Here is a 57,671-nt window from a genome sequence, read left to right as displayed (position 1 = left end):
TCCACGATCTTCGGGTCGACCATGATGAAGCGGAGGTTTTCGGGACTGGAGTGGAAGAGCAGCGAGGTAATGATCGCGTTGATACAAACTGTCTTACCCGCACCGGTGGCACCTGCGATGAGCAAGTGAGGCATCTTGGTGAGGTCGGAAATGATCGGTTTTCCGGATACGTCGCGGCCGAGGGCGATGGGGATTTCCGCTTTGGACTTAACCCAGTCTTCGGATTCGAGGATTTCGCGGATGCCGACTGGCATGGGGACCTGGTTGGGAACTTCGATCCCTACGCAGCCTTTGCCCGGGACGGGGGCGAGGATACGCACGGAGGCGGCTCGCATGCCGAGGGCGATATTCTTGTCGAGGTTGGCGATCTTTTCGACGCGGACTCCAGGAGCAGGATACACCTCGTAGCGTGTGATGACCGGGCCGATGTGGATTTCGCCCATGGTGACGTCGACTCCGAACTCCTTGAGGGTCTGCTTGAGGCGTTCGGCGTTTTCGGTGTGCTCTTCTTCGGAGTTGGCTCCTTCGGGCGCTTCCAGTTCGGCGAGGATGTCGAGCTTCGGGAAAGTGTAGTCGCCAGAGGCCACGGGGAGGGCGGCTCGGGCTTTTTTGGTTTTTTCCGGGGCGACGATGGTGAGGACTTCGGAGAGCTTTTTCTTTGGCTTTTCGGGTTCCTCGACGGGCTCGGGTTTGGCGGCGGCCTTCTTTTTGGCCGGCATATTGACTTTGATGACTGGCTCCGGGTCGACTTCGGCTTCGAGGGCTTTCTTGCCTTTGGCTTCGCGGATGAGGGCTTTGGTGGCCTCTTTTTCTTCCTTGATGAGGCGGCGGGCCTCGGCTTTTTCGGCTTTGAGTTTTTCTTTCTCTTCCTTGGCGGCGAGTTTGGCGAGGCGTTTGGCTTCGGCTCGTTCTTCCTTGGCAGCGGCCCGGCGTTCGGACCATTGGGCGAAGGCGTTTTTGAAGAAGTCGCCCGATTCCGGCATGCTCGGGAAAACGATGCCGACGAGACAGCCCAGGTAGATGGCTCCGAGGATGACGGCGGAGCCGACGGTGCCGACGTAGGCGTGGAGAAGTTGGTTGTAGAGGAGGTTTCCGGTGGCTCCTCCGGCTCCGGTGACGTAGACTTCCGGATTGGCGAAGGTGTTGCCGGTGGAGGTGAAGAGTCCGGAGCCGGTGATCATGGCGACGATCATGACGCAGGTGAGGATGATCTTGTTGCGTCGGTCGCGAGCGAGGAAGGCGCCGCCGAGCCAGCCGATGAAGAGAGGGACGAACCAGGACATGCGTCCAAAGGCGGCGATCAGGAGCTCGGCGGATTCCGCGCCGAGGATACCGACCATGTTGTGTTCGTTGGGATTCGTGGACCCGACGGAGCGGCCGATGGAGACTTGGTACGGGGTGTAGTCGCCTAGGGCGAGCGCGAGCAAGACTGCGGTGAGAAAGCAGAGGCCAGCCCAGAGGAAGCGGCTGCGCATGCTTGCTTGCTTGATGTCGGATTCAGGTTGTTTGGTCGAAGTTCGCTTTTTCGCCATTTGTAAAGGGAAAGGGAGGATAGAGGAGAGAACTCTGAGTCTGAAAGACTTTTGTTTGATAAAGAAAGTTGGGAGTGGATGGCCGTTGGGGACCCGCCTTCGCTTGAAGCTAAGGCGAGGCGAGCGGTGGTCGCTATCTTTTTGAAGAACGTTGGGAGAGGTGGCCGTTGGGGACAACGGCCGCTACCTTTTGGCTAGAGGGGAGAAGATGGGTTTGAGGCGGGTTTGCAATTAAACTCTTTGAGAAAGGTAGGGCTCTCTCGCTCGTTATGAGCGAGTCGAATGGCCGAGAGAGCCGCTGGTGTCTGGAGGTTTTCTCCTGCATTGCGGCGTCCTCGGCGATGCCGCCCTACCACGAGAAGGGAAATCGGAGTTTTCTTGAGATTGGTAGGAAGGGATTTGAGTTGGGTTAACAGGGTAACGGGAGTTTGTGGGGGAGAGGGCATTTACGGCTTGTTTTAGGAAGGGGGCGGGGCTTTGGTTTGGTCGTATCTCCTTGATTATGACGGCACCAATCTTCTTCAAACCTATCTATCAAGAACGCGTCTGGGGCGCCCGAAACCTGAGCGACGCGCTTGGCCGAGATTTGCCGGAAGGCAAAGTGATCGGCGAGGCGTGGGAAGTGGTCGACCGGCCGGAAGCGCAGTCGGTCGTGTCGGGCGGCGATTTTGACGGGAAGACGATTCGGGAGCTCATTTCTGGGAATGCGACAGCGATTATGGGCGAAGGTTACGATCCGGAGCGTCCGTTTCCGATTTTGGTGAAATGGCTCGATTGCGCGGATCGCTTGAGCCTGCAGGTTCACCCGCCGGCGGAGGTCGCTCCGCAGCTCAATGGCGAGCCGAAGACGGAGAACTGGTACATCGCTGACTGCAAGGAGGACTCGTCTCTCATCGTGGGCCTGAAAAATGGGGCGACGCGGGAGGAGTTCGAAAAACGCATCAATGACGGCACGCTTGAAGAGTGTATCCACCGCTTTCCGGTGAAGCCGGGCGATTCGATTCTGGTCGAAAGCGGGCGTTTACACGCGATTGATGCGGGCAATCTGATTTTGGAGATCCAGCAGAACTCGGATACGACCTACCGTGTGTATGACTGGGGACGCGTGGGCTTGGACGGTTCTCCGCGTCAGCTGCATATCGAGGAGTCGCTTGTGAGCATCGAATGGAACGATTTCGAGCCGAGCGCGATGCAGAGCGACGGGGCCGAAGTGGTGCTCGCGGACTGTAAGGAGTTTCGTTTGGTGAAGTACACGCTTAGCGAGGAGCAGGGGACGGTTTCGATTCCGGCAGGCGAAGGACGTTTGCTCAGCCCTGTGGACGGCAAGGTGCTCGCGAATGGGGTCGAGGTTTCGCGTGGGGACAATGTTCTCTTAGCTGCGGACACGGCTTGGGAAGTTACCGGTGAGCCTGGGGCGGCGTTTTTGGTAACGGAGCGTTTCGTGTAGGCAACTTGACAAGGTAGGGACCGACTACCGGGCGGTCCGTGATTCTTGAGAGGTCGTTGCGGCTTGCCCGGCGATCGAGTCCTAGCAAAACTACTTGTGTTTCCGTGGTCTTGTGTGGTTGTAAGGTACTGATGCGCAAGTCCCTTCAGAATTCCCGTTTTCGCAGTCGGCGAGGTGGCGTGTTTAAGTCGGCGGTTGCCTTGCTGACGTTCACGTCGGCTCTTGGGGTGTTGGGGTGGATGTTGCTGTCTCCGGACGCTCTGGAGCTGGAGATCGAAGCGCGTACGGGATTTCCGGTGGATGCGGAGGTTCTGGTGGTCGATCCCTTTGGTCTGACCGTAACCGGGGAAAACGTGGTGATCGGCAATCCGAGCGCTTATGGGGGCGGCGCTCCGTTGATGGAGATCGCTCGTCTCGAGATGAACGCCAGTTTGCCGGCGATGGGGCGGAGCGAGATCTGGATCTACGATATGGAGTTGTATATTCCGCGGGCGACTTTGGTGGTGAACGAAGGGGGGAGGCTGAATTTGGACGCGTTCGCAGGGCGCTTGTTTGCGGATGCGGAGGATGGCGATCCGTTGCCGTTTTTTGCGGAGAAGGTCCGGCTAGTCGTTGATGAGCTGACCTTTGTGGACAATAGCCAGATCGTTCCGCGCAGTCGATCGCTTCGGGTCTCGCTGGACACGGAGCTGCACGATTTGGAACAGTCGCGAGACATTTTCGGTCCGCTTTTCGAGCTTGCGCGGAGGGTCGGCTCATTGCCGGTTCAGTAGGGTGAGCTCTTTATCCGGTATGCTCCGGAAATTGCTCAATTGGCTGCGGGGACTAAAAAGGGGCTCGACCTTGTCGAATTTCTCTTTGATTCCCTCGGCAACTGATCTAGAGAATCACAGTTTGGCTATGGAAAACGCTAAGGACACACCAGAAGTAGAAGACAAGGAAGAGGCGGTTGCTGAGGAGCAAAACGCCGAGGCTGCGGAAGCGTCTGCAGAAGAGGCGGCTGAAAACGCTGCTGAAGAAACAGCGGATGAGGCTGCGGAAGAGCCCAAGGAGTTGACCATCGAGGAGCAGCTCGAAGCGGCCAAGAAGGAAGCTTCCGACAACTATAACAATTACCTGCGTGCGGTGGCTGACCTCGACACCTACCGTCGTCGCGTGATGCGCGAGAAGGACGACCTGAAGCAGTACGCGATCTCCGGTCTGCTTGAGGATTTCTTGCCGGTGTACGACAATCTCGGTTTGGGGCTCATGTCGGCGGAACAAACTTCGGACCCCAAGATTGTGGTTCAGGGTATTCAGATGGTCATGACGCAGTTCAAAACGCTGCTTGAGGACAACGGCATTGCAGAGGTAGCTCCTGGCAAGGGAGACGATTTTGATCCGAATGTGGCGGAAGCGTTCCAGACGCAGCCGAGCGACGAGGTCGAAGAGGGCAAGGTGCTTACGCTCATGCGCAAGGGCTTCACGCTCAACGGTCGTCTCGTTCGCCCCGCTAACGTGGTGGTAAGCGGTGGTCCTGCGAAGGAAGGCGAGGAATAGTCACTTTAACGGAATTGGGAGGAATCTAGACTAGTGAAAGAGGATTATTACGAACTGCTCGGGGTCAGCAAGCAAGCGACCAAGGACGAGCTCAAGAAGGCTTACCGCAAGATGGCGGTTAAGTATCACCCGGACAAGAATCCTGGGAACAAGGAAGCGGAGGAGAACTTTAAGAAGGTTTCCGAGGCTTACGAAGTTCTCAAGGACGAGCAAAAGCGCGCTGCTTACGATCGCTATGGCCACGCTGCTTTCAGTGGTGGCATGGGTGGCGGAGGCGGTGCTGGCGCCGGTGGTCCGTTCCACGATCCGTTTGATATCTTTAGCGAGGTCTTCGGCGGTGGCGGAGGTGGCGGAAGCATCTTCGAAGAGTTTTTCGGTGGCGGAGGCGGCGGTGGTCGCGGCCGTGGCCGTGGCGGGGCGACTCGCGGTTCCGATCTTCGCTACGATCTCGAGATCGACTTGGAAGAGGCGGCAAAGGGTGTCGAAAAGGAGATTTCATTTCGCAAGCCGACTTCGTGTAGCAAGTGTAATGGATCCGGCGCGGAGCCAGGCAGCGGCGTAACGACTTGTCCGACCTGTGGTGGTCATGGCCAGGTAACTGCGTCCAAAGGCTTTTTCTCGGTACGCCAGACTTGTCCGACCTGTAATGGAAGCGGGCAGAAAATCGAGAAGCCATGTTCCTCGTGTGGCGGTGAAGGTCGCGTAAACGAGACGACCAAGATCAAGGTTAAGGTGCCGCCAGGTGTTGATACCGGATCGAAGCTCCGCTCGGCCGGTAATGGTGAAGCGGGTACGCATGGCGGGCCGACCGGTGACCTTTACATTGTGCTGCACGTTCGCGATCACGACGTTTTCGATCGCCAGGACGAGAATCTGTACTGCGAGATTCCGATCAAATTTACCCTCGCGACTCTCGGTGGCATGATCGAGGTGCCGACGCTTAGCGGCAAGGCGAGTCTCAAGATCCCAGCCGGGACACAGTCAGGCACTACTTTCCGTTTGAAGGGGAAGGGGATGCCGAGCCTGCGTGGCGGCTACTACGGCGACCAGATGGTGCGCGTAAAGATCGAGGTGCCAAAGTCGCTCACTTCCGAGCAACGCCAGAAGCTCGAGGAGTTTGCCTTGGCTTGCGGAGACGCGGAAGACGACGAGGAAGATGGTGACGAGCCGAAGGGTTTTTTTGAAAAAGCGAAGAAGATCTTCGATTAGAACGCTCTGTATTTAAAATTTAGAGACGCGACTCCAAGTTGGGGTCGCGTCTTTTTTTTGCGTGTGGCATTCGTCGGGTTGTGACTCGGCCACCTGTACTGACTTAGCGTTTGCTGACTTCCTTCCAATAGCGGTTGAGGATGCCGTCTTTGAATTCGAAGAGGTAGGTTTCCTCTTTAACGTTGGTGCTGTGGTCGTTGAAGATCAGAAGAAGATGAGCGTGGCGGTCGGTTACTTGCTTGCTGGTGTAGCGGAGGATTTCGACGCCATCTTCCGAGCTTGGAGGAGTGATGCTGTTGGGCTCGCCGAGGGCGGAGATGAGCCAGCTTTTGCTCGTGTAGCCGGGCTCGACTTTCGAGAGGGTTTCCTGATTCACGGTGGTGCCGGAGACGTGGGTCTTAGAATGGCTGGAGATGATGGTGCAGCCGGTTCCTAAAAGTGAAGCGGCGATGAGGGTGGTGGCGATAAGAGGTGTTTTTTTCATAGCTTAGGATGGTTCGTACTTTGCTGGATACCCGGTGGGACGGATTGGTTACGGATTTTATTCGTTCGGGCATGAAAAAGCCCGGGGGCGTGGGCGAACCGGGCTTGTGGAAATGGGGGCGTGGGTGTCCGCTGGGGACAGCGGACGCTACTAGGCAATGAGGTTGTATTCCCGAAGAACAGGGATGGCAGCTCCTGCTCCGATCGCTAGGAATGCGAGGACGGGGGACCAGTAGGCAAGAAGGGAGAAGTGCATGGCTTTTTCGGGGGCATTGCTCGTGTAAACCACTGGGTATGTGGCGGCGGGTTCTCTTTTTTTGCTACTGCCGATGTTGCTCACGAACTCGTGTACGTCGCCTTTTCTGTCGGTGAAGCGGATGGTCGCATGGTAGTAGGGCCTTCCGAGACCTCGTGTATGCCAGCCAACGAATTCACCATTGGTTCTAGTTCCGCTCAGAAGATAGTGGATCCGTCGGGCTAGAAGTGTAATCGCCATAAGGATACAGGCTGCGGATACGATGGTTAGGTAGATGAGCATGATGGTGGCTCTTTTTCTAACGGCTCATGAAGGGGAGCCTTGAATGCGTGCTAATTTAAGTGGGCGGTTCCTACGCTCGGTCTTTTGAGGGGCGTGAGAGGTAGATCCAAATGCCACCAAGAATCGTGATCGTAGCGATGATTGTTCTGCTATCTAGAGGTTCTAGGAGGAAGGTCGCACCGACCAGTGTCGCAATTGCTGGGACGGAGAGCTGAAGTGTGGCGGCAGTGGTGGTTTTGAGGTGCGGGAGGATCGTGTACCAAAGAGCGTAGCCTAAGCCGGAGGCGATGGCTCCAGAGGCTACCGCCAGAGTGAATCCGTAGAGGGTGAGGTGGAAGTCTGGCCAGTAGATCAGGGAAATGAGAATGGCAATGGGGAGTGTCTTTAGGAAATTGCCGGCGGTATCTTGGATTGGCTTTTTTGAGGAGCGTCCAAATATTGAATACAAGCCCCATGATATGCCGGCCCCAGCCATTAAGGTTGAGGGAATAAGCGGCGGCGTGTTCTGCAGGCCCGGTAGTAGGAGAAGTGTGACTCCGGTGATCGCAGCCATTATCCCGAGGGATTGTAGGATGGAAAGCTTTTCGCCACGCATGAGGCCGTAGCCGATCATGGTTGCCTGTACGAAAGTGAACTGTAGCAGAGCTCCAACTCCAGCGTGAAGGTCGACGTAGGCGAAAGAGAAGGTTGCTGAGTAGGCGAGGAGGGTAAGGGCGGACCGCCAGCTTCCGTTGTTTGAGGGGTGGTTGCTTTTTTTGGATACGAGCAATGCGAGGAGGGTAGCTCCTGATGCGAGACGTAGAGTTGTGAAACTTGCAGGATCGATGGATTCGCTAGAAAGGGCGAGACGGCAGAGGATAGAGTTGCCGGCGAAGGCAAGCATCGCAAGGAAGGCGAGCAGGGCGAGTTTGGGTAGGCTGTATGGAGGACGTGGGTTGGATTGTTGCGGAGGTGCTTCCATTTGTTCCAGCTCGTGTGACAGACAACGGTTTAGGAGTGCAAGAGCTTGCGGAGCGTAAGAAAAAGCCCGGGTCGTTTTGGCGAACCGGGCTTGGAGAGTGGTGGTGGGTGTTGGCCGCTGGGAGAGACGTTACCTTGGTTGTTGGCAACGACGGTACCGAGGAATGAAATGACGACACTCGAACAGAGTGAAGACACGTTGCCCTCCTATTTGGTGGCGGCTTGTTCTAGGATCTGGTACATGCGGGCTACCATGTCCTTAGGATCTTCCATGAGACCGGCGGCTACCAGAGCGTTGTCGAAGGACTGCTGAGCGATGAGCTTGGCGAGGTCCTCGTTGGATGCGCGCTGTGTATTCAGATTCTTGATGAGCTCGTGGCGTGGGTTGATCTCGAAGAGCACTTCCACTGGGAGTGGATTGTCTTGGCCCATCTGTCGCATCATGCGGCGCATCTGGGTGGACATGGCGTCTGGCGAGAGGGCCATGACTGGGCTGTCAACGAGGCGGTCTGAGACTTTGACTTCCTTGACGCGGTCGCCGATGGCGGTCTTGAGCCACTCGCAGAGGGCCTTGGACTCGTCTTCGGAGAGGGCTTCGCCTTCTGGTTTTGGCGCGTCGTCGAGCTTGATGTCGCCTTGGTCGATGGATACGAGCTGCTTTTCCTCGAACTGGCCGAGATTGGCCATGACGTATTCGTCGATTGGCTCGTAGAGGAAGAGGACTTCCAAACCGCGGGCCTTGAAGCCTTCGAGGTAAGGGCCGGACTCGATGGACTCACGGTTTTGGCCGATGAGGTAGTAGATCTCCTTTTGCTCTTCCTTCATGCGGGAGACGTAGTCAGCGAGGCTGGTAGTCTTGCCCTTTTCGGCCACGGAGGACTCGAAGTAGAGGAGCTTGGCGAGGTCGTCGCGGTAAGTGAGGTCTGTTGCGACACCTTCCTTGAGGTAGACGCCGAAGTTCTTGAAGAACTCTTCGTACTGCTCGGGGCGCTTCTTAGCTTCTTCCTTGAGGAACTTGAGGTAGCGCTTGGTGATGACGCGGCTGAGTTTTTGGGTCAGGCCGTTGTCATGGATGGTCTCGCGAGAGATGTTGAGTGGGAGGTCGGCGGAGTCGATGACGCCCTTGAGGAAACGGAGCCACTCTGGGAGGAGCTCGGTCGGCTTGGAGTCGATGAGAACCTTGCGGCAGTGCAGAGCGACGCCGGGGTCGATGCGTGGCATGCCGATACGCTCTTGGTTGGTCTTCGGCGTGAAGATTAGGGCCTTGATGTCGAGCGGAGCGTCTGCGGAGAAATGCAGGCGGTAGTGTGGCTCGTCGAAGGCGTTGGCTTGGAACTTGTAGAACTCGGTGTACTCTTCGTCGGTGATTTCAGACTTGGAGCGGAGCCAGAGGGCGTCGACGGTGTTGACCTTCTCGTCGTTGAGCTTGATCGGGAATTGGACGAAGGAGGAGTAGCGCTTGATGACTTCCTTGACGTGGTCGGCCTTGGCGAAGTCCTTGTAGTCGTCGCCGAGAGTGATGACGATGCGGGCGCCGCGCTGGGTGTCGTCGGATGGCTCGATGTCGTAGGAACCTACGCCGTCGGATGACCAAACGTGACCTGGCTCGTCGGACTTCCAGGAGTGCGTGTAGACGTCGACCTTCTTGGCCACCATGAAAGCGGAGTAGAAGCCGACGCCGAATTGGCCGATGAGGTCTGCGTTGTTGTCGCCGCCCTCCTTAAGTGCTTCGAGGAATTGCTTGGAGCCGGAGTGGGCGATGGTGCCGAGGTTTTGAACGAGTTCGTCGTGGGAGAGGCCGATACCATAGTCCTGGATGGTGATGGTGTTGGCTTCCTCGTCGGTCTTGATGTTGATCTCAAGCTCGAGCTCGTCCTGGTGAACGTCCTTCTCGGTGATCTTGAGGTGACGCAGCTTTTCGAGGGCGTCGGAGGCGTTGGAGATGAGTTCGCGGACGAAGATCTCCTTTTCGGTGTAGAGGCTGTGGATGACGATATCCAGCAGCTGCTTGATCTCTGCCTTGAACTCGTGCTTTTTGGTGTTTTGTGCGCTCATGATTTTATCTAGGTAAGTGCTTAAAAATTGGCTTGGTCGCGAAACTTCCACGGGGGTGGGCAACGACGGAGCGTTGCCCTCCTGTGGCTCGGTGGAAATTTTAGGGGGTAAATGGGTAAGGCTCAGGGGGGAGGCTTCAAGAAGAAACTGGGAGCTAGGGAATGGGAGGCTGGCTCTGGGGATCTCGGCCTCAATTTTTTGATTTTTTGAATTGGGTGCATGCGGGGCGGGGGACGCGTCGTTTGCTGGGATGAATGGCGAAGGCGCCATCTTAACTCGATGAAGGCGATAGTGATACGAACAGCGGCGACGGGGGCTTTGCTCCTCGGCTTCTTGCTTTGGATGTACGGCGGGGCGCGTGCTGGCTTCTATCAGACTTTCTATCGGGTACGACATTTCGACGAGATTTTGGAGATCGAGCATTTCGAGGAGGTGGAGGCTTTATTGCCAGGGATCGAGACGCTGGGGGCCGGAGTGGCTGCTTTCTTCTTTCTCTCTCTCTGGGGCAATTTGCTCGAACGCAGGTCGGCGGCCTAGCTACTGGAATTTTTAGCACCAAAAAAATATATGAATAAAACCATCACCACCTTACTCGCCACTGCCGCTCTCGGCTTCGCTTCGCTTGCTCATGCGATCGATTTTGATCTGAAGGATCCTAAGGGCGTGAACAACATCGTTTTCCTCCTGGACGCGCCACTCGAGTCGATCAATGGAACGGCTACGGGGATCACGGGAAACGTGTCTTTCGATCCGGCTGCTCCGGAGAAGACTGCGGGCAAGGTTGTCGTTGCCGTCGATTCGCTATCGGTAGCGAATCCGAAAATGGTGGAGCACATGATGGGCGGCAAATGGCTGGATGCAGGGAACCATCCCGAAATCGTTTTCGAGTTGAGCCGCCTGAGCGACTTGTCTGGCGACGGCAAGAAGGTTAAGGGGACGGCCCACGGAACCATGAGCATCAAGGGCACGAGCAAGGAGATCAGCGTACCGGTTTCGATTTCCTATCTCGAAGGCATGCTAGCCAAGCGCCAGCGTACGCCGGGCGACATTTTGGTTATCCGTTCGAATTTTACGATCAGCCGGAGCGACTTCGGGGTGAACGCGGGAGAATCTGAAGACAAGGTAGCAGACGAGGTGGAGCTTCGTTTGAGCATCGCCGGCTTTGCTCCTCAAGACTCCTAAATCTTTTTTTAGTCGTTAGCGCACGGGGAGTACGGCCCTGTGTTCGGAAAACAAATACGCCCGCTACTTATCGGAAGGTAGCGGGCGTTTCTTTTGAGGGAAAGTTGATTGTCTGGCTGCTATTGGAGCAGATCCTCGATGCTGCCTTCGCCTTCGACGATGATGCGATCGATGATTTCGACGATGAGGTTGACCTTCGGCTTTGTGCCCCAGCCATTTGCTCCGACAGCCTTACACTTCGCGATCATCTGATCGTTGATGAGGGAGGAGAAGACGATCACTGGCGTATCCAATTGGAGACTGTCTTTCACGTTTTTGCAGAAGGTGAGTCCATCCATGACTGGCATTTCGATGTCAGTGAGAATGAGGTCGTAGTACTCGTTGAAGTCTTGCCCGTTCGCGTCGGCCTCGGCCTTGGCTGCTTTGATCTTCTCGAGCGCTTCGCTTCCGTTGGTGGCGAGCTCGACGTTTGTGAAGCCGGCGTCCATGAGTTGTCCGTGAACCATCTTGCGGATCATGGCGGAGTCTTCGGCGAAGAGGATTTTGATGTGATCGCGCGGTTTGAACTCCTGCTCGATCTTTTCGATCTTATCGTGATCGATGGACATGCCGAGACGTGGATTGATGAGAGTGAGAATGTACTCGAGGTCGAGGATGAGGACGAGTCGGTCTTCGAGGCGGATGATGCCGTTTACGTACGGATTTTCTTGAGCGAAGTTGGAGCTGATCGGCTCGAACTTGTCCCATGAGACGCGGTGGATGCGTTCTGCTCCGTCGATGGCGAAGGCGACTGTCTGGTCGTTAAATTGGGTGACGAGCATGAGGGCGCGGCTTGGATCCGGCTCTTCGTCGTAGACGCCGAGGATGGTGCGGAGGTCGAGCGTCATGGTCGGCTGTCCGCGGAAAGTGATGCTGCCGAGCACTCCAGCTGGCGGGCAGTCGGCGCGGGTGATGGTGAGCTGATCGCGCTGGACGATCTGGTTCACTTTGGCGACGTTCACGCCGTAGTGTTGTCCGGCGATGTTGAATTCGAAGACTTCTACTTCGTTGGTTCCAACTTCGAGAAGAATGTCGGTTTTTGCTCCAGCGGTTTTGAGAGTGCTTTGCTGTGCCATAAAGGTCGGTCGTATTTTGCGTTGTGGGTGGATCCCTTTGAAAGTGAGGTGCGTGGCCACGCGGAGGCGCGGTCCATGTGGTTAATCGGTGGCCGGCTCATCAATCTTGAGGCTCCTAGGGTCTTTTTTGGTTAAAAAAGCTTAAGCTCGCTTTAGGTATCTCCCCTCATCTGGGGAGAATACCCGTCTACAGAAAACCCCGCTCCAAGTGGAACGGGGTTTGTATGGAAAGAGGTTGCGGAGATTGGGCCGCTATTTGGTGTCCGGAGTTTCGATTTCGAAGCCGTGCACCTTCTCGTCTTCGCCTTCCGTGGTGAGCACCTTCCAGATGCACCAGATGAAAAGGCTCGTTACGGATAGGGTGGAAATGAGCATGATGATCCAGCCGCCGAGTGTCATTTGGATGCCTCCTTGGTTTTGTTGTTTTCTTTGAAATTGCCGATGATGGTGAGCAGCAGCATGAGTCCGGCCACGAGGGCGATGAGCCCGACGCTGAACCAGGCTACTGGATTGGGCTCGATGAAGAGGTCTTTCACGTAGGAACTGTAGACGCGTTCTCCGCCGCCGAACTGGAAGCCGAGCACGCCATTGTAGACCCATGCTCCGAATACGACGATGAGGAACAGCGGGCTAAGCCACTTCATGACGAATTTGAAGATGTTGGGGATGCGGATGGCGGCGCCGCGGTGGGCGATCTCGAATCCTTTTTCAATGCCGATGACCCAGCTGAAAATGATGATCTGAATCGTCGCCAGCACGACCATTAGGAGGTTGGTGACCCAGAAGTCGACGGTATCCAGGGCTTTTACTCCGGCGCTGAAGTAGACGATGAAGCCGGCTCCGACCGCGGTGAGGAAGCCGAGGAAGGCGACGGATTGCTTGCGGTTGATGTTGAGGGCTTCTTCCAGGAATGCGATGCCCGGCTGAAGCATGGAAAGGGAGCTGGTGACCGCGGCGAGGAAGAGCAGGAAGAAGAAGGCGAATCCGAAGAATTGGCCGCCCCACATCTCGGAAAAGACCATTGGGAGGACGTTGAAGCCGAGTCCAAAGGTGCCCATGCCGGCGACACCGGAGATGCCGAGGAAGGCGTAGCCGGCGGGGAGAGTGGTGAGTCCGCCAAGGCCGACCTCGCAGAATTCGTTGGTGCTGGTGGCGGCGAGTCCGGAGAGGACGACGTCGTCCTTCTTCTTTAAGTAGCTAGAGTAGGTGATGATGACGCCGAAGCCAACGGAGAGGGAGAAGAAGATTTGTCCGGCGGCGGCGAGCCAGAGCTGCGGGTTTATTAGCTGCTTGGCCATGCCGACTTCGACGAGCTTGAGGTTTGGATCGGCGGCGGCTTTCGCCTCGGCTTCGGCGAACATTTTCTCGCCTACGACCTCGCCATCGGCGAGCGGTATCCAGTTTTCAACTCCGGTGTCCTCGTTGAAGGCGCGTTCGTGGAGGATGACCTTGGTGGGGTTCCACATGAAGCCGAGCCCGTTTTTGACGCTGTTTTCCGGGTGTTCGGCTACGGGAGCTCCAAGTGTCAGGACGCGTACGAGAATGATGACTGCTAGCACGATGAGGGTTGGCATCGCGTATTTGCAGAATAGCTCGATTCCTTTGGAGAGCCCGCGGTAGATGAGGTAGAAGTTGAGGGCGAATACGATGAGCAGGAAAGCGCCTACCTCGGTCATGCCGAAGCCGATCGCTGACCCGTTTTCTCCGATCCCGATGAAGTTGCCCCAGAAGTCTCCTGCGTCTTTAACGGTCTCGAAATTCATGGCCCCGCGGGCGAAGTTGACCGCGTATCCCAAACACCAGGCTTCGATGTAGACGTAGTACATGTAGATGACGACCGGGATGACGACGCCGATCACGCCGAGATAGCGGTAGCGTTTTTGTCCGGTGACGACTCCGAGGATGCCGGGGCTGGAGTTGAGGCCGGATTGACCGCCCTTGCGTCCGATGGCCCACTCTGCCCAGCAAATCGGCAGGCCGATGAGAAGGAGCGCGATGAAGTAGGCGATCATGAAGGCGCCGCCGCCGTATTGGGCAGCTTGACCTGGGAATCTGAGGAAGTTGCCAAGGCCAACGGCGCTTCCGGCAACGGCGAGGATAATTCCGAGTCTGGAATTCCAGGACTCTTTCGGGACTTTAGGCGACATTGGGGTCCGTTTTGTAAAGAGCGTGCAGTGAAACGCCAGTCAAAAGCCGCTCGACTTCGCGGACGTCGCTCGCAGTGTTGCTGGTCATTCCGGATGTTCAGCGTTGCCGACAGATATGTTTTCTTTGAATGGCTCAAAGCCTTCGTGCTCGTTTTGGGCTCGATGTTTGGGCTGCTCATACTTTTTGAGATCCAAGACAGCTTCACTGATTTGATCGGCTACGATGCGACGACTGGCGAGATCTTGAAGTTTTACGCGGTGATCGCGCCTAGCTTTTTGACCATTACGCTGCCGGCGACGGTGCTCGTATCCATTTTGTATGCGCTGGGGCAGTTGCACCGTGCCAACGAGTTCATCGCCTTGCGGGCGGCGGGGATGAGCGTGTTTCGGGTGACTCGGTCGATTTGGCTCTCGAGTCTGCTTATTTCAGTGGGGCTCTGGTATCTGAACTCCAGCCTGATTCCATGGTCGGTCGAGCAATCGGACCAGCTGATGAATACGATCCGTCTGCGCAGCGAGGCCCAGGTAATGGAGAGCGACGAGGTCGGGATCGTGGAGGGGCTCGCCTTCGACAATCGCAACGAGAACCGGATGTGGTTTATCAACCGCTACAGCGAGTACAAAAAAGAGGCCTACGGAATCACGGTCACCATCATGGACGAGCAGCGTCGCGAAGTACGACGAGTGATGGCCCGTTATGGCTGGTACAACGAGGAAGAGGGCTACTGGTCGCTTTTCGATGGGCGCGAGCGTCTTATCGATCCGGATACGGGAGCGCAGAGCTGGCCTCCGTTCGAGCGTTTGGAGGCGAAGAATCTGGATGATGATCCGGAGCTGATGCTGTTGTTTGGCAAGCGTCCGAAGGACTTGTCGTTTTTGCAGCTGAAGCGGATCACCGACAATTTCACCAAGGAGGACAATCCTAGCGTGCTTGCCTACGAGGTGCGTTTGCAGGCCTTGATGGCGAGTGCTGCCAGCTGTCTGATCGTGGCGGGGATCGCGATCCCGTTCGCGGTGTCGGGGATTCGCACGAATCCGGCGGTAGGCGTGTCCAAGTCGATCGTTCTGTTTTTCGCCTTCTACATGCTGACCAGCATCCTCAACGCGATGGGGCGCGAGGGGGCTTTGACTCCTCAATGGGCCGCGTGGTCACCAATGGTCTTTATGACGTTGCTGGCGTACGTGCTGTTGAGGCGAGTGAAATGAAGAAAGGTAGCGCGGTGCTTTAGCCCGCGATTAATCAGGATGAGTGGTCGCGCCCTAAAGCTCCGCGCTACTAGACTTGCATCCCTCTGGGATTTGGCTTCTGTTGATCGCTTATGAAGCGACTGCTGATTGCTGATTTGATGAAGAGTGAGGGGCCTCGGGATGAGGTGACGATTCAAGGCTGGGTTCGCACGAGACGCGACTCGAAGACCTTCTTCTTCCTGGAGGTAAATGACGGTTCCTGCTTGAAGTCGATGCAGGTCGTGGTGAACGAGGATGCTACGGGCTATGCGGACTCGAAACCGATCGCGACGGGAGCGTCGGTCACGGTTGTAGGCAAGCTGGTCCCTTCGCAGGGGAAAGGGCAAATGTGGGAGATTCAAGCGAGCTCTCTTGAGATGCTAGGGGCGGCCGATGATAGCTTCCCGTTGCAGAAAAAACGTCACTCCAACGAGTACTTGCGTGAGATCGCTCACCTGCGTCCGCGCACAAATCTCTATGGGGCTGTATTCAGAATTCGGAGCAAGCTGGCTTTTGCGATACATCGCTTCTTCAACGACCGCCAGTTTTTCTATGTGCATACGCCGATCGTGACGGCGAGCGATTGCGAAGGGGCTGGGGAGCTGTTTCGCGTTTCGACGCTTGATCCGAAGAACCCGCCTCTAACCGAGGAAGGTGAAGTGGATAGCGCCCAGGATTTCTTTGGCCGCTCGACTTATCTGACTGTCAGCGGTCAGCTTGAAGGGGAAACCTATGCGACTGCCTTGGGGAACATCTATACCTTTGGTCCGACTTTCCGTGCTGAGAATTCACATACATCCCGTCACGCGAGCGAGTTTTGGATGATCGAGCCGGAGATGGCGTTTTGCGATCTGGCAGGCGATATGGATTTGGCGGAGGAGTTTGTGAAGTCCGTTATCGAGGAAGTGATGGAGACCTGTAAGGATGACTTGCAGCTGTTCTTCAACTTCGTGGATAAGGAGCTTAAGCAACGTCTCGAGTTTGTGCTTTCGCGCCCTTTCAAGCGAGTGACTTACACCGAGGCGGTGGATATACTGTTGGCGTCGGGCAAGAAATTCGAAAACAAGGTCGAGTGGGGCGTGAATCTGCAGTCGGAGCACGAGCGCTACTTGACGGAGGAGCATTTCAAGAGCCCGGTCACGCTGTACGACTACCCGAAAACGCTGAAGCCGTTTTACATGCGGGCAAATGACGATGGGAAGACTGTCGCAGCCATGGATGTTTTGGTGCCTGGAATCGGTGAAATCGTTGGGGGCAGCCAACGTGAGGAGCGCTTGGAGCTGTTGCTGGAGAACATGAAAGCGCATGGTATCTCTGAAGAGGACTACTGGTGGTATGTTGACTTAAGAAAGTATGGGAGCGTACCACACGCGGGCTTCGGACTTGGCTTTGAGCGTTTGTTGATGTTTATCACGGGTGTTGGAAATATTCGGGACGTGATCCCGTATCCAAGAACTCCAGGACACGCGGAGTTCTGAGGAGTGTTTTTGTTCTAACTTCGTTTTGTTTCCGTTGCATAATTGGGAGGGCAATGCTCTGTCATTGCCTTGAGAGAAAACGGCAATGACGGAGCATTGCCCTCCTTGGAATTTAGTTAAGATGTCGGAGATACGTTTTTATAACCGCTACAGCGGGCAGGAAGAGGTCGAGGAGGTCTATGGCGAGGGGTTCCTTCGCTGGACTTACGAAACGACTATGGGGAAGATCGGGCTTTGGCTTTTGGCGAAGCGAGCGATCTTTTCGCACTGGTACGGCTGGCGTATGTACAAGTCGGCAAGCGCAGAGAAAATTCGCCCGTTCATCGCTGAATATGGATTAGATGAAAACGAGTTTCTGGATTCGATCGATTCGTATTCGAGTTTTAATGACTTCTTTTATCGGAAATTGAAGGCTGAGGCACGGCCGCTTGTGGCTGGAGAGGGCAAGATCGCTCTGCCTGCGGACGCTCGTCATTTGGGGATTCCCAACTTGGGGGACGTCGAGGGGCTGTTTGCAAAAGGGCAGTTTTTCGATGTTAAGGCTCTGCTCGGGAGCGTGTCATTGGCAGACAACTACCCGCGAGGTACGGCGCTAATTTCTCGTCTGTGTCCGGTTGACTACCATCGCTATCACTCTCCGGTTTCCGGAAAGATCGTGGAACAGCGCTTGATCAACGGACCGCTCTACAGCGTGAGCCCGATCGCTCTGCGTCAGTCGATGGGATACCTTTGGGAGAACAAGAGAGTCTTGACGGTGATTGAAACCGAGGATCTAGGACTTGTGAGCTTCATTGCGATCGGGGCGACTTGCGTGGGATCGATTTTGATGACCGCTAAGGAAGGCGATACGGTTGAGATGGGAGACGAGCTCGGCTATTTCGCATTTGGTGGCTCGTGCGTCATAACTTTGTTCGAACGTGATCGAGTGAAACTTGCGGACGATCTAGCGGAAAATGGCCCCAGACAGTTAGAGGTTTATGCGAAAGTAGGAGATCTGCTGGGCACGACCTTGTAGTCTTGCGGAGGGAATATTTGAGCTTAATTGATTCATCGAGCTTCAGAGGAGGCTGATGGTTGAAAGCTTCCGCATGCCATGGCAAAAGGGGCTATGGCTAGTTTGCTGAGAAGACTTTGCGTCCTTTTTCTGTTAGTTGGTTTCGCTCATTCGGCGTTCGCGGAACGTCGACCGAACGTCGTGCTCATCTTGATAGATGACTTAAGCCACTATGGGGTGACTGCTTATGGGGCGGATCGGATGAACTGTATCCGAAAAGGGCAGGAATTCGAAAATGTCCGGATCGCCACTCCGCGCATGGATAAGCTCGCTGGAGAGGGAGTTCGTTTTGATCGAGCCTTCACGTATCCACTTTGTGAATCTACTCGAATCGCTTTGATGAGCGGCAAAGACAATCGCCGCAACTATCTCAAACCTAAGTCTCAGCATGCTTCTGATATCACCTTTGGGGATATTTTTCAGGCGGAAGGATATAGAACCGGCATGTTCGGTAAATGGAAGCAGACGAGGGGAACGAAGGAAGTGCCGGGTCGCGAGTACATCTCGGAATTTGGTTGGGACGAGTATGTTTGTTTCGACGTCATTGGTGGTGGGCAACGTTTCATTAACCCGAATCTGGTGGTGAACGGTAAGGTGGTGAACTACAAGGGGAGAACTGACTTGGATCCGGTCACGGGGCGTCGCTGGTACGGTCCGGATCTGTGTAACCGGGCGGCTCTTAAGTTTATCGAGGATAACAAGGACGAGCCGTTCTTTCTCTATTATCCGATGTTGCTGGTGCACGACGACCACAAGCCAACTCCCGATACCGAGCCTGCTTCGGACTTTGACACGTTTGATGAGGAATCGCCCTATGTGATCAAGGGGCGTGGAGATGACGCCCGCTATTTTCCCGATATGCTCGCTTACACGGATAAGCTGATCGGCAAGCTGGTAGACAAACTAGAAGCGGAAGGTTTGAGAGATGACACTTTGATCGTGTTGATGGGGGACAATGGAACGAAGGAAATCTTCCAGCACGTTTTTCCGGACGGGAGTATCTACCCCGGACGCAAGGGCGGGAATACCGATAACGGTATCCATGTGCCGCTTATTGTTAGCCAACCGGGGCGGGTCGAAAGCGGCAAGGTGTACGATGGACTAACCTACTTGACGGATGTGCTGCCGAGTATTTGCGACGCGACAGGTATTAGCCATGAGAAGTATGCGGAGGTAGATGGAATAAGTTTTTGGGAGCAGATGGAAGGGGCTAGCGGAGAGCCTCGAGATTCGATCTGCACCTGGTATTCCGCGAATTTTGAATACACGCAGAAGGAGGAAATCTTTGAGTACGCCTTCAATAAGGACTTCAAGCGGTATTCTCCTACTACGGCCTACCCTGAAGGGCGTTTCTTTGATTTGAGAACTGATCCATTGGAACTCGAAGGAGATCGCTTTGTAGCCCGAAAGTGGGGGGTGCGTTGGTACAGCGGGCTCGATTTGAAGAACCTGACTCCAGAACAGCAAGAAGGATACGACGAATTAGGAATGGTTTTGGAAGCTCATCGATTTGTGGCTGTCGAAGGGCTTCGTATCAGGAAACCGGTTAAGAAGATGAAGGAAGGGGAGAGTCGTCGGCTCAAGGTCGAGCTGATCCCGTCGGGAGCAACTCGGACCAATGTGGTATGGGAGTCTTCCGACCCAAGCGTGGCGACAGTGGATAAATTTGGAAACCTCCGTTCCCACAAGGCTGGGAAAGCGACGATTGCTGCCTTTTCCTGGGATGATGCCTTTCCGACTTCTGCCAACCGAAAGGTGACTTATCATCGAGATGGAATCTCGGATAGCTTCGAGTTGATGGTGAAGTAGAGACGAATTCGGTTGTGTGGCCATCGGGGACGATGGCCGCTACCTACTTCATTGGTTTGTAGCCAGGTAGTTTCTTTTTGGCTACGAGTTCCATGACCTCTGTGGCAGAGCGTCGGTTGCGGTTCAAGTAAGCCATGGCTCGCATCGGTTCAGCGATGTGGTTGAAGAATTTGCGATAGCCTTTGCAAAGGTAGTGGAGGCCGGGCTCACCATCTGGAGTATGAAGGAATCGGTCTTTCGGGCAGCCTCCGTTGCAAACGAATCGAACTTCGCACTTTCGGCAGTACTCAGGGAGCTTGTCCCGCTTGTTTAGGCCGAATTGACGTTGTTGGGGCTTGGAGACGAGATCGACCAAAGGCGTGTCCTTGAGGTTCCCGAGTTTGTATTGTGGATACACGAAGTGATCGCAGGAGTAGAGATCTCCGTTGTGTTCGACGGCCATGGCGTCGCCGCATGTTTCGGCGTGTACGCAAATGCCTCCAGGCGCGCCGATCCATTTGCTGAGGGCGGTTTCGAATAGCTGGACGAAGATCGTGCCTACGTCTTTGCGTATCCAACGATCAAATATTCGTATGTAGAAATCGCCAAAGTCTTCGGGCAGTACGCTCCATCCCAGCACTGGGAGATCATCGTCCGCTATTCCTTCTTCCGGCGCGGCGAGGTCTAGCCCCCATTTCTTGGCTTGTTGGCCAGGGCGTCGCTCTACGATGGGGATGAATTGCTGGAAGTCGCTACCGATGCTCTTGAGGAAACGGTAGACCTCGAGCGGCTTTTTCGAGGTGACTCGATTGAGGCAGGTGAGGGTATTGAATCGCACGCCGGCTTTCTGGAGGACTTCGATGCCTCGCATGACTTCGTCGAAGGAGGAGTTCCCCTTTTTATCGACTCGATTGGCGTCGTGGATTTCTTTGGGGCCGTCGATGCTGACGCCTACTAGAAAGTCGTTCTCTTTGAGAAAGGTTGCCCATTCGTCGTCGAGGAGCGTGCCGTTGGTTTGGAACGCGTTTTCGATGGTTTTCCCGTTGGCGTACTTTTTTTGGAGTTCCACTACATTGCGGAAGAAATTGACGCCGAGGAGGGTTGGTTCGCCGCCTTGCCAGGCGAAGCTTACGAATTGAGTGGGTTGAGCTTCGATGTACTGGCGTATATAGCTTTCCAATACGTCGGGAGCCATGCGCCATTTTCCGTCGGTATAGAGGGCTTCTTTTTCCAGATAGAAGCAGTATTTGCAATCGAGATTGCAGATCGGACCAATTGGCTTGGTCATCACATGAAAGGGACTGCGTGCTGTCTGGGAAGGCATGGCCGGCTATAAAGTAGGGGAAGTGTCGCTTTGTCGATATTGGGTGACGAAAAACCGTTCAGTTTGGGACTTGTACCGAGGGGCCGTCTTGCCAATGGCAGTCGATGGAGGTGACAGTGGGCGTCTGCGGTTCGCCAAATTCACCTCGAAAGAGCTGATCTACGACTTTGTTGACGGCGGAGATGCCGACTTGCCGCCAGTTCGGGTCGACCCCTGCGAGTTCTGTATCATCCTCGTGCCAGCCGAGTTGCACGTAGCCGATCTTCTGGTCGAGTTGGTCAATGAGTGGTTTGGCCCGACGGTAGGGGCAGATGATGGCGTCGGGAGTGTGAGTTTTGAGCCAACTTTCCAGAGCGGACTCGAATCCCTCTCTTTCAGATACGAGCAGCGGGACGCGTGCGTGTTCAGGGAGGTTTTGCTGATGGAGTAGCCATGCGGCTTCTCGTTTGATGCGGGCGATGGCTTCTTGCCGAGGATTTACGATGAGTCCGATTTTCTGGTAGCCGAGCTTTTCTAGATGTTCGGTGGCCACGAGCACTGATAGGTATTCCGCGACGACGACGCGATTGAGGTTCGGCTTTCTCATTGTGTGGGTGAGGGCGACCGCGGAGATGCTGGAAAGGTCGATATCGAGTTCTACTCCGTCTTCGAAGAAATGCTCGAAGATGGCAGCCCGAATCCCGCGACTGCTGAGGATGTTGGCAAGGCGTTGCGGGGTCATGCCTGGTTCGTTCAGGTAAAACTCCGAGACTTCGAATCCGTGTTTCTTGGCCTGTGAGCGGATGCCTTGGCGCAGGGTGAGGAGGTTGCCAGTGAGTTTGCGGTCTGCCGGCAAGCAATGAATGTGGGCGACTGTCAGCGAGATGTCTGCTGGAGCTCCTTTTCGGCGCTGTGTCATGAGGGCGGAAACGAGCGGATTTTTCTGGTACCCGACTTCGTTTGCGATCTCGAGAACTCGCTCGCGGGTTTCGCCGCTGATACCCGGACTGTTACGCAGAGCCCGGCTGACCGTCATCACGGACACGTTCGCCATCTCGGCGATCTCTTTCATGGAAGTGGGCTTTGAGGTCATGAGTACTTTCAAAAAGGAAAGTTATGAAAGGAAAGTTACGATTAACGAAGCGTAGGAGTAGCAATATCGCAAGTGAAATGATCAAAGTGATACTATATTCGCAACCGCGATTCCCCGTTTTACCCCATGGAATACCCTCTCTCCGGTGCGTTTAGGCGCGTTTTGGAAGAAGCCGTGGGGTGACAGTTCCCTTCAATCAACTGAGTGTCTCGAGGTACTTGCTCGAGAGGCTGGGGATTGAAGAAGAGCTGCAACCTAACCCAACTGATGCCTCAAACTATGAAGACGACCCCTTGGCGATCACAGATCGCTTCCAATCCGCTTTCGGGTAGATTCGCTGCCACCGCGTTCGTGTCCGCAGCTTCCTTGCTCATTGCTCCGTTGCTATCCGCTCAGGATGAAGGAGAGGAGATTTTTGAGCTTTCTCCATTCACGGTGGACGCTGGCGAGTCCACTGGCTACATGACCAAGTCGACGACGGCTGGAACTCGTATGAGAACTGAGACCAAAGACTTGGGAGCCCAGATCGACATCTTTTCCAAGGACTTTCTCGACGATATCGCAGCTTCCGATCCGGAGGAGGCGTTTCTTTACTCGATCAACATTGAAAACGAGCAAGAGAATCCTGGATACGAAGATGGAAAGCGCGCCATTTTTGAGCGCAGCGGTCCTAGCTCTTCTACCGCTCGAGGGCTTGGTGATCCGCGTACCTCTGGATCCGAGCGTGGACGTGACTTCTTCGGTACGAGTTTCCGTCTCCATAATTACAACACGGAAAATCTGGCGATCTCTAGTGGGCCTAACTCGATTCTGTTCGGCTTGGGCAAGTCAGGCGCGACGATCAATGCGTCGGTTAAGCGCGCTCAGGTGAACAGTGACTTTGGCAGCATCGGAATGAAGTTCGATAGCCATGGTACGAAGGCCTTCAACGTGGATTTCAACAAGGTCGTGATCGAGGATATGCTCGCTCTACGATTCGCGGCTCTCGATAGCACGAAAGAGTCGTTTTTGGATGGCAGTTACGACAAGCAAGACCGCATCTACGGAACCTTGACCTTCAAGCCAAACGACAAGGCGAACTTCCGTATTCATTACGAGGATATCGATGAGGTCGATGCTCCGACGCAGTACCGTATGTTCCAGGATTTCTTCTCGCCGTACTTCTTTGATGGCAATGGCGAGCTTTGGGACCCGACTACGGATGATGATGGTAACCGTCCGTTCTACATGAACGGTGGAGACGGTGCAGGTCCTTTCATCTATACCGGAGACAATGGCGTGATTGATCAAAGCGTCGTGCCGTTTATGCGTTGGAATAATGGATACGGTGCTCGTGGGCGTGATGCCCGCGACTACATGGAGAATGTAAGCGATCCAAACAGCCAGCACTACAACCCTGACTCTTACTGGTTCGAACCTAACTACGATCAGAATCTCGATGATCGGGAGGTCACGATTGGGCCTGATGTTATGGAGGCTCTTGGTCTGCCGCTTCAGGATGTTAATCCTTGGGGCGACACCATGCGACGCACTCGTGAAGGAGACATCTTAACGATGTTCGCCGAATTCAATCCATTGAAGGACCTATATGTTGAATTTGGTTACAATTCAGAGGATAACGAAGGGCGTCAGTTTGGATACAATCGCTCCTTTAACTACGGGATCGGGATCGATCTGCAGAAGTACTTGCCGCACAGTACTGCTGATAACCTCATACTGAACCCGAGTGCGGGTAGCTTCTACATGGGAGATCGTGGTTGGGGCTGGCAGCAGAACGAGTCAGAAGACGAAAAGCGAATGACGGTTTCCTATTCCTACAACTTCCGCGAGAAGGAGTGGGTAGGGGACAAGTGGGCGGACTTGTTGGGTCGACACAACATTGCCTACCTCTATTCCGATCGTCGTGTGACTCAGATTCGCGGCAACTCCTTCCAGGCTTGGGGGCAGAATTCTGATGGATCGACTCCTAGCTTCTTGGGTGGACGCGCGACGAACATCGCTCCGAACGTGAGCTACTATAATGACAAGGGCCAGCGCTCGGTATCGGTTCGTTCCTACCTGACTGCGAATAATGGATACCAAGCTCAAGTCGTCGACGGTTGGGAGCCAGGCGCGGAGATCCTTACGCTGCCAGATTTGGGCGGGACGGGCGATCTGAGAGCGCTTATGTGGTCGGAAGAGATTGGTTCCAACCGTCTCTTCAGCTTCGACCGTACAATCGATTCCGACATGATTGCCTATCAAGGATACTTCTGGGGCGATCGCATTATCCTCACTTACGGAAAGCGTGATGACGATATCAGCCAACGTGTTCTTGAGGGAGCTGGCGTGAAAGGATCGAACTATTCTGTCGCCGACTGGGAAGCAGGCAATGTCCCTCCTCAAGCGATCGAAGGCGGGTATTTCCCGTGGTATACTGGATTGGATTGGGAATCTGAATACCCGGCTGGAAGTGTGAACTCCAACGAGACGAAGGGGATTGTGTTCCGTCCAAATGGAATCGCGAACTGGGTGAGCTTCTTCTATAACGAGGCGACCAACAACGCGGCGGGAACGATTCGTTTCGACGTGGACGGCGACTTCCATGACCCGGAAACGGGTGTCGGTGAAGACTATGGAGTTCGCCTGGATCTGCTTGAAGGAAAGCTCGCTTTCAAGATCAATGAATACAAGACGGCCTCCACCAATGGAGGCACTCCTGGTGGCCAGGTGGATGGCAATGTTCGTGGAATCTTCAAGGATTTCGAGAACTTCTATTACGACGTAAATCCGCAGAATTATGTCGCGAACGGCTTCGACATTTTTGGTCAGACTGACCTGTTCTTGCCGGTTGTTGATCGTTCCGCAGAAGGGACTGAGTACACTCTGAACGCTCAACCCACTAAGAATTGGAATATCCGCGTTACCGCTGCTAAAACTCGTTCCGTCCTGAACAACATCGCTACCAGCTACGTTGACTGGGGACTGGAGAGAGCGGACTATTGGAGTGGTATCCAGTGGCACGAGGAGGACTTCGACGGGGCGTTTAAGCCGATCGTTGACTGGTGGAGTCCGGATGATCCTCGTGAGTTTGAAGTTGTTTATGGCGAGGATGGAGTGACTCCGCTTACGTCTGCCGAGAAGCGTATCGCTGCAGGATTCGTGCGTATGGATCCGTCAACAACAAGTGGATACGTCGAAGATAGCAACGGGAACGTCGTCGCTTATCGCACTATGATGGGCGAGGTCGGTGACACTCCATTGACTGGTTGGGACAATGTTGGTCGCAGCGAAGGAAACAGCGAAACCTTCCATGAGGAATACGTGCGTCGCTTCCTAGTCAACGCGAAGGGCCGTATCGATCAGCTTGAGGGCAGTTCGAACCCGAACGTGCGCAAGTGGCGTGTCAATTTCTCTACTAGCTACCAGTTTGAAGACGGTCCGATGAAGGGCTTCCGGGTTGGATTCTCCGGACGCTATCGCGACGCTGGCATCATCGGCTTTGACAAGAAGGTCGTTGAAGAAGGTGGGAATTCGATCGTGGTGGCCGATATCACGAAGCCTTACTACAATGACGACGAGTTCTTCTTTGATGCGATGATGGCTTACCGCGGCAAGTTCGGCGGGGACAAGTACCGCTACCGTGTGCAGCTGAACGTTCGAAACCTCTTCGACAACAGCGATCTGTATCCAACGGATAAGATCTCGACCGGGCGGGCTATCAAGTGGGCTCAGTTCGAACCACGCACTTTTATACTCTCGACTACGCTAGACTTCTAGTGACCGAGGTTTAATAGAAACACAAGGTGGGAAGTCTCGTTCGGGGGGCTTCCCATTTTGGCTTTCTGCCGCCTTTCGGGAGCGAATTGTAGCTAGACATGTTCTGTATCGTTGCACGCGCCTTGCTCGAATTTACCGCTTCGCCGGACTAGAGGAGTTTGAAGATCAACGAAAGCGGCATGCCGCGAGCGGCCGCGATCCTTTCAGTGGATTCCACTGTATCTCTTGAAGAAGCTTTATTCTCTGTGCGTTTAAGCGATTTCGAAGGGAGCAGGTTTGGAATCGAATATTGGGAGCTTGGTCCCTAGCGAACTTGGATTGCCTCGGATGTTCCAGTGACTGTGGGGGGCGATGGCCGCTACCGCGATGCTGAATCGTTTCTGCTCGTTTTTTGGTACGATAACTTTAGAAAATGAAACTAAACGTTAAGTAATGTTAAGAAAAAGAAAGTTAGCATCTTTGATTTGATTTCCTACTATCAAAAATCAGTCGGAGCTCGAGATCTCATTTCGGGCGAGACTAGGCACTTGAGTTCCCCCGAACCCATTTACTTACGAACGGCTGCTTGGTTTCAGGCGGCTCCAGAGATACGACCCCCATGAACAAAATAGACCTACCGAAATCGGTGGGCGCTTTGAGCGTCCCCGTATTGAACAGCAGGCGAATGTCCACGTTTGCCTGTGCTGCTTTGGCAGCCTTTGGTTCTCTTCCTTACAGCGCGGTCGCGCAGGAGGAGAGTGACGAGGAGATTTTCGAACTATCTCCTTTTGAAGTACAAGCCGACGAAGACGGCTGGCGTGCATCCGAGACCCTCGCGGGTAGCCGTATGCGCACAAGCTATACGGATGTCGCGACTCAAATCGAAGCCCTCACTACGGACTTCATGGACGACTACAGCCTCAACAATCTTGAAGAGGCTGCCATGTACACCGTGAACGTGGAAGGTACCGACGAAATCGTCACTGGAAACGGATTGCCAGGTTCTCAGGGCAATATCCGTATCCGCGGCCTCGCTAACGGTACTAATTCTCGTGAGTTCTTCGCACTCCGCGCTCCGGGCGATAACTACAACGTCGACCGTATCGAGATTGCTTCCGGTCCGAACTCCATCCTCTTTGGTACGGGGAGCCCGGCGGGTGTTATCAATGGTACGCTTAAGAGGGCTACCACGAGTGAGGACTTCGGCGATGTTCGCTTGCAAGTGTCTAGCTTCGGCGGATTCCGCGGTCAGCTGGATGTGAATCGCGTTCTCATCGACGACAAACTCGCTGTTCGCTTCGCTTCCGTATATGAAGAGAAGCAGTGGGAGCAGGACTACACAAACGAGGAACGTCGCCGCGTGTATGCAACTTTCACCTACAGGCCTTGGGAGAATACTACGGTTTCCGTTCACTACGAGGACGTGAATGTCGTTTCTCACCGTCCTTCGCGTAACTATCCGACTGACGGCATCACTGGCTGGTACGAGTCGGAGACTCTCGGCAATGGCGGCGGTTATCCGAACCAGCACATTTTCCAAAACGATGCTCAGTGGGCGAACGGTCTGGATCTCAACAATGATGGCGACTTCACTGACGAGGGCGAAATTCGCCCCAAGCAGTACGCGGAAGGCAACCAGTTGTTTGAGAACGGCGACAACGTTCCTGTTGTAATTGGCGGTGGATACGACGTGCCGACTTGGGGTTGGCAAGATACGGTCGACATTCGTTCTCCGAAGGACTGGGACCACATTCCAAGTATCAATCGTGAGGCGGATGGATACACGCTGATCAACGATGACTATTACCCGACCAACGTTAACACGCTCTCAAACGTGCGTTGGGATGAGGACGACTACGAAATCTTCAACGCGTTCTTCACTCAGAAACTTGCCGAGAATCTCTATTTCGAGTTCGGCATGCAGCAAGAGCGCAATAATGGCATCTTCAAGGAGCGGGTGAACTACATCGGCGGTGTACAGGTCAAGGTTGACCCGAACGCGTACTTGTCCGACGGAGTTACTCCTAACCCGAATGCGGGCGAGATGTACTTCCAAGGTTATCCGGCTTTCGACGAGTCTGTGGGAAAGACGCAGGACTTCCGGGCTGCTCTCTCGTACGAGTTTGACTTCCAAGACAAGACCGACCGCTTCGCGTTCCTGGGCTTGCACCGCTTCGGAGCGCTCACCTCGGGCAACAACTCCTGGAGCCAGAACCAAGTATTCCGCTATCACCTACAGCCGGAAATGGTTAACGGCGAGTGGAGAGACGCTCACATCCCAGGGCTCGAGTACGAGCTGACTGAGATTATTCCAGGTTTCAACTCTACTCCGCTCATCTCGTCTCCTCTCGAGACTCTCAACGGAATGGCTGTTCGCGATGACGACGGAAACCTCGTTTACGCGAGCGACTCCAGCTGGCTGCAGGATGGAAAGCGTCGCCCGCAAAACCGTTGGTACGTTGGCAATACGATCGTTCCGACAGCAGATATGGACCCGGGCGAAGACTGGACTATCATCGATGGTTACGGTGAAGCTTGGACCATGACTCCACGCGATTGGGGCCATGTAGACAGCAACGGTATCCCGATGGTGCAGACTGACGGTTCAGCTAACTCGAGCAGAGATCGCCTCCGTACGAACCAGTTTAGCTATCAAGGCTTCTTCTGGAAGAACCGAGTTATCGGTACTTACGGATACAGGGAAGATCGTGTAAACAATGCCCGTGTCGTAGCAGAGCAAAATCGTGATCTCGGTCTTCGTACGAACACGCTGCTCGCGGACTTCGCTCCATTTAATCCGGAAAATGCGGACAGCGGTATCACTCGCACCAAGGGTGTGATCGTTCGCCCGATCAGAGATCTCGTCAAACTCCCGTTTGGGCTCGACATCGGTTTCCACTACAATGAGTCGGATACCTTCCAGCCTTCCACCAGTCAGTTCACTGCTTACGGCGAGCGCGTTCCAGGTTCGCTTGGCGACGGTGAAGACAAGGGGATCATGTTCAGCGCGTTCGACGGCAAGCTCACCGCTCGCTACAACGAGTTCGTTAATACAGCCGGTCCGGCTCGCGCGGCGAACACTCCGTTCAACCGTTTTCGTTTCACGCTCAACGGTTCTCTCGCTCAAATCAACCGAGTCCTCCCAAGCTACAAGTCAGAACCAGGTTGGCCTGAGAGCCGTGGCGGTCCAGACTCGCCGGGTGTTTACGATCGTCGCGCTGGGCAGTACTGGGTAACCAGTTTCCGCGAAGCGAAGGGTAAGGAATTCTCTCTGAACTGGTCAGTTAACCAAAACCTCGACGTTCGTTTCAACTGGAACGAGCAGAATGTAGTCGAGAGCAATATCGGTAATCCATGGGCTGAATACACCGATCAAGTTGAAGCTTTCATGGATGGCATCACCTTCAAGGAAAACGGTAACAACAATCCTCAGGACAGAAATGGCGATGGCGTGATCTCTGATTATACTTGGGAAACCGCTCCGCAAAGCAATGGCCAGTGGCCAAACGCGGATCCGAACAATCCTGACGCTGTATTCACAATGAAGGATCGTTGGATGGACCAGGTTCGCAATGGCGCGAATGGCATCGGCATTATCAAGGCGCTCGAAGGCAAGTCCAACGAGTTCGTCCGTCAAAACCGCTTCAACCTCAATGCCAACTACCGTTTCAAGGATGGCATGATGAAGGGTGTCTCCTTTGGAGGTGCGGTACGCTGGCGTGAAGCTCCGCTTATCGGCTACGGCTCCGCTATCGTAAACGGCACGGAAATCGTCGATATCAACAATCCGTTCAAGGGCGAAGAAGAGCTGTATTTAGATCTTCGTTACGGTCACCGCGGTCTCAAGACGCCATTCACGGGCGATCGTAAATTCAACATTCAGTTGAATGTCCGCAACGCTCTCGATGAGGACGATGACATCCCGACGCTCTACAACGCCCTTGGCGAGCCGATCCGTTACGGTCGTATCACAGGTCGCGAGTTCGTCTTCTCGGTCGACTTCGACATCTAAAGTGCGTTCGGAAACTCCAAGCTGAAATTTTCCATAATACTATTCGCCAAAGGCGCCCTGTCACGAGGGCGCCTTTTTTGTGGTGCATCGTCATTTGGGGGGAGAGGGTGCCAATTGAGGTAGTGTCCGTTGTCCTCAACGGATATGGATTCGCTAGCTCTGTGTTTGCCCGCTGGGGACAGCGGGCGCTACCTTTGGAGTGAAGTGCAAAAGGGCGCGGTCGGTTGAGATAGCGCTTTGTGGTTGGTGGGTGTGAGGCAATGACGGAGCATTGCCCTCCGACTCGTGTGTGATGCGGTGTCGAATGATCAGCGAAGGGTGCCGGCTCTGACTTCTTGTTGCCACTTTTTTGGCTTTTCCGAGATGTCGCTGTCCTCTTCGTAGTAGGCTTGTAGGTCTCGAAGCTCTTGCTTGGTCTTCGCTATGAGGTCGGCGTATTCAGGGTTTTCGTACAAGTTCGTGAGTTCGTCGGGGTCGTTTTTGAGGTCGTAGAACTCCCACTCGTCAAATTGGTAGAAGTGAATGAGCTTGTAGCGTTCGGTGCGGATCCCGTATTGGCGAGGGACCATGTGCACGCTTGGGTATTCGTAGTAATGGTAGTAGATGCGGTCGCGCCAATCGCTGGGGCTGTTGCCTTTGAGGAGGGGGACGAGCGACTCGCCCTGCATGTCGTCGGGAATGGGGGCGCCTGCGATTTCGAGGAAGGTCTGGGCGTAGTCGAGATTTTGGATCATCTTGTCGCTTTTCGATCCAGGTTTGATGGTACCCGGCCATTTGATGATGAAGGGCATCTTGAGCGATTCCTCGTACATCCAGCGTTTATCGAACCAGCCGTGATCGCCGATGTAGAAGCCTTGGTCGGACGAGTAGATGACGATCGTGTTGTCATCTAGGTCGAGTTCTTCGAGCGTTTCCATGAGGCGGCCTACGCTTTCATCGACTCCTTTTACGCAGCGCAGGTAGTTCTTGGCGTAACGTTGGAATTTCCAGCGGACTGTTTCCTCGTGGTTCAAGTTGGCTGCGTGGAAGGCTTCGTCTTTTGGGCGGTAGGCGGCAAACCAAGCGTCAAGCTGCTGGTCGGTCATGCGTTTCATGTTCCACCAGGCGGAGCGGTCGGTTTTGGCGTCGCTCTCGAAATCTGGTGTGAGGTCGAGGAAGAGATCGAAGTTAATGTGCATGTGCCGGTCGATCTCGAGCTCCTGGTGGCGAGCGGCGGGCGCGTTGTCCTCCCACTTGTCGAAAAGGGTGTCCGGCTCTGGGACATCGATGTCATCGTATAGGTTGAGATGGCGGGCTGCTGGCATCCAGTTTCGGTGGGGCGCTTTGTGCTGGACCATGAGCATGAACGGTTTCTCGGAGTCTCGTTTGTTTTGAAGGTAATCGACGGCCATGTCCGTGACTACGTCCGTGCAGTGTCCCTCGATGGTTATTTTGCCTTCGGGAGTGATGAAGTCGGGGTTGTAGTAGAGTCCCTGGCCGGGGAGGACTGCCCAGTCGTCGTACCCTTGTGGGTGTCCTTTGAGGTGGGACTTGCCGTAGATAGCGGTCTGGTAGCCTGCTGCTTGCAGAAGCTTGGGGAAGGTCTGCTGGTTCCAGTCGAAAGAGTTGCCGTTGTTCATGAAGCCGTTCTTGTGGCTGTGCTTTCCGGTCTGGATAACGGCTCGGCTAGGGCCGCAGATTGAATTGGTGCAGAAGCTGTTCTCGAAAACCATTCCCGCAGCGGCGAGCTTGTCGATTTCGGGGGTGGGGTTGAGGGGCTTGAGCCAGCCGTCATAAGCACCGATGGCATGGGGGGCGTGATCGTCGGTGAATACGAATAGGATGTTGGGACGATCGTCGGCTCTGGCGATGATGCCTGCGAATAGGGCGATTAAGGGGGGGAGGAACCGTGTCGTTTTGCTCATGTTTGTAGCGTTGGGGGTGGGGGAGGTTAAGGGCGTGCCTAGGGGCGTATTCGCTAGTTTCTTTGCGAGGGAGATTTGGGCAATAATTAACGAAAATACTCTAGAAAAGGCATCGGTGTTAAATGGGGAAGAGCTAGTGTCGATCTTTTAAGGTATTGGGGTAGAGGGATTAGGAGAATTGGTGGGAGGTTGGGATGAATTTTAATTGACATCGATGTAATTTGGCGGGAATGTTGACTCACACCCTGAGAAGGGAAGAGCGTCTCGTGTGCTATCCTGCGTGCGAAACGCCCTGACCGAATGAATTATACCCCACGCCGAGTCGAAGAGCGCGAATCGCGTTTTTAGAGCCGTCTGGGGCTGCTTCGAACTACCACGACTAAAATATATGAGAACATCAATGCCCCAAACAGTCCGCGCTGCTTTGCTAGCTGCTGGAGCTGTTTCTCTCGTTGCCACTGGTACTGCCCAGAGCGACATTTCGGAGGAGGAGCTTTTTGAGCTGCCTCCTTTCACTGTGGATGGATCCACTGACCTAGGCTATCAGTCCAGCAATACTAACTCTGTGTCTTTGGTTTCGACGCCGATCAAGGACACCCCGGTTTCGATCGAGGTCTTGAATGGCGAGGTCCTTCGTGACTTGGGCTTGGACAACGTGAACTCCGCAATCGATTTCGCCACTAATGCTGGCAATAACGAGGGCGGCAACGGCTTGCAGCGTAATATGAACTTCCGTGGTCTGACCACGCGTTTCATGCGCCGTAACAACTTCATCTGGTATACCAAGTCGGACAATTTCTCGACGGATCGTGTCGAGGTCGTTCGTGGTCCTGCCGCGTTGCTCTACGGTGACGGCGAGCCAGGTGGTCTGGTGAACATCACTTCCAAGAAGGCGAACTACCAGTCGAACTTCGGCGAAGTTGCTCTTACGCTCGGCTCCGAAGGTCAAAAGAGAGCTACGCTCGACAGCAACGTGACGATCGTAGACGGCCGGCTCGGCTTGCGTATCGCGGGAGTCAAGGAAGATTCCGATGGTTGGCAGGACTACACCAACATGGAGAAGGAAGGCATCTTCGCTAATGTACTCTTCAAGCCAGTGAAGGGCTTGTACATTTCTGCGGAAGCGGAAGTTGTGGATACGACGCACGAAAGTCCCTCTATCATTCCTCTCTACAAGCCTGCGGGTGCGGACTGGTCTATGCCGATCACTGACCTTGGGTTCCAGGACATGATTCCGGGCATGAATTATGACAACATCACCAGTTACCACTCCTTGTTTAAGGAGCGCGTTCAGGACTGGGAGAACTACATGGCGAAGGTTGTGTGGGAGCCTGTTGAAAATTTCGCGATCGAGGTAACTCGTAATGAGCTGACTCAGACATCTGTGCAAAATCGTTTCAATGGCGCGATCAATGTCTACGGTCCAGGCGAGGGCGGAAATCCGCTCGATACTTATGCGATGAAGTACTACCCTGAGCGCTTCTACTCGAACAACGAAATGGATACGACTCGTGCGGTTGCGACCTACTCATGGGAAATGGGTGAAAACCCACAGCGCGTAATTCTCGGATACATCGATGAGTCCGACGCATTCTTCGGTGAACAGCAGCGTCCGTACAATCGTGACGGAAACGGCAGCTTCCTCGCTGGTGGCTGGCATGCGCTCGAAGACGGGCCAATCGCTTTCACAAAAGAAGATATTCCAGACACGCACTCGGAGTGGGGTAATGACTACTTTGGCATCGGTTGGCAGAAGATCTCTCCAGATGGTTGGACTGCGAGACCTCATTGGCTTGCTCCTGCTGATTGGGAATTCGTTCGCCCTGAAACAGTACCGAACTGGTGGTGGGGACCGATCCTCGACGAGCGTCAAACTGAGGCATACTTCGGCGCTTTGCAAAACGAGTTCTTTGATGGCAAGCTCAAGACTTTGGTCGGTTTCCGTGATGACGACTACAAGAAGTTCAATACCCGTTTCGAGCCAACTCTTAAGGACGAAGCTTCGGAAGACTCAATTAATGCAGGTTTCACATATCAGATTAACGAGAACGTGAATGCCTACCTCAACTACTCCGAGACGTTCAAGGCGGCTGGTTCATTCCGTCGTGACCCTTACAATGAAGGACTTCTCGCCGCGATCGGTGAAGGTGTCGAAGGTGGTATCAAGTACGATCTCGGTAGTGGTTGGTCAGGTATCTTGACCTATTACCAAACTGACTTCCTCGGCGATGCCGTACAGATGAGCGGTGTGGATCGCGATATCATCGACCCGAACGGTATCAACGGCCGCAACGGTTCGAACTGGGTACAGGCGGATACCACCTCTGAAGGTGTGGAGATCCAGGCAGTGGGTGTTCCAAGTAAAAACCTCACTGTGTCATTGGGATTTGCATACACTGATGCGAAGGTTGCGAACGACACTGTTTACCAAATCATGTTCAACGATGCGTTCTACGCTGACGCTAGCGGCAATCCTGTTGATGCTGACGGCAACGCTCTCATGATTGGCGAAGGCGATGATGCACGTGCGGTAACGCTGGCAGACATCGAGCAAGACCAGTATGGCAAGATCACCAACGCTGGCGACCTCGGCCTCGTGGGAACGGGCGAAAAGGGACTCTTCGTGAACCAAGTTACAGGCGCCCCTATGGCTGACCACAATGCCGTGAATGGTGGCGAGCGCACTGCTCCGTACGCTGGGCTTTCATTCAATGCCTGGGCTCGTTACACCTTCACTGAAGGTGCGATGAAGGACTGGTTTCTCGGTGGCCATATGCGCTTCGCGGATGACAACTACGCTGGTTATACTGGCTCTGTCGCTGCTGGAAACCGCACCGCTCACGAGCGTCCTTCGTACGCTCTGTTCGGAATGTTTGGCGGATTTGAACGTGACTACGAGAGCTTCACTTTCCGTGCTCAGGTCAATATCGATAACCTGTTCGACAAGGAATATGAACATGGCTTCTACGCGGCACGCTGGTTGCAAGCGCCACGTATCGCTAAGGTCACTACAACTTTCAGTTTCTAGATCGTAGGTTTACTGGGTAGTAAGTTTGTGTGGGCGGCACGGGAGTTTCTCGTGTCGCCCTTTTTATGGAGGGAATCGGGTGGGGCGGTGAGTGGAATCACTGCCCAAGAGGGAAGAGTATAGAGTTTCTTCACAAAGTCAGAACTTAGAAAATAATATGATTACCAAATACCCCGAGAGAAGAGACATCGAAATTTCGGAAGAGCATGTCAGTGGCTATCGCCGAGACGGCTTCGTCAAAGTTAGTGGGATTTTGACTAAGGAGGAAGCCGACTTCTATTACCAAGAGGCACTTGGAATTGCGACGGCGAACAACGATGGAACGAACCATGTGTTGAACCAGAAGGTGAATGTTTGGCGTGAAAGTGAGATCATGAAGTCTCTAACCTTTCATCCCAATGTCGTGTCGATCGCAAAGCGTTTAGCAGGCGTGCCTCTGAGGCTGTGGCACGATCAGTTGCTCGCAAAAAATCCGCGAAGCATGCGAGCCACCGAGTGGCATCAGGATCAGCCCTATTGGCCACACCGTGATTCGCCGAATCCGATTTCGATTTGGATCGCTTTGTGCGATGTGCCTGTCCGTAAGGGAAGCATGTCGTTTATTCCCGGGCAACAACACCGTGCAGAGTTGGGTACTCAGGTGTTGGAGGATTCCAGGTCTTTGTTTGCGATGGCTCCGGATCTTGAATACGAGCCAAAGATAACTCTGCCTCTACGAGCGGGAGACTGTACCTTTCACCACGGTTGCTGTCCGCATATGGCGAATCCGAATGAGACCGATGAGTATCGTCTCGCCCATGTGGCGATCTTCGTGGATCAAGCGACGCTTTACGATCCTACGGTTCCAGGTAAGGCTTCGAAGCACATCTTAACCGATCCGCTGGGGCTTGAAGTGGGAACTCCGCTAGCAGGAGAGTTTTTCCCTGAAATCTAAAGATAGGGCTTGGGCTCCGCCCCGATCCTATTTCCAGCGGCTCAGATAGGCCGGACCATTACTGCCTGTAGGGTCACATCAGCGTAGTGGGCGAGGAAGAGTGCTCCGCCTTGGGAAACGTCGTCATTCTTTAGAAGTTCCAAATCCCAGTCTTTGGGCTCGCTTGTGTTCGCCGGCCAGCACTTCACTTGATATAGTGATTGCTCGTCGGATACGGTTTGTACTCGATGCTTCAGAAAGTAGGCATTCCCAGGAACGATGTTTCGCGAGGAAGCTTCGTTCTTGATCAGGACTGGCGACCCGATGATTCGCCACGAGCAATCGTCCCAGGAGGGAGTTAAGCGGAACTCCGCCGTTGCTCCAAGTGGCCACCATTTTCGGTGGGGTTGGCGTTGGTCCTTGTCGTGCCCGGGCCATCGGGTGGCGAGGGCGGCATGGATAACGTCTGCTCCTCCATGGCCAAGTTCGGCATTCGGCTGCAAAACGGAGTTGAAGATGACCTTTGCGGTTACTTCGTAGTCTTTCCAGGAAAGGTCGCCCAAGGCCAATACACGGTCGTAAAAAGGGGAAATGCTTCGGATACCTTCTGCGGTCTGTTCCCACTTGCCGTCTACAATCTGGATCTGCTCGGGGATGGAGTTCAACTGGGTTAGATCCAAATCGAGTTCTTTGGGAATCGAGGTCGCTTGGTGTACGAAGATTGAGACTTCTTTCTCGATCACTGAGCCGTCACGAAACTCCGAATACAGACGGAGGGTGTTTTCGCCGGGACTCAGCTCGTCGACGTTGATATCGATGTTAAAGTCGCCCGGTCTTGCCAAACGGTGTCCATCGCTGCCAATCGTGATTTGTCGAGCGACTCCGCCGTTCATACTACAGCTGAGACGCTTTGCTTCCTGAGCAGGCGATAAGTTGCCGAGGATGTTGATCCACTTTTGCGGGCGGCCGTATTTTCCAAACTCCTGCTTGTCGCCGTACCAGAGGTCAATGCTCGCCGCTATCGGCGTATTGGTGTGGGATAGCAGCCAGTCGTAGAAGTCTTGGCTGGAGTAAACGCGATCCCAGATGTTGTGACCGAGTTCTTCGTGGATGGTGAGTCTAACGTCTTTGTGACCTGCTGACTCGAGCGCATTGACCGTATCGTAGATCCAGTCGGGACGGATGACAGAGTCGCGTCCTCCGTGAAAGATCCAGATGGGAAGATCGGGATTTGTGAAGCGGTGGGCATTGGCTGGATCTCCATCTCCGCAGAGCGGAGCGATGGCAGCCCAGCGACTTGGGTTGTGGGCTGCCCAATGCCAGGTGCCGTAGCCTCCGTAGCTGAGGCCGGTGAGATAGAGGCGGTTCATATCGACTCGGAATGTGTCGAGAGTCGTCTGAAGAATGTGTTCGAGTTCTGAAACGCAAAGCTGCCAGCCGCCGGGAAGACCGCATTTAGATGAGTTTTCTGTAAACTCAGGATTATCGCTCTCTATTTGAGGAACTCGTTGTACCTCGAAATCGGGAAGCGGAAACTGGTCGTAGGGAGCCTTGCGGAGTGGATCTCTTGCCGGTGGCTTCTCGCGCGAACTCTCGGGCAGTGTTTCGCCACGGTCGAAGGTCGGTAGTTGCGGGGAGACGATGATGAACGGCAGATTTCTATGACGTAACCAAGACTCAAATACTGGGCCATTTTTCAGAACGAGGTCCAGCTCGTCCTTACCGTTTCCGCGTTCACCATTCCCGTGGAGGAAAAAGAGCAGTGGCCACTCTCGTGTATCGTCAGTTTCGTAGCCCGAGGGAAGGTGTATGAAGTAATCGCGTTCGCTATTCGTAGCCGAGCACTTGTAGGAACGACGAATGAGAGTGGGTTCCGAGGAACTCATGCAAGAGATAGGATTTGAGGTATTGATCTCTTTCCGTCCTCTAAGTTTGGGATGTGTTCGATGACAACCCAGCTGTCCGATCCCAGTTGGTCGCAGCATTGTTCGAGGACGAGATCCCAGGGGGTGTTGCCAGCATCGTGGGCGACCAGTTCGCTGTGTATATGGAATCCGGGTACAATTGCTAACTCCTTGAGGTGCACCAGATCGTAGTGTCCTTTGAGTGTAGAGCAGGCGTTGAGTATCGTATTGCGTGGATCGACCATATCGCGGAAGTCGTAGAAACTCGTGACGTCGAGCGTGATTCGCAAACGATCGGAATCGACACGTTCCTTGAGCTTCAGGAAGGCTTCGGGCGAATGGACGACCGTTTTTATGTAAGGTTCGATGCTGAGGTAGACGTCGTGCTCTTCCGCTACGTTTGCCAGAGGTTTCAGTTCTTCTGCGGCTTGATCGAGAGCTTCGTCGGTGAAGTTAAAGGGATCGGTCTCTCCGAACATATTGGGATTCGCGTTACCTGCGGCGAACGCGAAGTGCTTGCAACCAAGCTTTGCGGCGAGCGGCATGGCCGTCATTATCTTCTGCTTCATTTCCTCACGAGCGGAACGATCGGGGGAAAGCGCGTTGAATCCAAATGCGCCAATTTGGCAGGCCTGGAGTCCCTTTGCTTGAAGGCCAGCTGCTAGGGAATCGACGTCATTGAGCACCGCAGGGAGATTCACGGGGATTCCTGGGATGTTGAACTCTGCGGCGAGGGACTCTGTGTGTTCGCCAGCTTCTACTGCAAATCGTATCGGCATTGTGGTGACTTGTCTTTGTTGGTAGGTAGGGCTCGACCGCCGGGCGAGCCGAGGTGCTCGATCCTGCATTGCGGTCCGCTCGGCGATCGGACCCTACCTTATTAAAACTCGTTCGTCGGTTTTTATTGATGAGTAAATTGCTTCGGCCATGCGGACGCAGAGGGTGCCGTCTTCGATGTCGGCTTCGACGGGGATGTCTTTGTCGAGGCAATCGAATAAGTGTTCGAAGGCTTTGGTGTAGCGCGTTTGAGTGAGGCTTTCAGGTGCTGTCTTTAAGATAACCGTTTCGTTCGTCTCCGCCGGTGTCCAAGCGATGTCGGTCCAGATGTGTTGGTTGCCGGTGAGGACTGCGTGCCCGTTTGAAGCCCATAGTTCGAGGCGAGGGAAATCGCCCACGCCTGCGGTGCCTATGCCGCCGATGGAGAGCGTTGCAGCCCGGCCTTCTGGGTACTTGATATTTACGATCGCCGCATCCTCCGATGGGTAGGAGCGGTGCGAGTGGCCGAAGGAATGAATGGAGATCGGTTTTCCCATCAAGGCGTTGACCGCGTCGAAGAGATGGCAGGAGTTTTCGTTAAAAAATCCGTTTCCGTTTTCCGGATCCCAGAGCCAAGTCGTACTTGAGCCGGTGTAGTTCCAAATGTAGCTGGCCTGGGCTAGGAAGGGATTTCCCAGTTCGCTTGCAGTCAGGCTGAGGAGTTTTTGGAAGGCTGGCAAAAACCGAAAGCTGAATCCGAGCATCGTTTTGTTGCGAATAGGTTCGACGATTCGGTTGAAGAGTTCTGCTTGCCTGCTAGTGGATGCCCACGGTTTTTCGACGAAGAGGGCGATTCCTTTGTCGGCGGCATACTGGAGCAGGTCTTGGCGTCCGCGTGGTGGAATACTCAATACAAGGAGATCTAGGTCCTCTTTCTCGAGCATATCAAAGGCATCGTCGTATGCCTTCGCTCCGAGTTGAGCAGCAAGTTCCGTTTTTGAATCATTGCTGCGATCGGCGATAGCGACGACTTTCGCTTGCGCCATCTGGGAAAGTGTGGTGGCGAGAAGTTTGCCGAAACCGAGTCCGACGATGCCTATGCGTTTGGGGATCATGGGGGGATTTGGTGGCGTTGTGGCCGCTGGGGACCCGACTTTGCTCTATGAGCTACAACGGTCAGGGCAGCGGCCGCTACCTTAAAATTCGACGCCAGTGCTGGTGGTCATTTCGTAGCGCTGGCCGGTTTCAGCGGAGATGATTGCTCCGCACATCATTTCAGTAATATGAAGCCCCCAATCGACATCAATCAACGGCTGTTTATTGTGGAGTATGCAATCGATGAAATGGTCGGTAGAGACGTGGTAGTAATTGAATCCGCCGTCTGGCGGGACGGGCCCGCGGATGCGACGGACGCCTTCCATATCGGGAATGTTGTACCAACCATTTTCATCTGTTTCCGGTAGTAGGTCCGTGCGTGTGGAGTTGATGGAGACGAGAGAGTCGGTGTGAAGCAGCAAGTTCCCCTCGGAGCCGTAGATTTCAAGGTTTCCGTAGGTCGACATCGGGTGGGCGGGCTGGAAGAGACGGCCGACGTGGCAGGCGCCGATCCAGCCGCTCTTCATTTCGTAGAGGCTGTAGATATTGTCGGGAGCTCCCATTTTCACCTTCTGGGTCTTTTCCTTGTCGAGGACGACAGGCCAATAGTTTGCCTCGTGTGGATCGTCGCATTCCTTGAGGAATTTGTTGTATTCATCATCTGGAACGACGTAGCGCTCGGGCACGCTAACTTTTGCGAGACCTTGCACGCTTTTACAGTCGCCGAGCAGAGTGCAGATCGCGGTGGGAAAGTAAGGGTAGTCGAAAAGCATGCCTCCGGAATCCTTTGAGAAGAAGGCCCCGACTCCGTAAGGATTGCCGCCTGCCATTGGGTGGTTCTTCTCGGTAGCTCCTTTCGGGATGAGAGCGAACCAGTAGGGATCGCCGAGCACTCCTTGGCGAATGAGGTTGCGGGCCTCGGTGAAGCGGAAATCAAGTAGTGAACGCTCGCTCGGCTCGACGACGGCGATGACGTTGTTGTCGCGAACTGCCTTTTTAATGGCGATCGCATCCTCCATGTTCGTAGCCATCGGCTTTTGCAGGAGGATGTGCTTACCGGCTTCTGCGGCTGCGATGGTAAATGGGGCATGAGTGCCGGGGCCGGTGAGAATGAGGACGGCTTCGATGTCCGCCTTAGCGACCATGTCGTAGTAGTCCGTATAGGTCTCACGTGCTCCGTAGAGGCGTTGGCAGGCCTTGATACGGTCCTCGAAGATGTCGCAAACGGCCACGATTTCGACCTCCGGCATTTTTAGCATGTGCGGAAGGTAGTAAGCGGTTGCAACTACGCCGCAACCAACGACACCTACTTTAACTTTTCTTTGGGATTCTTGCATTTGGGAAGTGGATACAGGGAAAGGCGTGACGCGGCGGTCACTCCCTACCTTTGCTTGATTGGTTCGACGCTTAATGCTGAGCGGCGGTTGGAGCCGAGGGAGTCGATACGAGCGTCTCCGAGATCGAGACGCATGGTTTCGATCGCGTTGAGCAAGCGGTCGGCGATCTCCGGGTAAGCGTCGATCTGATTGGTGGTTTCGCTCGGATCGTTTTTCAGGTCGAAGAGGGAGAGGGGGATGGAAAGCTCCTCTGGGTCGCCTATGACTTTGCGAGCTTCTGCTTCGTCTGTCTGATAGTAGAAGTAGTGCTCGTCGCGATTGGTCATCGGGAGCATGAGTTTCCAATCTCCAGACCGTACGCCGTTGAGTTGATTGTAGTGGTAGTAGAAAAAGAAATCGTAAGGGCTTTCGCCTTTGCCGCACAGAATGTTGCTGGCCTCGAAGCCATCGAATTGGCAATCGACTGGAAGCGTGGAATTTGTGATCTGGCAAAGGGTCTGCAGGAAATCCATTCCGGTCCAAAAGGTATCGGAACAGGCATTGGCTGGAATTTTACCGGGCCAGCGAGCGATGCACGGCACCCGTAGGCCGCCTTCAAACTCATTGGCCTTGTGGCCGCGGAATGGATACGCGGATCCGCCCTCATTCGGGTCTGGAACGCTCTTTGGCTGCCATGGGCCATTGTCAGAACTGAAGATGACGAGTGTATTGTCCGCTTTCCCGCTTTTCTCGAGATAGTCGAGCAGGCGGCCCACATGGTGGTCGAGTTCTTGAACAACGTCGCCGTAGAGACCGAAGTTGGAGGTGCCTTGGAACTCCGGAGACGCGGCCAATGGCATGTGAGGCATAGGGTGCCACAGGTTCAGGAAGAAGGGAGTGTCGCCTTGCTCTTCGATCCAATCGATTGAAGCGTCGGTGAAACGGCGGGTTAGGGATGCCTGGTCGAAGTTCTCCTCAACGATCTCAAGGTCCGAAAAGACGACCCGTGGAAACATGTTGTTGCTGTAAGGGATGCCGTAGAACCGGTCGAAACCGTGATGCGTGGGCAGATGCTCAAGGTGGTGGCCGAGGTGCCACTTACCAAAAAGGGCAGTGGCGTAGCCAGATTGCTTCAAGCAGGACGCGACAGTGGTTTCGTCGGGGTTGAGCCCCTTCGTATGCTTGGGGAGCAGCACGCCTTCGAGGTCGACTCTCTGCGGGTAGCAGCCGGTCAAAATGGACGCTCGAGAAGGGGTGCATTGAGCGGATGATTGGTGGAAATTGGTGAAGCGAATCCCTTCAGATGCCAGGCGATCCAGATTCGGAGTCTTGATCGTCTCGGATCCGTAGCAGCTGAGGTCCGCGTAGCCGAGATCGTCGGTTAGGATGAAGACGATGTTCGGTCGGTTGCTTTGTTGTTCAAAGGGGAGAGACATGCGTTGTAAGCTAATTGAAAAGCGTAAAAGACATCGATGTCAAAGAAAAGGCGCCTCGATACGAATTTCAGTGTAAGAGGAATGTAAAACCAGGAAAGGGCGATCTCGGTCCCCACCGAAATCGCCCGAACGTCTCTGGCTTCGAACAGACGACTAAAATGATATCGTGTTAGTCCAGATGAACTGACGAGGGGCGCCGTAGTACGAGAGGTACCGTCCGGGGAAGTACTCCTTGTCGAGAACGTTCTTGAGATTGACTTGGGATTTCCAGGTTACGTGCTCGAACTTCTTCTGGTATCCGACGAAGAGGTCGATGACTGTGTAGTCCGAGCTTTTTAGCAACTGGCGAGTGCCGTCGCTCACGCTTCCGGTGTAGCCAGCGTAGTTGGTATTGCGATACCGGAGGGATCCACCGATATTCCAACCCTTCATGCCGCCGTCCTGAAAGCGGTAGTTTGTTACGATGTTGATTTGGTGGGCAGCGTAAGGATCGAGGCGTTCACCAGCGTTTCTAACGGTGACTACTGGAGTAGGCTGGCCGTTGTACTGAATGGTCTTGAGACCGGTTTCGCCGGTGCCTACGAGGCCGAGATCGCTCGCGTTGAGAATTGAGCCATTGATAGGGTCGATTTCGAAGTCCGCGATGGTGACTGCTTCGCCGTCGAGCAGGATTGGGTTCCCATCGGCGTCGACCGGATTGCCGCTGCCGTCAGCGAGGTAGGAGTCGTTGAAGTTCGCTTGGAAGGAGAAATCGTTGCCAACAGTGGCGTCGATGTAGGCGTATCCAAAGGAGCTGGTCCATCCGTCAGCGAGGTTTGCGCGGAACTGGAGCTCGATACCCTGGCTCTCGGTGTCCAGCGGGACGAACTGCCCGCCACCTCCGTTGCGGCCGTTCAAGTTGTTCGGGTCAATCTTGTCGCGATCTGTGTTGCCTAGGCGAACGGCGTCTCCTGCGAATTCGGCAGTGAAGTAAGTGAGCAGACCGGAAACCTTGTTGTCGACGAGGTCGAACTTCATTCCGATTTCAGAACCTTCGCCGAGCGCTGGCTTGAGCACGTTGTTGTCAGGGTCGCGGCGGAATGCGCCGGGAGCTTTGAAGGACTCGGAGAAGTTAGCGTAGAGATTAACCTTGTCGTTTACGGTGTAGACCGCGCCGTAGTTGACTGAATCGATGTCACCTTCGTCTTGGGTGCTGCCGTTTAGGAGGTTGATCTTGACGTACTCGTCGTTGCGGAAGCCGACTAGGGTATGGAGACGGGAGTCTTCACCGCCAAACTTCCACTTGCTCGAAAGGGCTGCGAAGTAGGAATCAGTGGTCTCCTCGTTAACGATATCGAATGTTGGCTTGAGAACGTAAGCTGGTTGGCCCGAGCCGTTCAATTCCATTGGGACGGAAGCGAAGCTGTAGTCGTTTCCATTGTTGAGCGCGAAACGAAGAGCGGGGCGGCGACCTCCGCCACGAGCGTTTCCGTTGTTGGCACGTTGTTGGCGATTGTGTAGTTCGAAGAAGTCTTCGCGCTCTTGAAGTCCGAGGATGAGATTGTGGTCGCCAGCAGCGTCGAACTTAAGGGAAGCGGTGAGGCGCTTTGTATCCACAATGTTACCATTGTCTGCGTCTTGCACCTGTGCTTGCACATAGTACTCATCGGTGAAGTCCTGGCCAGTTACTGCGTCAGTGCCGGAGCCGAAGCGGATCGTGTTGGTGCCTTGTACGTCGTAGATTTCCTGACCTTGTTCTTGGCGGTTGATGGCGGCCTGGAAGGATAGCCATTCTGTAGGTTCGCTCTCGAGGAAGAAGCTCTCGCTCTGCCACTCGCGCTTGAAGGAGTGGTCGACGCCTGCCCAAGTACCTACTTTCTCCTTGTCGAAAGGTGCTTGGGAAAGCAGTAGGTTGCCGTCTTCGTCTTCAGCGATCGGCATGGCTACGCCACCGAAATAATCCATTCCACGGATACGTGTTGGTTGATCACGTTCGGCGTCTTCGAATTCGAAGCGAATGCTCGTTGTATTCTGGAAGAATCGATAGTTTCCGGTGAGGTAGATCCCCTCGAGGTCCTCTTCGAAACCTTCGCGCCAGTTCCCTTTGTCTGCGGTGACGCCTGCTACGCGGAAAGCGAACTTGTCGTATCCAAAATTCTTATCAAGCACGAGGCGAGTTTCATCGACGTCGCTAAGACGTAGGGATACTGAGCCCATCTGGGAGTTGTAGAGGGCTTGTTTGCTGGTCACGTTCACGAGCCCGCCTGGCTCGGCTTGACCGTAAAGGAGAGACTGCGGACCGCGGATCACTTCAACGCGCCCTGTGGAGAACGAGTCGGAAGGGTTGTACCAGATGAACTGGTTGCGACGTTGGAAGCGGCTGTTCATGCCGCGGAAATTGATTTCGCGCTCGTTTGCGTCTTCGGTGTAGGACGCTCCGGTAGCGATTTCGAGGGCCTCGACGGTATTGGTTGCAGCGATATCATCCAGCAACTGCTGGTTGATGACTTCGATGCTCATCGGAAGATCCTTCAAGCGCTCGTTGAGGCGTGTCGCGGATGCGGTGTTTGTGGCTTGGTAGCCGACGTCTCCATCGCTTTGCACAGTGAAGGGAGAGAGTTCGTAAACGTCTTCCGATTCTTCTTGGGCGACAAGCAGCGCCGAGGTGCTGAGGACGGCTGCAGCCGTCAGCACTCTGAGGGGTTGGGCAGTGGGGCCTCGAGGTATGTCTGTAGAGTTCATATGTCTATATTTTTCAGACTGGAACAATGTCCTGAATCAATCCGAGTGGGTGCTGGCGAACACGTACAGCTACGCAGAGGTAACTGGTCAGTCGCTTTGCTCTCTGGGGATTAGGGCGTGTTCGAAGTCAGGGTATTCGCAGGGACTATACATCAATGTCGGTCTAGTGTGAATGATCGCGATTGACAGTTGCATGTCTTTTTTCAACTTGAACAAGAAATGAGTAATGCACCTGTCACGCGTCGCGTCCTCGAAGCCTATTTCTTCAGCGAGGACGAATCAGAGGAGGGCATTCGGCTTCGTGAGCTTACCCGAGAAGAGCGTGGACCTTACTTTCATCTCGATGCTCGGGATGAGATTGATGACTACGTTGTTGCCTACGTGATCAGTGGAGAAGGAGAGGTGGCGTTCTCGGGGGACACCTGGAAACTTGAGCCGGGGGCGGTACTGGTGAGGGACTTGCGGGAGCCGTTCAGTCTCTGGACAAGCGGTGAGAGCACTCTGACGATGCTCCGTGTTTCGTATGCGGGAAACGAAGCGGGAAAGTGGAACGAGCGTTGCCTTCGCTCGCTTCGCGGGGCGTGGCGCTTGAGTAATTCGGATGCCATTTTTTCCTCCTTCCAATCAATTTTCGAGGAATGCAAGCAGGGTGGAGTTCATCGCGATGAGATTTGTCTGATGCTCTTGAAGACGCTCTTCCTAAAGGTCGCAGAGGGGAGTGTGATCCGAAGCCAGGCAGAGTGGCGTGCTCATGAAACGTTTTCTCGCTGCCGGGAGTATTTAAAGGAGCACTACATGAAAACGGATTCTGCTGAGGAAGCCGCCGCGAGCGCGGGGGTTAGTCACACGCACATGTGCCGCTTGTTCAAACGCTTTTGGGGGACTAGTCCGCATTCTTACCTGTTGAAGCTTCGCATGGCCGACGCGTCTCAAGTTTTGTTGGAGGGCGACACGAAGCTGGAGGATCTTGCTATCCGCTACGGATACAGTGACCCGTTCAGTTTCTCGAAGGCCTTTAAGCGGGCGACCGGACTGTCGCCCCAGATGTTTCGCGACGCCCATTCGCTGTAGAGGGGGAGGGGCTTTTTATGGCTGGCGTTTGTGTCCGTTGGGGACAACGGACGCTACCTTGTAAACTCGTCGATCGCTTGTTGGATTTCTTTGGGGTCTACTGTATCCAGAAATGTGATTAGGAAGCGTTGGCCTTCGGATGTCATTAGATTTTCGATGGAGCGACTGGCTCGACCGAATCCGAGTACGGTCATTTCGTGGAGCGGGAAATAGCTGTCGACGGATTGCGGTTCTTGCGTTTCCCGCCAGATGACGAGGCTGCGGGTTTGTTCTGGATTGGTCACGGCGACCCAAGCGTTGTCTGCGAGGCTTTTCTCCCACTTTTCTGAGAGAGGACCGGTTGTGCCGTCCGAGCGAATCCAGCGTGAATTCTCCGTGTCGAACACCCCGCCTGGGGTGCCTTCGTAGAGGAACCAATAGCCAGGATCAACGGGGTGTGTCTTTATGATCTCGAGGGTGGCGTACTTATCGTGTACTTCCCAACGAACAGAACGTTGGTTGTCGATGGAGGTTGAGTCGATTCGGATGGATCCGTCGGGTTGGAGATTCCAGTTTGTATTCGAAGCTTTGCTACCGCTGTGGCCTGGATGAAAGAAGCCTCCGCGTTTGCCGCGGAAAACCATATTGGGGATTCCGCGAAACTCACCGCTCACTCCTTTGGCGGTGCTGTAGCTGAGCCAATCCTTGCCGTCCTTGTCGATCATGGACGAGAATCCACCGCCTTCCATGTGGTAGTAGTAGGTGGCGGATTCGGTTTCGACCTTTAGGGATGGCTGCTCTTCATCGATAACATCCGGAAGAATGGAAATCGGAGCGGATCGGCCGAAGTTTTCGTTCCAAGCGAAGAAGGCAGGTTTGCTTCTTGAACGAAGCAGCAGCGTAGGACCTGGGCGAAGAATCTCAGCGCCGTGGTGATGGGTAGAGCCAAGGAATGAAATGAGATTGGGGCCCGGTTGGAGCTGGTCGACGGGAATGGAGAAGTAGTCTTGGTCGAACTTGTGGGCAGGTCCGGTGAAGCTATTGTACCAAGGTGAGCTGTTTACGCGAAAAGGGGTGTGGTTTTCTTCGTTTCCTTTCGGATTCCAAGAGCGGATGAAGAGGGTGGCTTCTTCGACTTGATCGGGATCGAACGGGGTAGGCAAATTGATGATACAGGACGATGGTTTGTGGGCGCGGGTCCAGAATACGGTTGGCTGAAGGTCTGGTTCGTAGAGGGCAACCGAAGCGTCTCGGACGAGGGTTAGTTCCTCGATGGGAGGCATTGATGTCCAGTATCCGTTTTCTCCTTGCACCATGACTTGCAAGGAAAAGGGGGCACTCTGGTCGGGAACCCATTGGGTGTTCCAGATAGCGGTGGTTTCACCTTCTAGGAGTGTTGCGATATGGCCACTCGGGAGGCCGTCCTGCTGCATGACATGCCAAGCGCTAGGGTCGCCTTGTCCTCGGGTATCGACGCCATTGTAGTTGCCGAAGATTCTGACCTCCTGCGTAGCGACTTCACCGCTCGATACGATCGAAAGAGTGGGATTCTCGGAAAGCTGGCTTCCTTCCGCGAGGGATAATTGAGCTTTCGCAGTTGGTTGAGAATTCGATTCGTAAAAGACGCGGAGGTTGACGGAGAACCATCCCCATTGTCCCCAGGCGTTTTTCCAGTGGTTCGGACCGGCGTCACCTTCCAGGAGGTTTTCTCCAGAGCGTAATTGATCGATGGGCACATCTACCACGAGCGTGTACTGAGCCATGTACTCGCGCGGGTGATGGTCGACACCGTGCAGTTTTTCAGGGACAGGGATCCAGTCTTTACCGTTGAAACGAAACCGTTTTTCGATGGTGCCTTCGTGACCGGACCAGAAGTCGATGACAAGATCAGCGCGAGTGGCGTTTTCGAGGGAAACATCCTGAAACGCCAAGATAGGGTTTGGAAGAAACTCTTCGGTGCCTTTACGAGTGGCAGTACTTTGGGTAACGCGCCAGTCGCGGCCTTGGTTTACAAGAATTTGCTCTTTCCATACGGAGCCAGCGGGGGGAATGTACTCCGTCGAGTGTAGGGAGACCGCGGCTAGGGCCGTGAGGATCGAGGTGAAGATTTTTCGGCAAGTGGATAGGGCGGTGTTCATTTATTTTGCTGCCAGTAGGACTTGAGTAGTTCGATACGAGGGGCGTTGGGCGATCGGGATTCGTCGCTCTTATCCGTATTGGACATCTCTGGATCCCAAATGGGGCTTTCGCGATAAGCGTGGTAGGCCCAGTGAAATCCATGGGCTTCCGCGAGGTCTATGACGTCTTTGACATACTGGTCACCGCTTTCACCACGCCAACGGGTAACGCTGAATTCACCTATGAAGATGGGGACGCCGGTTTTCTTTTGAAATTCGATGACTTCCTGGAAGTTTTCAGCGACTGTATCCGCGTTCCAAAGACGTCCGTCGATGACGCCGGGATAGTCGATCAGTTTACCCTCGCGGTCCCAGAAGTCCTGGTGAGTAAGGGACTGGGGCGTGTACATGTGAGTTTCGACCACGAGGTTGGGATCGTCGGGAAGCTGCAGGTAAAAAATGCCGTTGTTGTAGCTAACAACCTGATCGCCGTAGCGGAGTCGTGGCGACGCGAGGACGATGTAGGTGTCGGGATCGATTTCGCGTATGGCAGCGACGGTCTTTTGGTAGAGTAGGTTCAGGTCACGGGCTTGGCCTATGTTTCCTCCGCGGAGTAGGGCAGGCTCGTTGATGAGATCGTAGCCGGCGATCGAGTCGTACTTAGATCCGAAGCGGGTGGCGATCTCGGTCCAGGTTTCGATGAAGAGATCGTGATACTTAAAGTCCTTCCAAAACTCGTCGCTGGCGAAGGTCGTCCAGGGAAAGATCATGCCCGGATAGCGGTGGGGATCGATGAGGATATCGACGTCGTACTTCTCGCCAAGGGCGAGGATGCGGTCGAGTTCAGTGAAGGCTTCTTCGTTGAAATCGTAGGGAGCTTCCAGGTAGCGGAAGAGCAGGGTGGGAAAGGCTACGCGCAGGAGGTTACCGCCGTAGTCCGCGAAGTCGGCGACGTCCTGTTCAGTTAGGTGCGGGCCGCAATTGGCTCCTCGGTAAGTCTTTTCTTTCCAGTCGGCGGAGAGGAAGGGGATTGCGAAGAGCAGGGGGAGAAGGGCAATGTATCGCATTTGATGTTTTTAGGGTTGAGCTATCAAATCGACTAAATTACATCGATGTCAAAAAGAAAGATTCATAGTAATCCGATTGGTCATCGGGAACGATGACCGCTACTCATTCTTAAGATGCGACCGAAGAACATACTCCTCCTTTGTCCCGATGAAATGAAGGCATCCGCCCTTGGATGTTATGGCCAGAGCCAGCCGGTAAGTCCGTTTATCGACCGAATGGCGGAGGAGTCGTTGGTGTTTGAGCAATGCCATACGGTACATCCGAAGTGTTCGCCTTCGCGGGCAGCTTTGGTCACTGCTCAGTACCCACATGTGGGCGGTCACCGGACACTCGATTTGTATGTGCGTCATCATGAGTTGAATTTGGTTACAACCTTGCGGGAAGCCGGCTACGAGACGGCTTTGATTGGCAAGAACCACACGGCTGATCCGGAGACCTTTGAGGCCATGTTCGACTACCATGTGAATGATGGCGGAAACCAGTCTCTCGAAGACAAGGATCGCAAGATGGTGCCGGGTTCGTATTTCGTGGGGCAGGATGAAGAGCCGCTTGATAATTTCCGAGACCACGTGAACACGGACAATGCCTTGGAGTGGATCGGTGAAAAGCGTGATGCGTCCAAACCGTTTTTCCTGTGGTTGAACTGGAATTCTCCACACCCACCTTACACTACTCCAGAGCCATTCTACGGGAAGCTGGATCGGTCGACGATCGAATTGCCGCCTAAAGACGATGCCAGTAGTAAGCCACGCTATCAGACGGAACTGGCGAAGTCTTATGATACGGAGAACATCAGTGATGAGGAGTGGCGAGAGATCGTGGCAACCTATCTAGAGATGTGCACCTTCGTGGATGCAGAGGTGGAGCGAGCGTATCAATTTTTAGAAGACAAGGGCCTGCTCGACGATACCTTGATCGTGCTGTGGTCGGATCATGGCGATTTTGCGGGCGAGCATCAATTGCCTGAGAAATGGGATACCAGTTTCTACGACTGTATTACGCGGGTACCGTTTATTGTCTTTGATCCTTCGAAGCGGGAGGGAAAGCGAGTGCCGGCTCTGGTGGAGTCGATCGATATTATGCCGACTCTGTTGGATATGGTTGGAGTTGACGCTCCCAAGGGTGTTCAAGGACAGTCGCTCGTATCGCTAGCTAAAGGCGAGGTCGAGTCGGTGCGCGATGTTGTTTTCTGTCAAGGAGGACAAGAGCCCGAGATGTTTGACCGCGTTGTCGCTCCTGACGCGAAGCCACGTCCGTGCCTAGCGTATCAACAGAAACAGGATGCCCTCTACCGTGTGCCGGAGATCAATATCCGGGCGAAGATGATTCGCGATACTCGCTGGAAGTACATTTACCATCTCAATGACTTTGAAGAGCTCTACGATCTAGAGAGCGATCCTTGGGAAATTAAAAACTTGGCGAGCTGTGATGAGCACGCGGATACGCTTACGAAGTATCGAATGCGTATGATGAAGAAGCTTGTGGAGGCTGAAACGGTGGATCCTTACCAAGGGTATTTGGAGAGCTAAGGAGGGAGTTGCTTGGGTGGTTGGCGGCTTAGGTCGCGAGTCTGATGGTGGTTATCTTCTTGGGGGCGAGGTTTGCAGACAGGCTATTGTCGCCGAGCTTATTGCTGTCTCCTTCCGGAGTCCCTGCGAGATTTGTGAACTGGTAGGCCTTAAGGTTGAGCTTGGTTGAGAAGGTCAACCTGTAGTCCTCTGGCATTGGGCTTGGGTTGAAAAGGCGAATTTCCAGGTCGTTGTCGAGGCGACGGCAGGAGGTGAGGACGACTGGGCCATCGATTTCCAAGAGACTGGAGTTGGAAGGGAGCGTGGCGGAAGTGTGCCAGCGGGTGTGGTCGAGTTCGGTGCAGGTGATGGATCGAGGAGGGGCGGCGACTTCTTGGCCTATTTGGGAGAGCTCTGCTGGAGAGGTGCATCCGTCCAGAAATTGAATACGGATGTTTTGCGAGTATTCTCCTTGGTCGTAATCGTTTTCTAGATGGTATTCCCAGAAGAAGTTTCGTGCAGAGCGGAGGAGGGTGAGAGCTAGGGTGCGCTGCTCGTCGTCGAAGAGTTTGCCCTCGTGGAGGCCGCTTGAGCAGAGGGCGATGCCGCGTTGTTTGTCCTGGGCTGCTATCCAGTTCCATAGTGGCGCGTCGCCTTGCCAGGGTTCACAAAGGTCGTCGAGGCGCGGAATGGGAGCAGTCGTTCGTTCGACAGCATCAAAAGCCCCATCTGTGAGGTAGGTGTCGGTTTGAGTCCCAGTGGGGCATAGGAGACGGAGTCGGTGGTCTTGGACGGTGTTGTTGAAGTCGACTTGTAGATCGAGCGCGTCTTGTCCTTGTTTGAGGGATACGATGCAGTGGATCTCGAAGGGAGTCGTTTCAGGGGAGCGTTCTTCACTCTCGCGGTCCCAGAAGTTTGGGAGATCGAGTTTGTAGACGAGCTCGAGTGCTCCGGAGTGCGGAGTTGAGTGGTGGACTGTTGCGGAGACGAGTGTGTTGCGGCTATTGATGGGGCCGCTGTTTTGTGGAATGTCGCAGTGATAGACGTGACCTTTGTCTGCCTCATCGTGGAAGACGAGCAGGTTGCGGTAGGTTTGGCCGTTTATCTTATCGATGACGGTTAAGGTTCCGTCTGCTTCGAGAGTGACTTTGAGTCTGTCGTTTTCGAGCGTGTTGCCTGAGGCAATGCCGCCTGTGGATTGGTTTGTTGGGGCTCCTTTTTCTATTCTGTAGGTCGCGTAGCCGATAGCAGGGAGATCGAGTTCAATAGCAATGCGAGTTGTATCGGTTTCGCCACGCTCGGGTTCCTTATGCTTGAATGTGCGGAAGGTAGGGGTACGGCCTGCGTATTCGATGATCGAGTACGGTAGTTCTTGCCCAGTCTCGCTGAGAATACGGAAAGGGGCGGGGGAAGCGGAATCGCTCCAGGTGGAGGGAAGTTCTATGTCTAGGGCGTGGACTTTGTTTTGGCGAGATGGGAGGGAGTTGAAGATTAGAAGTCGGGCTGTGGAAGCATCAGGTGTGATGTCGCAGCTGACGTTGGCTGCGATTTTGTGCAGGCTGCCGTTGGTTAATTCTTCTGCTGTTTCAGTTGATTGGCGGAGTCGGTACTCGTTGTCACCGAGGGAGGAACGGGGGACGCTGCCGCTGATGCTATCGTGGAAGTGAGGAATGAGAGCGTTTTTCCAAGCGACGCGTAGGAAGCCTTCGGGCGATGGTTTTTGTCGGGATAGGGTTTCGAGTGCAGTGAAAGGTTCGGCCCAGTGACGGAGAGCCGCATCGTTGGCGGCGTTGAGTTGCTTGAGGTGTATCCGGCTGGATATGACGGAGTTGATTACTTTCTGGTCGTCTATACCGTGTTCTTTGTAGCCGGGAGAGCGGAGTTCGCCTTGGAGTTTCTTTTGGATTTTGTCAGCTTCGGTATTGAGTTGCTCGGCGTAGGCGTCGAAGGAACCGTGCTCGATTTGGTGGTCGGCGTATTCGTTTCCTAGATAGGCTTTAAGCTGCTCGTAGTTTCCGAGATCGAAACCGCCGTGGTCGACGCCGTCGAAGAGGAGCGTTTGAGTCGTTGCGGTACGTTCCGCTTCGAAGTTGATCCAGTTTTGCAGGTCGTCTGCAAAGCGCTCTTGGGTGTAGGGGACATCGAGTTTATTGACGTTGCGCACGTGCACGCCGTAGCCCCAGTAACTGTTGCGGCCGAATCGGTAGACGGGGATCTGGGTTCCGTCGGGCGCTTCCCAGAGGATGTTGCGGTGGTCGGGCTCGTTGGATCCGCGCCAGATCGTGGCTGAGAGTAGGTCGAACCCTCTGTAGATTTGTGGCATTTGGCCGGGGTGGCCGAAGCAGTCGCAGACGTTGGCGACGCGGGATGGTGAGCCTCCGAGCTTGCGAGTGTGGGTGATGCCGTATTCGAGATTTCTGACAAGTGCTTCGCCGGAGACGCAAAAAAGGTCCGGCATGGTGTACCAAGGACCCGATTCGATAGAGCCATCTGCCATGAGCTGGCGGACTTGCTCGGCTCTCTCGGGACGGATTTCGAGGTATTGATCCCAGAGTTCGCTTTGGCCGTCGGAGTAGAAGGGGCCTTCAAGGTTTCCGTCAGCAAAGGCGTCGAGGATGTCGTCGATTATGGATACGAGACGGTAGCGAAATCCCTCTTGGGTTTGGTAGAACTCACGATCCCAGTGAGTGGAGAGAATGTAGATGGCTTTGCGTTCTGATGACATTGTCGTATCGGCAGATCTATTCTCCTGCTCCTTCTATCACTGCTGGTTGGAGGACGTTGATATTCGAGTTCAGTTCGAACTTAGACAGATACCGTTCATCTAGTAGGACCAGCCGACCATTGACCTTTTTAAGGAGCAGTAGGTATGTTTTATCTGATTCAAAAGAGGGCTGGCGTGGGTCGAAATCACCTGGAATATCTTCCTGCTTGCTGTAGTCTAGGTTTGTGTCTATTCGAAATTCGAGTAGTCTTTTCTCGATATAGAGTGCTCTATAGAATCCGTATTTATCTCGAGTAAGATCAACCGTTTCGTAAGAGAGTGTGTAGTGCTTATTACGATACTTACCTTTTAAGACTGCATCGACTTTGAACTTTGTGTTCTTGATTAGCCTCTCCCAGCTGAAATCGTGGTTCGCACCTTTTCTGATGTTTTTACTAGGAAGGGGAGTCGCCTTACTCACGACGAGAGCTACCTCCGCAGCTTCGAAACATTCCTCAAAAGAGCTTATCACTACGCTCGTACGAGCTACTAGCGTGTTTACCAGCAAGAACGAGATTATGAGGATACCGTTTATCTGCATGTTCATTGCTTCTAAGTGCTGGTGAGAGCAGGTCGATGGCTCTTGGGAGTCGCTGGGCGGATCCGATTAGCGAAGCTCTCTTTGCTGCTACCTCAGGAGAGTGAGGGAGAAGGGTGGGATTGTGACTTGCTCTTGGATCTTCTCGGAGGTTTCGCCGATTTCTGACTCGGTGGTAAGGTTGTTTGTTGCGGATTGGATTCGCTCGGTTACCTCGGAGGGGAGTTGGTTAGCGGCGAGTGTGTATGGCTTTTCGGTGAGGTTGGAAATTATGTAAGTCGCTGATTGGTTATCGCCGGAAAATTGCCAGGTGAATAGGAGATCCGATGTATTCTTGAAATGGATGCGATTTGCTTGATTTCGACCTCGGGAAGCGAGTGACCAGAGGCGGAGTGTTTGGGCGATTGGGGTGAGTTGATCCTCAATTCTCGCACTATCAAATTGGTGGTAGTTTGTGAGGGTAATTTGCTTTGTATCCAGAAATTCGCTCAGAGTGAAGGACCCCATCAGAGCGTGGGCCCAATCCTTGGGGTGCTTCATGAACGCGTTGTCCCACTCGGTTAGCCAGATATCTGCGTCCTCGGGAATGGCGCTGAGGGCTGTCATTTCATCCCAGTGATCTGTCCAGTAGTGGGTCCAGGATTCGAGAGCGGCTTCGCCTCGGGATAGGTCGAGGTCGCCTGGCTTGCCAATGTAGATGTGGAGGGAAAGAGCGTCGATAAGCTCTTTGTCGAGGAGGGGAACCACGTTGAGGTTCCACTTACGGCGTCGGTCGGCTTGCTCTGGGCTGGTAGCGTCGCCTCCCACTGCAGCGATTTGTACTCCGGGATAACTGGCTTTGAGTTTCTTGGCCCAGTCGTTTGCGGCATAGGCGTAGGCTTCGCCCAGTGATGGAAATGCTCCTGTGACAAACTTGCCGTAGAAATCGCGTTTCCACTCTCCGGGCTTTTGCTTGAACATTTGCCCACCGGAGATGTAGGGCTCGGCAGTGATTCCGAAGAAAAATTCGTTGCCCAACTCGATGTGCTCAACTGTAAGCCCGTGCTCGAGTGCTCTGTCGAGGGCTTCGGTGTTTCGCTTGTAGCGATCGTTGAGCATTTTCCACCAGTCATTGGAAAGTGGAGTAGGGTCGACTGGGCGGCCCCAGAGCTGCTCGTAGTAGTCATGCCCTGGGGTGACCATGTTTGCCACGAATACGAATTTTGGCGCGTCCTCTGGATTTGGATACGCCTTTACGATCTTGGAGAAGTTTTCGAGGGAATTGCTATGCGGTGTCGCGGCAAGTTTGCGCATCCAGCCGATGATGTAGTTCTCGTTGAGGACGACATCCTTCTCCAAATCGACAGCGGGACCAGACTTGAAGACACGGTCGTTTCGCATGTCCCAGTAGGTCGAGATAGTACCGCCTGGATAGCGGAGCATCGCTGGGGATGCTTTCACCAGCGATTTTAGGCGTTGTTTATTGTTCCAGGGTTCGGGAGTCCCGCCTGTCTGGTTATTGTATCCAAGGTACTCGGATGAAATCTCGATGGAGTCTCCAGCATTTTCGAGCACCAGCGGCTGGGGTTCCGATGATGCGTTGGCACTGGAAGTGAGAACCATCAGTGTTGATAGGGTTACGATGGAGCGAATAAATGGACGATTTAAGGTCATACGTTTGAAAAGGGAAATTAAAGTGATTCCGCTTGGAGGCTGATTCCGAATCGGCAGTAGCCATCAAGCCCAGGTGTCAGATAGGGTGATGCTTGTTCGATTTCGATAAAAGGGGATTCAAGATCTTGAGAAGCTATCCAGACGTGGGTGAGAAGATCGGTAAAGGGATTGTCCAACTCGTTTGAGGAGGCGTTTAGGCGCTGCATGCTTAAGCGGTAGTTGTCAATGTGGGCAGCGATTTCTTGGGTGGGGAATGCGTATTTTGCGCTTTGCGAAGAAGGACAGATTTTAGCTGTTGTCTGATCAAGTGTGAGTCCAGGGCGATCAGCGACCGGATGTTCGGTAATTGAGAAACCGTCTAGTTCCTTGAATGTACCTTTGAGCGAAGTCTGGGACAATTCGATCTGGGCGTTGAAAGGCACATGAAGTGTGTGGATCGCGAGGTGGTGAGCTGATTGGGTGGGAGTCCAGAAGCTTTCGCAAACAAGAGTGTTTCCTTCCCAATGGTAGCTCCGCCCGAGAGCAGGGAATTTCGGATGCACCTGAGGTCGGATCAGGCTGAGGGCGCCAGCATAGTTTTCAATCTGGGCAGCGGGTGTGTATTCCCATTCGCGCAGAGGCGGCCACTTCCAATGCGGGAGCGCATCGGAAAGCATCCATACTATGTGGCCGCCCCAACTGGGAGCGTGCGGTCCGTGTTGGGGAAGGGGGGGCGGCGTGACTCTAAGTAGGTTTTGGGATAGGTTTGCCGGTCCAAAGTAAGTGAGGCGTGCGCGTGGGATGGATACGTGTGCGAGCCAAGCTCCGTCTGCGGATTTAGAGACGTAGCTTGGTTCCTCCAGGTAGGTGGAGATCGTCCATGGGCTTGCGGTTAGCGTGTTCATCCTTGGGGAAGTAGGGAGAGTGCAAAAACGAACTTAATAAAAGACATCGATGTCAAAAAGTAAAGCTAAGAGTTCAGGATTTGAAACCTGAGATTGCCCTTAGGGGACGACGAAGCGGAAGTAGATCGGCAATTCCGAACTTTCGATTTCGGTGGGATCCTGTTCGGTGCTTGATGCTTGGTGAAGGTAGCGGGACCAATTCATGAGGTCGGAAGAGTATTGGAGTTCGATTTGGTGGCCACTTGTTTGAGGGAGGATGGGGAGTTCGAGGTGAAGGGTCTCTGGAGAGGCTGGTAGGAGGTGCGTTATGCTGTTGGGCTTGAAGGGGGAGGAACCGAGCAGGAATTCCAAGAGGTTAGGGATTCCATCTTTGTCGGGGTCGGAGGTTTGAGAGCTCGTTACTGCGTCGGCGAGTTGGGATTGGGTGAATGTCTCGCTTTGCCAGTCAGGGAAGGTTGGCTGGACTTCGGAGAGAACTGTGATGGAGAAGGCGGGGAGGTTAATATCGTTGCTAGGAACCAAGCCGATGACCTCTCCCGGATCGAGTTTGGATGCGAGATTCGGATAGGCGGTCTGGCGTTTGTGGATTTGGCCGGAACTGAGAGTGCTGAGGTCGCAGGTATGTTCGGTGCCTGAGAGGTTTATCAAGAGGAAGCGGCGGTTGGTTGCCGGCCCGTCGAATTGCCAGGTGATAAGGGAAGGAATATCTGAGTTCAGGAGCTTCGGGGAGCTGTCAAAGGTGAGTTGGCGAGCGCTTGTGGTTCCGTGGCTGGCCATGGCGAAGAGCCCGATTGTGCGACCTTGGGGGTAGATCTCGCGGCCGTTTCGGATGGAGTTCCAGAAGATGTGGTAGCTGATCAGCTCGGCTTGCCCCTCGGCGAGCCAGCTGTGGATTGTATGGGTGCATTGAAGGGCGTGGCCCCAAGTCTGGTTGGCGGGGCCGGCGGAGTCCCACTCGGTAAACCAGAGTTTCCAATCGTCGATGGCGTCCCAGTTGCTGAGTTGTTTGGTGTGCTCCCATTCGTCGGTCCAGTGCTCAAGCCAGCTGACGAGGGCGGATTCGCCCTGGCTGATATCGAGGTTTTCAGGTTGTGGAATATAGACGTGGATGGCGAG

The 57,671-nt window shown here is 54.3% G+C and carries 40 protein-coding genes (2 of these 40 only partly in view); 16 read left to right on the top strand and 24 right to left on the bottom strand.

Annotated elements, in window-relative coordinates; genetic code table 11:
- Window positions 1-1,532, bottom strand: partial view of an FtsK/SpoIIIE family DNA translocase gene (locus JIN87_RS01610; RefSeq protein ID WP_200353757.1) — the 5' portion only. 940 nt of this gene lie to the left of the window's left edge; 1,532 of the gene's 2,472 nt are visible here — the first part of the coding sequence; it begins with the start codon at window positions 1,530-1,532; its stop codon lies off the left edge, out of view.
- Window positions 1,533-2,034: 502 nt separating this feature from the next.
- On the opposite strand from JIN87_RS01610, the gene JIN87_RS01605 reads away from it, so the two are divergent.
- The 4 genes from JIN87_RS01605 to dnaJ all read left to right on the top strand — a co-directional run bounded on the left by JIN87_RS01605 (window position 2,035) and on the right by dnaJ (window position 5,727).
- Entirely contained in the window at window positions 2,035-2,979 is a 945-nt protein-coding gene (locus tag JIN87_RS01605; protein WP_200353756.1) for a type I phosphomannose isomerase catalytic subunit, read from the top strand.
- A 131-nt stretch (window positions 2,980-3,110) separates the two neighbouring features.
- Window positions 3,111-3,752, top strand: coding sequence for an AsmA family protein (locus JIN87_RS01600; protein ID WP_200353755.1), 642 nt, complete (start codon window positions 3,111-3,113; stop codon window positions 3,750-3,752).
- Between the two features lie 127 nt (window positions 3,753-3,879).
- Window positions 3,880-4,518 carry a nucleotide exchange factor GrpE gene (locus JIN87_RS01595; protein WP_200353754.1) on the top strand — a complete coding sequence of 213 codons (639 nt, stop codon included), beginning with the start codon at window positions 3,880-3,882 and terminating at the stop codon, window positions 4,516-4,518.
- A gap of 33 nt (window positions 4,519-4,551) precedes the next feature.
- Window positions 4,552-5,727 (top strand): molecular chaperone DnaJ, encoded by a 1,176-nt coding sequence (dnaJ, locus tag JIN87_RS01590; RefSeq protein WP_200353753.1) that lies wholly within the window; start codon window positions 4,552-4,554, stop codon window positions 5,725-5,727.
- A 103-nt stretch (window positions 5,728-5,830) separates the two neighbouring features.
- Here the strand turns inward: dnaJ and JIN87_RS01585 are convergent, their stop codons facing one another.
- The 4 genes from JIN87_RS01585 to htpG form a co-directional block, all read right to left on the bottom strand.
- Window positions 5,831-6,211 (bottom strand): hypothetical protein, encoded by a 381-nt coding sequence (locus JIN87_RS01585; RefSeq protein WP_200353752.1) that lies wholly within the window; start codon window positions 6,209-6,211, stop codon window positions 5,831-5,833.
- A gap of 150 nt (window positions 6,212-6,361) precedes the next feature.
- On the bottom strand, window positions 6,362-6,748 hold the full coding sequence (locus tag JIN87_RS01580) for a DUF3592 domain-containing protein (RefSeq protein ID WP_200353751.1): 387 nt from the start codon (window positions 6,746-6,748) through the stop codon (window positions 6,362-6,364).
- Between the two features lie 70 nt (window positions 6,749-6,818).
- Entirely contained in the window at window positions 6,819-7,709 is an 891-nt protein-coding gene (locus tag JIN87_RS01575; protein ID WP_200353750.1) for a DMT family transporter, read from the bottom strand.
- A gap of 206 nt (window positions 7,710-7,915) precedes the next feature.
- Complete coding sequence (htpG, locus tag JIN87_RS01570) at window positions 7,916-9,763, bottom strand: molecular chaperone HtpG (protein ID WP_200353749.1); 1,848 nt, start codon at window positions 9,761-9,763, stop codon at window positions 7,916-7,918.
- A gap of 279 nt (window positions 9,764-10,042) precedes the next feature.
- On the opposite strand from htpG, the gene JIN87_RS01565 reads away from it, so the two are divergent.
- Both JIN87_RS01565 and JIN87_RS01560 read left to right on the top strand, forming a co-directional pair.
- On the top strand, window positions 10,043-10,300 hold the full coding sequence (locus JIN87_RS01565) for a hypothetical protein (RefSeq protein ID WP_200353748.1): 258 nt from the start codon (window positions 10,043-10,045) through the stop codon (window positions 10,298-10,300).
- A gap of 30 nt (window positions 10,301-10,330) precedes the next feature.
- On the top strand, window positions 10,331-10,945 hold the full coding sequence (locus JIN87_RS01560) for a YceI family protein (RefSeq protein ID WP_200353747.1): 615 nt from the start codon (window positions 10,331-10,333) through the stop codon (window positions 10,943-10,945).
- Between the two features lie 119 nt (window positions 10,946-11,064).
- On the opposite strand, the gene JIN87_RS01555 is transcribed toward JIN87_RS01560, so the two are convergent.
- From JIN87_RS01555 to JIN87_RS01545, 3 genes are all read right to left on the bottom strand, one after another.
- On the bottom strand, window positions 11,065-12,060 hold the full coding sequence (locus JIN87_RS01555) for a chemotaxis protein (RefSeq protein ID WP_200353746.1): 996 nt from the start codon (window positions 12,058-12,060) through the stop codon (window positions 11,065-11,067).
- Window positions 12,061-12,312: 252 nt separating this feature from the next.
- Window positions 12,313-12,459 (bottom strand): hypothetical protein, encoded by a 147-nt coding sequence (locus JIN87_RS01550; RefSeq protein ID WP_200353778.1) that lies wholly within the window; start codon window positions 12,457-12,459, stop codon window positions 12,313-12,315.
- Window positions 12,456-14,207, bottom strand: coding sequence for an SLC5/6 family protein (locus tag JIN87_RS01545; RefSeq protein ID WP_200353745.1), 1,752 nt, complete (start codon window positions 14,205-14,207; stop codon window positions 12,456-12,458). The genes JIN87_RS01550 and JIN87_RS01545 overlap by 4 nt, the downstream gene beginning before the upstream one ends.
- Before the next feature lie 27 nt (window positions 14,208-14,234).
- Here JIN87_RS01545 and JIN87_RS01540 point away from each other — a divergent pair, with 27 nt between their 5' ends.
- The 4 genes from JIN87_RS01540 (at window position 14,235) to JIN87_RS01525 (ending at window position 19,775) form a co-directional block, all read left to right on the top strand.
- Window positions 14,235-15,413: an LptF/LptG family permease gene (locus JIN87_RS01540; RefSeq protein WP_200353744.1), complete on the top strand. Its 1,179-nt coding sequence runs from the start codon at window positions 14,235-14,237 to the stop codon at window positions 15,411-15,413.
- A gap of 113 nt (window positions 15,414-15,526) precedes the next feature.
- Window positions 15,527-16,912, top strand: a complete 1,386-nt coding sequence (gene asnS / locus JIN87_RS01535; RefSeq protein WP_200353743.1) for an asparagine--tRNA ligase — start codon at window positions 15,527-15,529, stop codon at window positions 16,910-16,912.
- Window positions 16,913-17,033: 121 nt separating this feature from the next.
- Window positions 17,034-17,927, top strand: a complete 894-nt coding sequence (gene asd / locus JIN87_RS01530; protein WP_200353742.1) for an archaetidylserine decarboxylase — start codon at window positions 17,034-17,036, stop codon at window positions 17,925-17,927.
- 180 nt (window positions 17,928-18,107) lie between these two features.
- A complete protein-coding gene (locus JIN87_RS01525) occupies window positions 18,108-19,775 on the top strand; it encodes a sulfatase-like hydrolase/transferase (protein WP_200353741.1) in 1,668 nt (555 codons plus the stop codon).
- Window positions 19,776-19,818: 43 nt separating this feature from the next.
- On the opposite strand, the gene JIN87_RS01520 is transcribed toward JIN87_RS01525, so the two are convergent.
- Window positions 19,819-21,078 carry an anaerobic sulfatase maturase gene (locus JIN87_RS01520; protein ID WP_200353740.1) on the bottom strand — a complete coding sequence of 420 codons (1,260 nt, stop codon included), beginning with the start codon at window positions 21,076-21,078 and terminating at the stop codon, window positions 19,819-19,821.
- 58 nt (window positions 21,079-21,136) lie between these two features.
- The gene (locus JIN87_RS01515; RefSeq protein WP_200353739.1) at window positions 21,137-22,150 is read right to left on the bottom strand and encodes a LacI family DNA-binding transcriptional regulator; all 1,014 of its coding nucleotides are present in this window, start codon (window positions 22,148-22,150) and stop codon (window positions 21,137-21,139) included.
- Between the two features lie 279 nt (window positions 22,151-22,429).
- Here JIN87_RS01515 and JIN87_RS01510 point away from each other — a divergent pair, with 279 nt between their 5' ends.
- Both JIN87_RS01510 and JIN87_RS01505 read left to right on the top strand, forming a co-directional pair.
- Window positions 22,430-25,909, top strand: a complete 3,480-nt coding sequence (locus JIN87_RS01510; RefSeq protein WP_200353738.1) for a hypothetical protein — start codon at window positions 22,430-22,432, stop codon at window positions 25,907-25,909.
- A 598-nt stretch (window positions 25,910-26,507) separates the two neighbouring features.
- Window positions 26,508-29,900 carry a TonB-dependent receptor plug domain-containing protein gene (locus JIN87_RS01505; protein WP_200353737.1) on the top strand — a complete coding sequence of 1,131 codons (3,393 nt, stop codon included), beginning with the start codon at window positions 26,508-26,510 and terminating at the stop codon, window positions 29,898-29,900.
- Window positions 29,901-30,208: 308 nt separating this feature from the next.
- On the opposite strand, the gene JIN87_RS01500 is transcribed toward JIN87_RS01505, so the two are convergent.
- Window positions 30,209-31,804, bottom strand: coding sequence for a sulfatase family protein (locus JIN87_RS01500; RefSeq protein WP_200353736.1), 1,596 nt, complete (start codon window positions 31,802-31,804; stop codon window positions 30,209-30,211).
- 400 nt (window positions 31,805-32,204) lie between these two features.
- On the opposite strand from JIN87_RS01500, the gene JIN87_RS01495 reads away from it, so the two are divergent.
- The gene (locus JIN87_RS01495) at window positions 32,205-34,832 is read left to right on the top strand and encodes a TonB-dependent siderophore receptor (protein ID WP_200353735.1); all 2,628 of its coding nucleotides are present in this window, start codon (window positions 32,205-32,207) and stop codon (window positions 34,830-34,832) included.
- A gap of 157 nt (window positions 34,833-34,989) precedes the next feature.
- Entirely contained in the window at window positions 34,990-35,766 is a 777-nt protein-coding gene (locus tag JIN87_RS01490) for a phytanoyl-CoA dioxygenase family protein (RefSeq protein ID WP_200353734.1), read from the top strand.
- 41 nt (window positions 35,767-35,807) lie between these two features.
- Here JIN87_RS01490 and JIN87_RS01485 read toward each other — a convergent pair whose 3' ends face one another.
- From JIN87_RS01485 to JIN87_RS01460, 6 genes are all read right to left on the bottom strand, one after another.
- On the bottom strand, window positions 35,808-37,631 hold the full coding sequence (locus tag JIN87_RS01485) for a carboxylesterase family protein (RefSeq protein WP_200353733.1): 1,824 nt from the start codon (window positions 37,629-37,631) through the stop codon (window positions 35,808-35,810).
- A complete protein-coding gene (locus JIN87_RS01480; protein ID WP_200353732.1) occupies window positions 37,628-38,428 on the bottom strand; it encodes a sugar phosphate isomerase/epimerase family protein in 801 nt (266 codons plus the stop codon). The genes JIN87_RS01485 and JIN87_RS01480 overlap by 4 nt, the downstream gene beginning before the upstream one ends.
- A 93-nt stretch (window positions 38,429-38,521) precedes the next feature.
- Window positions 38,522-39,520 (bottom strand): Gfo/Idh/MocA family protein, encoded by a 999-nt coding sequence (locus tag JIN87_RS01475; RefSeq protein WP_200353731.1) that lies wholly within the window; start codon window positions 39,518-39,520, stop codon window positions 38,522-38,524.
- A gap of 81 nt (window positions 39,521-39,601) precedes the next feature.
- On the bottom strand, window positions 39,602-40,837 hold the full coding sequence (locus tag JIN87_RS01470) for a Gfo/Idh/MocA family protein (RefSeq protein ID WP_200353730.1): 1,236 nt from the start codon (window positions 40,835-40,837) through the stop codon (window positions 39,602-39,604).
- Window positions 40,838-40,881: 44 nt separating this feature from the next.
- On the bottom strand, window positions 40,882-42,252 hold the full coding sequence (locus JIN87_RS01465; protein ID WP_200353729.1) for a sulfatase family protein: 1,371 nt from the start codon (window positions 42,250-42,252) through the stop codon (window positions 40,882-40,884).
- A 153-nt stretch (window positions 42,253-42,405) separates the two neighbouring features.
- The gene (locus tag JIN87_RS01460; protein WP_200353728.1) at window positions 42,406-44,973 is read right to left on the bottom strand and encodes a TonB-dependent siderophore receptor; all 2,568 of its coding nucleotides are present in this window, start codon (window positions 44,971-44,973) and stop codon (window positions 42,406-42,408) included.
- A 219-nt stretch (window positions 44,974-45,192) separates the two neighbouring features.
- On the opposite strand from JIN87_RS01460, the gene JIN87_RS01455 reads away from it, so the two are divergent.
- Window positions 45,193-46,044 (top strand): AraC family transcriptional regulator, encoded by an 852-nt coding sequence (locus JIN87_RS01455; protein ID WP_200353727.1) that lies wholly within the window; start codon window positions 45,193-45,195, stop codon window positions 46,042-46,044.
- Window positions 46,045-46,097: 53 nt separating this feature from the next.
- Here the strand turns inward: JIN87_RS01455 and JIN87_RS01450 are convergent, their stop codons facing one another.
- Together JIN87_RS01450 and JIN87_RS01445 are read right to left on the bottom strand one after the other, a co-directional pair.
- Complete coding sequence (locus tag JIN87_RS01450) at window positions 46,098-48,161, bottom strand: hypothetical protein (RefSeq protein ID WP_200353726.1); 2,064 nt, start codon at window positions 48,159-48,161, stop codon at window positions 46,098-46,100.
- Window positions 48,158-49,207 (bottom strand): glycoside hydrolase family 5 protein, encoded by a 1,050-nt coding sequence (locus tag JIN87_RS01445; RefSeq protein ID WP_200353725.1) that lies wholly within the window; start codon window positions 49,205-49,207, stop codon window positions 48,158-48,160. The genes JIN87_RS01450 and JIN87_RS01445 overlap by 4 nt, the downstream gene beginning before the upstream one ends.
- Window positions 49,208-49,321: 114 nt before the next feature.
- Here JIN87_RS01445 and JIN87_RS01440 point away from each other — a divergent pair, with 114 nt between their 5' ends.
- Window positions 49,322-50,737 carry a sulfatase-like hydrolase/transferase gene (locus tag JIN87_RS01440; protein ID WP_200353724.1) on the top strand — a complete coding sequence of 472 codons (1,416 nt, stop codon included), beginning with the start codon at window positions 49,322-49,324 and terminating at the stop codon, window positions 50,735-50,737.
- A gap of 28 nt (window positions 50,738-50,765) precedes the next feature.
- On the opposite strand, the gene JIN87_RS01435 is transcribed toward JIN87_RS01440, so the two are convergent.
- The 5 genes from JIN87_RS01435 to JIN87_RS01415 form a co-directional block, all read right to left on the bottom strand.
- Window positions 50,766-53,441 (bottom strand): glycoside hydrolase family 38 N-terminal domain-containing protein, encoded by a 2,676-nt coding sequence (locus JIN87_RS01435; RefSeq protein WP_200353723.1) that lies wholly within the window; start codon window positions 53,439-53,441, stop codon window positions 50,766-50,768.
- Window positions 53,442-53,457: 16 nt separating this feature from the next.
- The gene (locus tag JIN87_RS01430; RefSeq protein WP_200353722.1) at window positions 53,458-54,027 is read right to left on the bottom strand and encodes a hypothetical protein; all 570 of its coding nucleotides are present in this window, start codon (window positions 54,025-54,027) and stop codon (window positions 53,458-53,460) included.
- 81 nt (window positions 54,028-54,108) lie between these two features.
- Window positions 54,109-55,671, bottom strand: coding sequence for a hypothetical protein (locus JIN87_RS01425; RefSeq protein WP_200353721.1), 1,563 nt, complete (start codon window positions 55,669-55,671; stop codon window positions 54,109-54,111).
- A 17-nt stretch (window positions 55,672-55,688) separates the two neighbouring features.
- Window positions 55,689-56,555 carry a hypothetical protein gene (locus JIN87_RS01420; protein ID WP_200353720.1) on the bottom strand — a complete coding sequence of 289 codons (867 nt, stop codon included), beginning with the start codon at window positions 56,553-56,555 and terminating at the stop codon, window positions 55,689-55,691.
- A gap of 99 nt (window positions 56,556-56,654) precedes the next feature.
- Window positions 56,655-57,671, bottom strand: the 3' portion of a protein-coding gene (locus JIN87_RS01415; protein ID WP_200353719.1) for a hypothetical protein. 948 nt of this gene lie beyond the right edge of the window; 1,017 of the gene's 1,965 nt are visible here — the last part of the coding sequence; the start codon falls outside the window, past its right edge; its stop codon occupies window positions 56,655-56,657.

The sequence above is a fragment of the Pelagicoccus mobilis genome (genome assembly GCF_016595505.1).
In the GTDB taxonomy this organism is placed as follows: Bacteria; Verrucomicrobiota; Verrucomicrobiia; order Opitutales; family Opitutaceae; genus Pelagicoccus; species Pelagicoccus mobilis.
This window is presented reverse-complemented; position numbering and strand designations above follow the sequence as displayed.

Coding starts and splice junctions, on each gene's coding strand:
- JIN87_RS01470 (WP_200353730.1), bottom strand. CDS start 40,837: ATGCAAGAATCCCAAAGAAAAGTTAAAGTAGGTGTCGTTGGTTGCGGC.
- JIN87_RS01505 (WP_200353737.1), top strand. CDS start 26,508: ATGAACAAAATAGACCTACCGAAATCGGTGGGCGCTTTGAGCGTCCCC.
- JIN87_RS01555 (WP_200353746.1), bottom strand. CDS start 12,060: ATGGCACAGCAAAGCACTCTCAAAACCGCTGGAGCAAAAACCGACATT.
- JIN87_RS01545 (WP_200353745.1), bottom strand. CDS start 14,207: ATGTCGCCTAAAGTCCCGAAAGAGTCCTGGAATTCCAGACTCGGAATT.
- htpG (WP_200353749.1), bottom strand. CDS start 9,763: ATGAGCGCACAAAACACCAAAAAGCACGAGTTCAAGGCAGAGATCAAG.
- JIN87_RS01465 (WP_200353729.1), bottom strand. CDS start 42,252: ATGTCTCTCCCCTTTGAACAACAAAGCAACCGACCGAACATCGTCTTC.
- JIN87_RS01485 (WP_200353733.1), bottom strand. CDS start 37,631: ATGAGTTCCTCGGAACCCACTCTCATTCGTCGTTCCTACAAGTGCTCG.
- asd (WP_200353742.1), top strand. CDS start 17,034: ATGTCGGAGATACGTTTTTATAACCGCTACAGCGGGCAGGAAGAGGTC.
- JIN87_RS01480 (WP_200353732.1), bottom strand. CDS start 38,428: ATGCCGATACGATTTGCAGTAGAAGCTGGCGAACACACAGAGTCCCTC.
- JIN87_RS01510 (WP_200353738.1), top strand. CDS start 22,430: ATGAAGACGACCCCTTGGCGATCACAGATCGCTTCCAATCCGCTTTCG.
- JIN87_RS01560 (WP_200353747.1), top strand. CDS start 10,331: ATGAATAAAACCATCACCACCTTACTCGCCACTGCCGCTCTCGGCTTC.
- JIN87_RS01460 (WP_200353728.1), bottom strand. CDS start 44,973: ATGAACTCTACAGACATACCTCGAGGCCCCACTGCCCAACCCCTCAGA.
- JIN87_RS01420 (WP_200353720.1), bottom strand. CDS start 56,555: ATGAACACGCTAACCGCAAGCCCATGGACGATCTCCACCTACCTGGAG.
- JIN87_RS01595 (WP_200353754.1), top strand. CDS start 3,880: ATGGAAAACGCTAAGGACACACCAGAAGTAGAAGACAAGGAAGAGGCG.
- JIN87_RS01425 (WP_200353721.1), bottom strand. CDS start 55,671: ATGACCTTAAATCGTCCATTTATTCGCTCCATCGTAACCCTATCAACA.
- JIN87_RS01440 (WP_200353724.1), top strand. CDS start 49,322: ATGCGACCGAAGAACATACTCCTCCTTTGTCCCGATGAAATGAAGGCA.
- JIN87_RS01565 (WP_200353748.1), top strand. CDS start 10,043: ATGAAGGCGATAGTGATACGAACAGCGGCGACGGGGGCTTTGCTCCTC.
- JIN87_RS01605 (WP_200353756.1), top strand. CDS start 2,035: ATGACGGCACCAATCTTCTTCAAACCTATCTATCAAGAACGCGTCTGG.
- JIN87_RS01500 (WP_200353736.1), bottom strand. CDS start 31,804: ATGAGCAAAACGACACGGTTCCTCCCCCCCTTAATCGCCCTATTCGCA.
- JIN87_RS01495 (WP_200353735.1), top strand. CDS start 32,205: ATGCCCCAAACAGTCCGCGCTGCTTTGCTAGCTGCTGGAGCTGTTTCT.
- JIN87_RS01600 (WP_200353755.1), top strand. CDS start 3,111: ATGCGCAAGTCCCTTCAGAATTCCCGTTTTCGCAGTCGGCGAGGTGGC.
- JIN87_RS01585 (WP_200353752.1), bottom strand. CDS start 6,211: ATGAAAAAAACACCTCTTATCGCCACCACCCTCATCGCCGCTTCACTT.
- JIN87_RS01450 (WP_200353726.1), bottom strand. CDS start 48,161: ATGAACACCGCCCTATCCACTTGCCGAAAAATCTTCACCTCGATCCTC.
- JIN87_RS01430 (WP_200353722.1), bottom strand. CDS start 54,027: ATGAACATGCAGATAAACGGTATCCTCATAATCTCGTTCTTGCTGGTA.
- JIN87_RS01435 (WP_200353723.1), bottom strand. CDS start 53,441: ATGTCATCAGAACGCAAAGCCATCTACATTCTCTCCACTCACTGGGAT.
- JIN87_RS01550 (WP_200353778.1), bottom strand. CDS start 12,459: ATGACACTCGGCGGCTGGATCATCATGCTCATTTCCACCCTATCCGTA.
- JIN87_RS01475 (WP_200353731.1), bottom strand. CDS start 39,520: ATGATCCCCAAACGCATAGGCATCGTCGGACTCGGTTTCGGCAAACTT.
- asnS (WP_200353743.1), top strand. CDS start 15,527: ATGAAGCGACTGCTGATTGCTGATTTGATGAAGAGTGAGGGGCCTCGG.
- JIN87_RS01515 (WP_200353739.1), bottom strand. CDS start 22,150: ATGACCTCAAAGCCCACTTCCATGAAAGAGATCGCCGAGATGGCGAAC.
- JIN87_RS01520 (WP_200353740.1), bottom strand. CDS start 21,078: ATGCCTTCCCAGACAGCACGCAGTCCCTTTCATGTGATGACCAAGCCA.
- JIN87_RS01575 (WP_200353750.1), bottom strand. CDS start 7,709: ATGGAAGCACCTCCGCAACAATCCAACCCACGTCCTCCATACAGCCTA.
- JIN87_RS01445 (WP_200353725.1), bottom strand. CDS start 49,207: ATGCGATACATTGCCCTTCTCCCCCTGCTCTTCGCAATCCCCTTCCTC.
- JIN87_RS01580 (WP_200353751.1), bottom strand. CDS start 6,748: ATGCTCATCTACCTAACCATCGTATCCGCAGCCTGTATCCTTATGGCG.
- JIN87_RS01490 (WP_200353734.1), top strand. CDS start 34,990: ATGATTACCAAATACCCCGAGAGAAGAGACATCGAAATTTCGGAAGAG.
- JIN87_RS01455 (WP_200353727.1), top strand. CDS start 45,193: ATGAGTAATGCACCTGTCACGCGTCGCGTCCTCGAAGCCTATTTCTTC.